This window comes from Sphingomonas sp. dw_22 (assembly GCF_018449795.1).
Classification (GTDB): Bacteria; Pseudomonadota; Alphaproteobacteria; order Sphingomonadales; family Sphingomonadaceae; genus Sphingomonas.
Window position 1 is genome coordinate 1 of sequence record NZ_JAAVVE010000035.1, and the last position, 44,793, is coordinate 44,793.

46 protein-coding genes and 1 pseudogene are annotated in these 44,793 nt (G+C 67.5%); 15 read left to right on the forward strand and 32 right to left on the reverse strand.

The window, feature by feature from the left end; translation table 11 throughout:
* Positions 1 to 470, reverse strand: a pseudogene (locus tag HB724_RS14630) (hypothetical protein); the annotation flags it as partial.
* A 13-nt stretch (positions 471 to 483) separates the two neighbouring features.
* Positions 484 to 1,518, reverse strand: a complete 1,035-nt coding sequence (locus tag HB724_RS14635; RefSeq protein ID WP_213981681.1) for a flagellar motor switch protein FliG — start codon at positions 1,516 to 1,518, stop codon at positions 484 to 486.
* 128 nt (positions 1,519 to 1,646) lie between these two features.
* Between HB724_RS14635 and HB724_RS14640 the strand changes: the two genes are divergently transcribed.
* The 3 genes from HB724_RS14640 (at position 1,647) to HB724_RS14650 (ending at position 5,622) form a co-directional block, all read left to right on the forward strand.
* The gene (locus tag HB724_RS14640; RefSeq protein WP_213981682.1) at positions 1,647 to 4,391 is read left to right on the forward strand and encodes a hypothetical protein; all 2,745 of its coding nucleotides are present in this window, start codon (positions 1,647 to 1,649) and stop codon (positions 4,389 to 4,391) included.
* A 3-nt stretch (positions 4,392 to 4,394) separates the two neighbouring features.
* On the forward strand, positions 4,395 to 4,808 hold the full coding sequence (locus HB724_RS14645; protein WP_213981683.1) for a flagellar basal body protein: 414 nt from the start codon (positions 4,395 to 4,397) through the stop codon (positions 4,806 to 4,808).
* 202 nt (positions 4,809 to 5,010) lie between these two features.
* A complete protein-coding gene (locus tag HB724_RS14650) occupies positions 5,011 to 5,622 on the forward strand; it encodes a hypothetical protein (protein WP_213981684.1) in 612 nt (203 codons plus the stop codon).
* 50 nt (positions 5,623 to 5,672) lie between these two features.
* Here the strand turns inward: HB724_RS14650 and HB724_RS14655 are convergent, their stop codons facing one another.
* From HB724_RS14655 to HB724_RS14665, 3 genes are read right to left on the reverse strand one after another with little or no spacing between them, the layout of a single operon-like run.
* Positions 5,673 to 6,098: a flagellar protein FlgN gene (locus tag HB724_RS14655; RefSeq protein WP_213981685.1), complete on the reverse strand. Its 426-nt coding sequence runs from the start codon at positions 6,096 to 6,098 to the stop codon at positions 5,673 to 5,675.
* Positions 6,098 to 6,397: a rod-binding protein gene (locus HB724_RS14660; protein ID WP_213981686.1), complete on the reverse strand. Its 300-nt coding sequence runs from the start codon at positions 6,395 to 6,397 to the stop codon at positions 6,098 to 6,100. Before HB724_RS14660 ends, HB724_RS14655 begins: the two co-directional genes overlap by 1 nt.
* Positions 6,397 to 7,500, reverse strand: coding sequence for a flagellar basal body P-ring protein FlgI (locus HB724_RS14665; RefSeq protein WP_213981687.1), 1,104 nt, complete (start codon positions 7,498 to 7,500; stop codon positions 6,397 to 6,399). Before HB724_RS14665 ends, HB724_RS14660 begins: the two co-directional genes overlap by 1 nt.
* Before the next feature lie 83 nt (positions 7,501 to 7,583).
* Here HB724_RS14665 and HB724_RS14670 point away from each other — a divergent pair, with 83 nt between their 5' ends.
* Complete coding sequence (locus tag HB724_RS14670) at positions 7,584 to 8,003, forward strand: flagellar assembly protein FliX (protein WP_346344736.1); 420 nt, start codon at positions 7,584 to 7,586, stop codon at positions 8,001 to 8,003.
* 85 nt (positions 8,004 to 8,088) lie between these two features.
* Positions 8,089 to 8,265: a hypothetical protein gene (locus HB724_RS14675; protein ID WP_213981688.1), complete on the forward strand. Its 177-nt coding sequence runs from the start codon at positions 8,089 to 8,091 to the stop codon at positions 8,263 to 8,265.
* A gap of 52 nt (positions 8,266 to 8,317) precedes the next feature.
* On the opposite strand, the gene flhB is transcribed toward HB724_RS14675, so the two are convergent.
* The 5 genes from flhB to flgC are packed head-to-tail and all read right to left on the reverse strand — an operon-like array spanning position 8,318 to position 11,150.
* The gene (gene flhB, locus HB724_RS14680; RefSeq protein WP_213981689.1) at positions 8,318 to 9,388 is read right to left on the reverse strand and encodes a flagellar biosynthesis protein FlhB; all 1,071 of its coding nucleotides are present in this window, start codon (positions 9,386 to 9,388) and stop codon (positions 8,318 to 8,320) included.
* Entirely contained in the window at positions 9,388 to 10,146 is a 759-nt protein-coding gene (gene fliR / locus HB724_RS14685; RefSeq protein ID WP_213981690.1) for a flagellar biosynthetic protein FliR, read from the reverse strand. The genes flhB and fliR overlap by 1 nt, the downstream gene beginning before the upstream one ends.
* The gene (locus tag HB724_RS14690) at positions 10,143 to 10,406 is read right to left on the reverse strand and encodes a flagellar biosynthetic protein FliQ (protein ID WP_213981691.1); all 264 of its coding nucleotides are present in this window, start codon (positions 10,404 to 10,406) and stop codon (positions 10,143 to 10,145) included. The genes fliR and HB724_RS14690 overlap by 4 nt, the downstream gene beginning before the upstream one ends.
* A 15-nt stretch (positions 10,407 to 10,421) precedes the next feature.
* Positions 10,422 to 10,730, reverse strand: a complete 309-nt coding sequence (locus HB724_RS14695; RefSeq protein ID WP_213981692.1) for a flagellar hook-basal body complex protein FliE — start codon at positions 10,728 to 10,730, stop codon at positions 10,422 to 10,424.
* A gap of 12 nt (positions 10,731 to 10,742) precedes the next feature.
* Positions 10,743 to 11,150 (reverse strand): flagellar basal body rod protein FlgC, encoded by a 408-nt coding sequence (flgC, locus tag HB724_RS14700; RefSeq protein ID WP_213981693.1) that lies wholly within the window; start codon positions 11,148 to 11,150, stop codon positions 10,743 to 10,745.
* Between the two features lie 119 nt (positions 11,151 to 11,269).
* Between flgC and HB724_RS14705 the strand changes: the two genes are divergently transcribed.
* Genes HB724_RS14705 through fliP form a run of 3 tightly spaced genes read left to right on the forward strand, consistent with a single transcriptional unit; the run spans position 11,270 to position 12,796 of the window.
* Entirely contained in the window at positions 11,270 to 11,506 is a 237-nt protein-coding gene (locus HB724_RS14705; RefSeq protein ID WP_213981694.1) for a FliM/FliN family flagellar motor switch protein, read from the forward strand.
* Positions 11,506 to 12,069 carry a flagellar biosynthetic protein FliO gene (locus tag HB724_RS14710; RefSeq protein WP_213981695.1) on the forward strand — a complete coding sequence of 188 codons (564 nt, stop codon included), beginning with the start codon at positions 11,506 to 11,508 and terminating at the stop codon, positions 12,067 to 12,069. The genes HB724_RS14705 and HB724_RS14710 overlap by 1 nt, the downstream gene beginning before the upstream one ends.
* Positions 12,062 to 12,796, forward strand: coding sequence for a flagellar type III secretion system pore protein FliP (gene fliP / locus HB724_RS14715; protein WP_213981696.1), 735 nt, complete (start codon positions 12,062 to 12,064; stop codon positions 12,794 to 12,796). The genes HB724_RS14710 and fliP overlap by 8 nt, the downstream gene beginning before the upstream one ends.
* Before the next feature lie 292 nt (positions 12,797 to 13,088).
* Here the strand turns inward: fliP and HB724_RS14720 are convergent, their stop codons facing one another.
* The 15 genes from HB724_RS14720 to HB724_RS14790 form a co-directional block, all read right to left on the reverse strand.
* The gene (locus HB724_RS14720; protein WP_213981697.1) at positions 13,089 to 13,715 is read right to left on the reverse strand and encodes a PilZ domain-containing protein; all 627 of its coding nucleotides are present in this window, start codon (positions 13,713 to 13,715) and stop codon (positions 13,089 to 13,091) included.
* A 100-nt stretch (positions 13,716 to 13,815) separates the two neighbouring features.
* Positions 13,816 to 14,253: a hypothetical protein gene (locus tag HB724_RS14725; RefSeq protein ID WP_213981698.1), complete on the reverse strand. Its 438-nt coding sequence runs from the start codon at positions 14,251 to 14,253 to the stop codon at positions 13,816 to 13,818.
* Between the two features lie 13 nt (positions 14,254 to 14,266).
* Entirely contained in the window at positions 14,267 to 15,112 is an 846-nt protein-coding gene (locus HB724_RS14730) for a flagellar motor protein MotB (RefSeq protein WP_213981699.1), read from the reverse strand.
* Between the two features lie 2 nt (positions 15,113 to 15,114).
* The gene (locus HB724_RS14735) at positions 15,115 to 15,450 is read right to left on the reverse strand and encodes a hypothetical protein (protein ID WP_213981700.1); all 336 of its coding nucleotides are present in this window, start codon (positions 15,448 to 15,450) and stop codon (positions 15,115 to 15,117) included.
* The gene (locus HB724_RS14740) at positions 15,450 to 15,974 is read right to left on the reverse strand and encodes a chemotaxis protein CheD (protein ID WP_213981701.1); all 525 of its coding nucleotides are present in this window, start codon (positions 15,972 to 15,974) and stop codon (positions 15,450 to 15,452) included. The genes HB724_RS14735 and HB724_RS14740 overlap by 1 nt, the downstream gene beginning before the upstream one ends.
* The gene (locus HB724_RS14745; RefSeq protein WP_213981702.1) at positions 15,974 to 16,363 is read right to left on the reverse strand and encodes a response regulator; all 390 of its coding nucleotides are present in this window, start codon (positions 16,361 to 16,363) and stop codon (positions 15,974 to 15,976) included. Before HB724_RS14745 ends, HB724_RS14740 begins: the two co-directional genes overlap by 1 nt.
* On the reverse strand, positions 16,363 to 17,403 hold the full coding sequence (locus HB724_RS14750) for a chemotaxis response regulator protein-glutamate methylesterase (RefSeq protein WP_213981703.1): 1,041 nt from the start codon (positions 17,401 to 17,403) through the stop codon (positions 16,363 to 16,365). Before HB724_RS14750 ends, HB724_RS14745 begins: the two co-directional genes overlap by 1 nt.
* Positions 17,400 to 18,284, reverse strand: a complete 885-nt coding sequence (locus tag HB724_RS14755; RefSeq protein ID WP_346344737.1) for a protein-glutamate O-methyltransferase CheR — start codon at positions 18,282 to 18,284, stop codon at positions 17,400 to 17,402. Before HB724_RS14755 ends, HB724_RS14750 begins: the two co-directional genes overlap by 4 nt.
* Positions 18,281 to 18,778: a chemotaxis protein CheW gene (locus tag HB724_RS14760; protein ID WP_213981704.1), complete on the reverse strand. Its 498-nt coding sequence runs from the start codon at positions 18,776 to 18,778 to the stop codon at positions 18,281 to 18,283. The genes HB724_RS14755 and HB724_RS14760 overlap by 4 nt, the downstream gene beginning before the upstream one ends.
* Positions 18,775 to 20,976, reverse strand: coding sequence for a chemotaxis protein CheA (locus tag HB724_RS14765; RefSeq protein WP_213981705.1), 2,202 nt, complete (start codon positions 20,974 to 20,976; stop codon positions 18,775 to 18,777). Before HB724_RS14765 ends, HB724_RS14760 begins: the two co-directional genes overlap by 4 nt.
* A complete protein-coding gene (locus HB724_RS14770; protein ID WP_213981706.1) occupies positions 20,973 to 21,338 on the reverse strand; it encodes a response regulator in 366 nt (121 codons plus the stop codon). Before HB724_RS14770 ends, HB724_RS14765 begins: the two co-directional genes overlap by 4 nt.
* Complete coding sequence (locus HB724_RS14775; RefSeq protein ID WP_213981707.1) at positions 21,335 to 21,661, reverse strand: STAS domain-containing protein; 327 nt, start codon at positions 21,659 to 21,661, stop codon at positions 21,335 to 21,337. Before HB724_RS14775 ends, HB724_RS14770 begins: the two co-directional genes overlap by 4 nt.
* A complete protein-coding gene (motA, locus tag HB724_RS14780; protein ID WP_213981708.1) occupies positions 21,636 to 22,520 on the reverse strand; it encodes a flagellar motor stator protein MotA in 885 nt (294 codons plus the stop codon). Before motA ends, HB724_RS14775 begins: the two co-directional genes overlap by 26 nt.
* 83 nt (positions 22,521 to 22,603) lie before the next feature.
* A complete protein-coding gene (locus HB724_RS14785) occupies positions 22,604 to 23,419 on the reverse strand; it encodes a class I SAM-dependent methyltransferase (RefSeq protein WP_213981709.1) in 816 nt (271 codons plus the stop codon).
* A complete protein-coding gene (locus HB724_RS14790) occupies positions 23,416 to 25,833 on the reverse strand; it encodes an HAD family hydrolase (RefSeq protein ID WP_213981710.1) in 2,418 nt (805 codons plus the stop codon). The genes HB724_RS14785 and HB724_RS14790 overlap by 4 nt, the downstream gene beginning before the upstream one ends.
* A 112-nt stretch (positions 25,834 to 25,945) precedes the next feature.
* Between HB724_RS14790 and flaF the strand changes: the two genes are divergently transcribed.
* The gene (gene flaF / locus HB724_RS14795; protein ID WP_213981711.1) at positions 25,946 to 26,305 is read left to right on the forward strand and encodes a flagellar biosynthesis regulator FlaF; all 360 of its coding nucleotides are present in this window, start codon (positions 25,946 to 25,948) and stop codon (positions 26,303 to 26,305) included.
* Positions 26,306 to 26,499: 194 nt separating this feature from the next.
* Here flaF and HB724_RS14800 read toward each other — a convergent pair whose 3' ends face one another.
* The 3 genes from HB724_RS14800 to HB724_RS14810 form a co-directional block, all read right to left on the reverse strand.
* Entirely contained in the window at positions 26,500 to 28,134 is a 1,635-nt protein-coding gene (locus HB724_RS14800; protein ID WP_213981712.1) for a methyl-accepting chemotaxis protein, read from the reverse strand.
* Positions 28,131 to 28,460 (reverse strand): hypothetical protein, encoded by a 330-nt coding sequence (locus tag HB724_RS14805; protein ID WP_213981713.1) that lies wholly within the window; start codon positions 28,458 to 28,460, stop codon positions 28,131 to 28,133. The genes HB724_RS14800 and HB724_RS14805 overlap by 4 nt, the downstream gene beginning before the upstream one ends.
* 151 nt (positions 28,461 to 28,611) lie before the next feature.
* Complete coding sequence (locus tag HB724_RS14810; protein ID WP_213981714.1) at positions 28,612 to 30,483, reverse strand: methyl-accepting chemotaxis protein; 1,872 nt, start codon at positions 30,481 to 30,483, stop codon at positions 28,612 to 28,614.
* Between the two features lie 297 nt (positions 30,484 to 30,780).
* Here HB724_RS14810 and HB724_RS14815 point away from each other — a divergent pair, with 297 nt between their 5' ends.
* Positions 30,781 to 32,106 (forward strand): alginate export family protein, encoded by a 1,326-nt coding sequence (locus tag HB724_RS14815; protein WP_213981715.1) that lies wholly within the window; start codon positions 30,781 to 30,783, stop codon positions 32,104 to 32,106.
* 461 nt (positions 32,107 to 32,567) lie between these two features.
* On the opposite strand, the gene HB724_RS14820 is transcribed toward HB724_RS14815, so the two are convergent.
* Positions 32,568 to 33,182, reverse strand: a complete 615-nt coding sequence (locus tag HB724_RS14820; protein ID WP_213981716.1) for a response regulator — start codon at positions 33,180 to 33,182, stop codon at positions 32,568 to 32,570.
* A complete protein-coding gene (locus tag HB724_RS14825) occupies positions 33,179 to 35,893 on the reverse strand; it encodes a PAS domain S-box protein (protein WP_213981717.1) in 2,715 nt (904 codons plus the stop codon). The genes HB724_RS14820 and HB724_RS14825 overlap by 4 nt, the downstream gene beginning before the upstream one ends.
* 234 nt (positions 35,894 to 36,127) lie before the next feature.
* On the opposite strand from HB724_RS14825, the gene HB724_RS14830 reads away from it, so the two are divergent.
* From HB724_RS14830 to HB724_RS14840, 3 genes are all read left to right on the forward strand, one after another.
* Positions 36,128 to 37,534, forward strand: coding sequence for an amidohydrolase family protein (locus HB724_RS14830; RefSeq protein WP_256731535.1), 1,407 nt, complete (start codon positions 36,128 to 36,130; stop codon positions 37,532 to 37,534).
* Positions 37,531 to 38,841, forward strand: a complete 1,311-nt coding sequence (locus tag HB724_RS14835; protein WP_213981719.1) for an amidohydrolase family protein — start codon at positions 37,531 to 37,533, stop codon at positions 38,839 to 38,841. Before HB724_RS14830 ends, HB724_RS14835 begins: the two co-directional genes overlap by 4 nt.
* A gap of 101 nt (positions 38,842 to 38,942) precedes the next feature.
* On the forward strand, positions 38,943 to 39,323 hold the full coding sequence (locus HB724_RS14840) for a hypothetical protein (protein ID WP_213981720.1): 381 nt from the start codon (positions 38,943 to 38,945) through the stop codon (positions 39,321 to 39,323).
* Positions 39,324 to 39,568: 245 nt separating this feature from the next.
* Here HB724_RS14840 and HB724_RS14845 read toward each other — a convergent pair whose 3' ends face one another.
* A complete protein-coding gene (locus HB724_RS14845) occupies positions 39,569 to 40,711 on the reverse strand; it encodes an alpha/beta hydrolase (protein WP_346344738.1) in 1,143 nt (380 codons plus the stop codon).
* Positions 40,712 to 40,920: 209 nt separating this feature from the next.
* Positions 40,921 to 43,377, reverse strand: coding sequence for a PhoX family phosphatase (locus HB724_RS14850; RefSeq protein ID WP_213981721.1), 2,457 nt, complete (start codon positions 43,375 to 43,377; stop codon positions 40,921 to 40,923).
* Between the two features lie 159 nt (positions 43,378 to 43,536).
* Here HB724_RS14850 and HB724_RS14855 point away from each other — a divergent pair, with 159 nt between their 5' ends.
* Both HB724_RS14855 and HB724_RS14860 read left to right on the forward strand, forming a co-directional pair.
* A complete protein-coding gene (locus HB724_RS14855; RefSeq protein ID WP_213981722.1) occupies positions 43,537 to 44,091 on the forward strand; it encodes a hypothetical protein in 555 nt (184 codons plus the stop codon).
* 38 nt (positions 44,092 to 44,129) lie between these two features.
* A complete protein-coding gene (locus HB724_RS14860) occupies positions 44,130 to 44,549 on the forward strand; it encodes a hypothetical protein (protein WP_213981723.1) in 420 nt (139 codons plus the stop codon).
* Positions 44,550 to 44,793 lie beyond the last annotated feature (244 nt).

Below are 44,793 nucleotides of genomic sequence, written 5' to 3' on the forward strand. Positions count from 1 at the left end.
CAAGCCCGGCCTTCCCCTGCTTTCCGTTCCGCCCCCGCGCGCCCCTCCGCCGGGAGCCCCCCCGCGCGGCCTAACCCCCCCCCCCCCCCCCCCCCCCCCCGCTGCCCCCCCCCCGGGGGGCGGGGGGGGGGGGCGCGGGGGCCGGGGGCGGGCGGGGGCGGGGGCGCGGGCGACGCACGGGGGCATTGGGTGAAATGCGCGTCGATCACTTCGATCCCGGCATGGAGCGCATCGACCGCGCTCAGCAGCGCGACCTCGCGCTCGGCGCGCGCCTGGGCCAGCCCGGCCTCGAAGCCGTTGGCGCGGGCGAGCGAGAGCGCGGCGGCCTGCTCGGACTTGAGCAGCGCGATCTCGGCCCGGAGATTGGCGATTTCCAGTTCGAGATCGCCGGTGTTCACGGTGGGATCGGACGCATGCAGCGCGAAGATCCGATCGAAGGCGAAGCGCTGGACGGAAGAATGCACGCTCATCTGGCCATGTCCTTTAGATAATCATCGCGTCGTCGCTCTTCGGATCGACGAGCAGGATTTCGCCGCGATCGGCGAGTTCCTTGGCGAGCCGGACGAGCACCGACTGGGCTTCCTCGCAATCGCGGGCGCGAACCGGGCCCATCGCGGCCATGTCCTCGCGCATCAGCTTGGCCGCGCGCTCGGTCATCGCGTTGAAGAACAGTTGCTTGAGCTGATCCGGCGCGCCCTTCAGCGCCAGCGCCATCTCGCGCTTGTCGGCATTGCGGACGATCGTCGCGATCGCCGGCGGCAGCAGGTTCGCCAGATCCTCGAAGGTGAACATCAGCTGGCGGATGCGATCGGCGCTTTCGGGCGCGCGCGTGTCCAGCGCGGTGAGCATCGCTTCCTCGGTCGAGCGATCGAGCGAGTTGAACAGCTCGGCCATCGCCTCGTGCGGATCGCGCTTCTGCGAGCGCGACAGGTTGGTCATGAACTCGTTCTTGAGCGTCTGCTCGACCTGGTTGATGACGTCCTTCTGCACCGTCTCCATCCGCAGCATGCGCATGACGACATCGACCGAGAAGTCGCGCGGCAGCTCCGCGATGACGCGGGCCGCGTGATCGGGGCGCACCTTGGACAGGATCACCGCCACGGTCTGCGGATATTCGTGCTTGAGCGCGCCGGCGAGCACGGTCTCGCTGACATTGGAGAGCTTGTCCCACATCGTGCGGCCGGAGGGGCCGCGGATGTCTTCCATGATCTCCTTGACCTTGTCGTCCGGCAGGATGCCGAACAGCAGGCGTTCGGTGGTCTCGTAGCTGCCGTGCAGGCTGGCCATGCTGGCGACTTCGCTGGTGAACTGGACCAGCAGATGCTCGACCACCGCGGAGGGGATGCGGCCCAGCCCGGCGATCGTCGAGGAAAGCTCCTTGATCTCGTCGGTGGAAAGCTGTTCCCAGATCGGGGCGCCATGATCCTTGCCCAGGGCCAGCATCAGGGCCGCGGCGCGCTGGGCGCCGGTGAAGCGCTTCAGTTCGGGCGGTTCGGCAATCGGCGCCATCAAGCTCATGAGTTCCCCTGCGGAAAAATGCACCTGCGCGTACGTGCGAGAGCGCAATCCTTTCTATTATAGGATCATGAAGGAGCGCGGGGGATCGTCCGGTGGTTAATTTATCTGGTAGTCTGATAGGGTTGAGCATGCTGACGGGAACGGACTCGTTCTCCGCGTTCGCGCCGATCACCTATGAGAGCAAGGCCGTGCGCACCGCCAAGGCGGCGTTCACGCTCGATCCGACGACGCCGCCCTGGAAGGATCCGGACGCGACCGATATCCCGCTCTCGACCCAGGTCTCGTCGATCACCGCGATGAAGACGATCATCGACAAGGCCGGCCTGACCTCGGACACGCTGACCAACGACGTCCAGACCTCGTTCACCGCCTACAAGGCGCTCGACCGGCTCCGCGCGCTGGCCGAGGCGGCGACTGCGACCACGGCTTCGGCGGCGCAGCGCACCGCGCTCCAGAAGACCTTCGCGAAGGGGCTGGCCGATCTCCAGACCTATCTGGCCGGCGCGCCCACCGATCAGCTCAGCATAGCCTTCGGCAAGCCCTCCACCACCGTGAAGAGCGCGCCGATCACCTCGGCCAATCTCTACGAGGTGCAGGGCGACGGCCTGGTCACGAACCGCGCGGACCCGCTGCCGGACCTGACCGGCCAGGAGAAATTCTCGCTCTCGCTCACCCGGCCGGGATCGACCGAGAACCTGACGGTCGACCTGTCGCAAGGGCCGCAGCCGCCGACGATCGATTCGGTCGTCAACGCGCTGAACGCCGCGATCACGACCACGCCCGCGCTCGACGCCGACGGCAATCCGCGGCTCAACAGCAAGGGCGAGGTCGTCTCGAAATGGTCGCTGCGCTTCGTCGCGGAGAAGCAGGACGACAAATGGGCGATCAAGCTCGAATCCCCGGACGGGCTCGAGCAGGTCACGATGGACCAGATCGGCGCGAAGGACGCGCTGGTGGTCGCCACCGGCCAGACGCCGCTCGACGCGCCGACCTCGACCCAGGTCTTCCGCTTCGACGATCCCGCCGGCGACAATACGCGCACGGCGATGGGCACGATCGCCGCGCTCGATCGCCAGGCGACCGACCAGGCGGTGATGGCCGGCCGGACCACGACGACCACCAGCGTCAAGACCAATTTCGACGGCACCAAGACGACCGAGAAGACGACCACCAGCAACGTCTATGCGAACACCGACGCCGCCGCCGTGGCGACCGACGCGCAGGGCAATAGCTATGTCGTCGGCACCACCAAGGGCGATCTGGGCGCCAATCGCTCGGACGGCGACGACAATCTGTTCCTCACCAAGCTCGACGGCGACGGCAATGTCGTGTGGCAGCGCAGCCTGGGCGCCGCGGGATCCTCGACCGGCGCGGCGGTGAGCATCGGCGCCGACGGCAGCGTCGTCGTGGCCGGCACGGTCAACGGCGCGTTCGACGGGACGACTTCGGACGGCGACATGGTCGTCGCCAAATATGCCGCCAATGGCGACGAGAAATTCTCGACCGTCGTCCACTCGGTCGGCGCCGATACCGCCAAGGCGGTGGCGATCGGCGCGGACGGATCGGTGTTCGTCGGCGGCAAGGTACGCGGCGGCACGGAGGGCGACGTCGGCGACGCCTTCGTCGCGCGGATCGATCCGACCGGCAAGCTCGCCGAGCGGCGCACGATCGCCAGCGCGGGCAGCGATACGATCAACGGGCTGGCGGTGGACGGCGACGGCAATGTGCTGGCGCTGGTCTCGCAGGACGGCGTGGCGCAGGTGCGCAAGCTCCAGGGCTCGTCGCTGGCGACCGAGCTGGGCAGCATCGATCTGGGCACCGCCGACGCGCGCGCCATCGCGGTCGCGGCGGACGGCACGATCGCGGTGGGCGGCGCCGCCAGCGCGGCGCTGAACGGCACCCAGGTCAACGGCATCAGCGGCGGCCGCGACGGCTTCGTCGCGCGGATCGATTCCGGCATGACCGGCGCCAGCGTCACCTATCTCGGCTCGTCCGAGGACGATCAGGTCGACAGCATCGCCTTCATGGGCAACGACCTTTATGCCGGCGGCCGCACCACCGGCGATATGGGCGCGGCGCGCAAGGGGCCGACCGACGGCTTCGTCTCGCGCATCGATGCGGCGACGGGCGCGATCCAGAGCACCAGCCAGTTCGGCCAGCCGCTGCTGCGCACCGAGCCGGTGCGGATCGCCGCCGATGTGGGCGGTGCGAGCGCGGTTTCGGCGCTCGGCTTCGGCCGCGGCACGATCAATCCCCAGCCTTCGGACAAGGTGACCACCCAGACCGCGCTGCGCGAGGGCGACAGCTTCTCGTTCAAGGCCGATGACGGCGCGGTCCGCAAGATCACGATCGAAGCCGACGATACGATGCAGACGATCGCCAAGCGCCTGCAGGGCATGCTCGGCGCGTCGAAGGCGACGGTGACCGCGCCCACGGTCAACGGCCAGCAGACGCTGTCGATCGTGATGAAGCCGGACCATGACCTGCAATTGCTGTCCGGACCGGCCGGCAGCGACGCGCTCTTCAAGCTCGGCATGGAGCCGCAGCGCATCGCCGCCGATGCGCCGGTTCCGGCTTCGGCACCCAAGGTGCGCCCCGGCGGCACCTTCGGCCTGGACCTGAACGAGGCGTTCAACATCTCCACGCTGGACGATGCCAAGGTCGTGCTCGCCAAGATCAACGATGCGATCTCGATGACGCAGACGGCCTATCGCTCGCTCTATTGGGACGACACCAAGGCATCGATGGTCGACGGCGTGAAGAACACCGCGACCGGCAAGCAATCCACTGCGATCGAGAAGGCGCAGCTCGCCAATTACCAGGCGGCGCTGAGCCGGCTCATGAGCGCTCCCACCGGCATCATCGGACTATGAATCATGCGTGACGTTCCTCCTCTCATGGCCGGGATCGAGACCCGGATGCGCAACCTCTCCGATCGCCAGAACGTGCTCGCGCAGAACATCGCGAACAGCGAGACGCCGGGCTACAAGGCGCGCGACGTGTCCGAGCCGAGCTTCGCCGGGCTGGTGAGCAGCGGCGGGATCGCGGTGGTGAAGCCGCAGGTGCGGCTCACCGAGCGGATGAAGGGCCTGGGCGCGATCCAGCCTGCGGGCGCCGGCGTGGTGCTCGACAAGGACGTCACCGAGACCAAGCCCGACGGCAACAACGTGACGCTCGAAGACCAGTTGCTCAAGATGGGCCAGGTCCAGGCCGATTTCTCGGCGATGACCAATCTCTATCGCAAGCAGATCTCGATGATGAAGACCGCGCTGGGCAAGGGCGGGAACTGAGCCCGCAAGGCCTTTCTTCTCCTTAATTCTTCTTCCCCGGCGAAGGCCGGGGCCCAGTTGCAGCGCATTTGAAAAGGCGCCCAGGCGCCGCTTCGACCACATCGAAACTGGGCCCCGGCCTTCGCCGGGGAAGAAGAAAGGTCGATCCGTTCGGCAAGATCGCGCTCGCCTACCGGCCGTTCCGCCGTCTATCAGCCCCGCAATGGACGGGGCAGGGGACATCGCGCATCCGATCGGCGGTTCGGCCATCGCCGATCCGGGCATGGCCGCCGCGCTGCTCTCGGGGCGGAAGACGCAGATGCGGGTGCTGCGCACCAGCCCCCTGGCCGGGGCGGCGCCGGGCGATCGCATCGGGCTGCGCGAAGCCTGCATCGCCGGGCGGTATGAGGCGGGGCAGATCTATTCGACCTCGCTCGCAAAGGCCGGGATGGTCATCTTTCCCGACGGTTGGCGGCAGCATCGTGACGGCAGCGGCGAACGCGGGCGGCCGCCCACGGATCCCGATCACAAATGGATCACCGCGATGCGCATGCCGGAATGGGCCTCGCGCGCCACGCTCGTCGTCGAATGGACGCGGACGGAGCGGCTGCAACGGATCACGCGCGCGGACGTCCGGGCGGAGGGGGCGAGGCCGCTCCTCGGCGGGCTGCTGTGGCGCTGGCCCCGGCCGATCCCTGGATTCCACGCGCGCGCCCGGCTGGCCTTCGCGCGATACTGGGACATCCGCCACAGCACCCCGGGCGAGCGCTGGCGGGACGATCCCGAGGTCGTGGTGCTGGGCTTCCGCGTGGAGCGGCGGGTGAGCGGTCTATAAATCCCTGCCGTCACCCCGGCCGAAGTGCCGGGGGTGACGAAGAAGCGTCCCTACAGCCGTGCGTTGATCGAGATCGGCGCCGACGTATCCATGCCCGCCATGCCGCCGCAGGCGCCATAGGAGATGCTGCGGCTGCCGGTGAGGCGCTGGGCCTCGGCAGCGATCGCGGCCATCATATCGGCCGAAAGCTCGATCTGGCGCGACAGGATCTGGGCGTTGACCTCCGATGCGTCGCGGAGATGCCGGCTGGCCTCGGCGAGCTGCTCGCGCGCGTCCTCGTCCACGCCATCGAGCCAGTCGTCGGGATGTTCGCGCTTCATCCGCGCGACCTCGGCCTCGAGCCGGCCGGCGAGACGCAGCTTGGCGCCGGCGATCTCGCCCAGCTCGGGCAGATAGGGCGAGCGCGTGAGCTTCTCGCTCTCCTCTTCCATCAGCGTGGCGAGCGATACCATGGCGTCGATGAGGTGCTCGGTCATTATTGTCCCTGCTGAAGTTTGATGATCTGATCGAGTACGGCCGGCGCCAGGCCGATGCCGCCGCGCTTGGCCATTTCGGTGCCAAGCTTTTCCGAGAGGATGCCGCGGAACATCTCCTCGCCGGCGCCGCCGTTGAACTCGCCTTCCTGCTCGACGCTTTCCATCATCATCTGCGTCATCTGGCCCAGGAAAACGGCCTCGAAGCTCTGCGCGGTCTCCGCGTTCTTCGGATCGACCTTGGGCAGCGGCCGGGCGGGCGTCGCCGCGGTGGCGGGCGAGAGGGGAGGGATGTCCTGCATCATTGCACCTCGATTTCGGCCTGGAGCGCGCCGGCGCTCTTCACGGCCTGCAGGATGGTAATCAGGTCGCGCGGGGAGACGCCCAGCGTGTTGAGCCCGCTGACGAGCGACTGGAGCGACGCGCCGTTGACCATCGCCAGATGCGCGCCGTTGCCGTCGTCGACCTGGACCTGGGTGCGCGGCACCACGGTCGTCTGGCCGTTGGAGAGCGGGCCGGGCTGGGAGACCTGCGGCGTCTCGGTGACGCTGATCGTCAGGCCGCCCTGGGCGATGGCGACGGGCGTGATCCGCACCTCGCTGTTCATCACCACCGTGCCCGAGGCTTCGTTGATGACGACGCGGGCCGGCTGATCGACCTTGATCTCCAGCTCGCCGACCTGGGTGACGAGATCGATCACGCCGCCCTTGAAGGCGCCCGCCGGGGCGACCTCGACCGTGGCGGGATCGAGCACCTGGGCGGTGCCGGGGAAGTTCCTGTTGATCGCGACCGCGATCCGGTCGGCGGTGGCGAAATCGGGGTTCTTGAGCGCGAGCTTGAGGCTGGTCGCCGAGCGCAGCGCATAGGGCACCTCGCGCTCGATGATCGCGCCGCCGGCGATCCGGGCGGAGGTGGTGACGCCGCGGCTCACGCTGGCGGCGGCGCCCTGGCCCCGGAAGCCCGAGACCGCGACATTGCCCTGCGCGACGGCATAGATCTCGCCGTCGAGCGCGCGCAGCGACGAAGCGATCAGCGTGCCGCCCTGGAGGCTGGTGGCGTCGCCCAGCGCGGCGACCTGGACGTCGACCCGCGAGCCCGAACGGGCGAAGGGCGGCATCGTCGCGGTGATCGAGACGGCGGCGACATTCTGGGTGCGCATCTCGGTGCCGCGGATGTTGATGCCCATCCGCTCGAGCATCGACTGCATCGATTCCTCGGTGAAGGGCGTGTTGCGGATGCGATCACCGGTGCCGGCAAGGCCGACGACGAGACCATAGCCGACGAGCTGGTTCTCGCGGACATTCTCGACATCGACGATGTCCTTGATCCGGGTCTGCGCGCGCCCCTGCGGCGCTGCCGCGAGGGTGAGGAGGAAGACCAGGACCGAAACGGCCAGACGCTGCATAAACCCTCGGGACAAGTGGAAAATTTCCGCTATATCTCTTATAGGATAGTCAGAACCATATCGGTCCAAGGGGATTGCATTTCGTGCGTATCGACAGCCTGACCCCGATGCTGGCACGCAGCCTGTTGGCGGCGCTGCCGAAGGTCGTCGCGTCAGGTTTCCCGCGGATCGGCCAGGAGCCGAACGCCGAGCCCCTGCCGCATGTGAGCGGACCTGCCGCGATTCCCATGCCTTCGGTCGAGATGCTGGTCACGCTCGCCGCGGCCGATCCCGGCATCGAGCGGCGGCGCAGGCTGGCGCAGGATGCCGATCGCGGCCTCGACGCGCTCGACCGGCTGCACAAGGAGCTGGTGGCCGGCGTCGCCAGCCCGGCCCGGCTGCAGGAAATCGTCGAATGGTCGCAGAGCCTGGAGACGCCGGACGATCCGGTGCTCGCGGGTCTGCTCTCGGAGATCGACCTGCGCGTGCGCGTCGAGCTGGCGAAGCACGAGATGCTGGCCTGATCGCCGGTTTCTGACCGAGATCAAGGCGCGCGCCCGCCCCGGAGCCAGGATGCGGTCCATGGCCCCGGACGCGGAGGAGCGCGCCATGTCCCACAGCGAAGATCGCGACTATTTCCTGTTTCGTGCCCGGCGCGAGCGCGTGATCGCCGACATCGCCCGCGATGGGATGATCGCGGGAGTGCATCTGCGGCTGGCCGAGGAATATGAGCGCCGCGCCGCCGCCTGCGCGCTTCCGGTGCGGGGGCGGTTGACGCTCGTTTAGAAGGGCCGACGTTCGGGGTGACGACGGGTTCGGCTCTGCAGCGTGGACCCGCTTAGCGCCGCCCCCTGGCGATCCTGAGCACGTAGCTGATGACTTCCGCCACCGCCGCATAATGCTCGACCGGGATCGGATGGTCGATTTCGGCGCTGGCATAGAGCGCGCGGGCGAGGGGACGGTTCTCGACCAGGGGGATGTTGTGCTCGGCCGCGATCTCGCGGATGCGCAGCGCGACGGCGTCGACCCCCTTCGCCACCACCACCGGCGCCGCCATGGCGCCATGATCGTACTGGAGCGCGATGGCATAGTGCGTCGGGTTGGTGATGACGACGCTGGCCTTGGGCACGTTCTGCATCATCCGGCTTCTGGCACGCTGCATCTGGAGCTGACGGATCTTGCCCTTGATCTTGGGGTCGCCTTCGCTCTGCCGGTATTCGTCCTTCACTTCCTGAAGGCTCATCCGCATCCGCTTCATGAAGGCGCGGCGCTGCCAGACGAAATCGAACAGCGCGAGCGCGCCCACCAGCATCGCGATCGGCTGGAGCATCGCGCGGACGATGTCGCTGGCGGCCGCGCCCATCGAGACGAGATCCGCGCCGACCAGGCGATCGATCGTCGCGGCATGCGGCCAGGCGATGGCGGCGGCGATGCCCGCGACGAGGCAGAGCTTGGCGAACGTCTTCAGGAACTCCATCAGCGAGCGCTTGCCGAACATCCTGCCGGCGCCGCTGACCGGATTGAGCTTCGACCATTTCGGCGCGACGCGGCTCCATGAGAGCATCGGCCGGCCCTGGAGCACGCCGCCCAGGATCGCGAAGCCGAACAGGGCGGCCAGGATCGGGAGCAGCGCGCTGCCGACCGCGGCGAGCAGCCCGGTGGTGAAATTCTGCGCGCCGTCGGGCGTCATGCGGAAATCGTCGGCGCTGCCCCATAGCCGGACGAACAGGCTGCCCATCCGCTGGACGGTATAGGCGCCCAGGCCCCCCATCACCACGAGCATCGCGACGAACATCGCGGCATGGCGCATCTCGGGCGCCATCGGAACGTCGCCCTTGGCGCGGGCGTCCGACAGTTTCTTGTCTGTCGGTTCCTGTGTCTTGTCTTCCTGATCGCCGCCTTCGGCCATCACCAGCCCCCTTGCATCGCGTCGCCCATCGCCTGGGTGAAGACGGTGAGCATGGTGCCGATCGTGGTGGCGGTGAGCGCGAGGCCGAGCAGCAGGTTGAGCGGCTGGGCGATGAAGAAGACCTGGATCGCCGGGGCGACGCGCGCGGCGAGGCCCAGCGCGACGTTGAAGACGATGCCGTAGACCAGCAGCGGGGCGGCGAGGCTGATGCCGAGCATCATCGATCGGCTGGTGGCCTCCACCGCGAGCTGCGCGAAATCGTGCATCGGCGGCAGGCCGCCGATCGGGAAGGTCTGGTAGCTATGGACGATCGCGCCGATCCACAGGTGATGGACCTGCATCCCCATGCACATCAAGGCCGCGGCGAGCCCGACGAACTTGGAGAGCATGGGCGCGGTGCCGCTCTGCGCGGGATCGAAGATCACGGCCGAGGACAGGCCGACCTGCGTGCTGACGATCGATCCCGCCATCGAGATCGAGAAGAACAGGATCTTGACGATCATGCCCATGGCGAGCCCGGTCATCAGCTCGGCGATCAGCACCGCGGGCAGCACCGCCCCGGCCTCGACCGCCGCGCGGGCGGGCGCGCCGATCAGGCCATAGAGCGCCGCCGACATGGCGAAGGCGATCATCAGCCGGATGCGGCCGGGAATGGCGTCCTCGCCGAACACCGGCAGCAGCATCAGCACGCTGCCGACCCGGGCGAAGATGATGAAGAAGGCGGAGACCTGAAGCGTCAGGTCAGGGGGGAGGGTCATCCGTGTATGATCATGTCGCTGATCTTGCCCATGAATCCGCTCAGCGCCTGGCCCATGGTGGGCAGCATCACCAGGAACACCAGCCCCATCGCGACCAGCTTGGGCACGAAGGTGAGGGTGGATTCCTGGATCTGCGTCAGCGCCTGGAGCAGGCCGATGACCGTGCCGACGATCAGCGACGTCAGCAGCAGCGGCCCCACCACGGTAAGTATCAGCAGCAGCGCCGCCTGGGCGAGATCGATGACCTGGGACGGAGACATGGCCGCGCGTGCCGATCAGATCTGCATGCGCATGATATCGGTATAGGCGCTGACGACGCGGTCGCGCACGGCGACCATCGTGTCGAGCGCGGTCTCGGCGGCGCCGATCGCGGTGACCACGTCGATCAGGTCGCCCTTGCCGGCGACCTGCTGCGCCGAGGCGTGCTCGGCGGTGCGCATCTGATCGGCGGTGCCGGTAACGAGATCCTCGACCATCGCGCCGAAGCCCGAACCCTCGGTCTTGGCGGTCGGCTTGGACAGGGCGCTGCCAAGCCCTGCGACCTTGCCATAGGCCGAGGTCGCATCAAGTGCTCCGATAGACATTGCGGTATCCCCTTATTTCAGCAGGTCGATGGTGCGCATCGTCAGGCTCTTGGCGGCCTCGATGGCGTTGAGATTGGCTTCGTAGCTGCGCTGCGCGGCCTTCATGTCGGCGCTCTCGATGAGGCCGTTGACATTGGGCTTGAGCACATAGCCGTCGCGGTCCGCCGCCGGATGGCCGGGCTGGTAGACGCGCGTGAAGTCCGATTTGTCGGTCTGGATCGAATTGAGCTTGACCCCCGTGGCGCCGGTGGCGCGATCGACGGCAGCCGTGAAGCTGGCGACGCGGCGCCGATAGGGCGTGCCGCCGGGCGTGTTCGCCACCGAATCCTGGTTGGCCAGGTTTTCGGCGATCACCCGCATGCGCAGCGACTGGGCGCGAAGCCCCGAGGCGGAGACGCCGAGCGATTCCTTCAAATCCATGCCTATTGCCTTTCGAGCAGGGCCACAGCGGCCGACCTCCTCATTGTAGGCAAATTTTGCCGCATCGAGCGGCTGGGGCGGAAAAAAGGTTCCTATAAGTCATCCTGAAAGGGAGACGCATGTCCGTACTCGAAGGTATTATGATCGACCTGTCGATCGTGCTGGGATCGGCCGAAGTGCCGATCCGGCAGATCCTGCAGATGAGCCGCGGCGCGATGATCCCGCTCGATTGCGGGCAGGACGATCCCAGCCTCGTCTATGTGAATGGCGAACTGGTCGCGAAGGGCCGCATCCTTGTCGACGACGAGCGCATGTCGCTCGAAATCTCCGAACTCATAAAGAAGCAGCGCCACTGATGGATATCCTGTCGATGCTGCGCACCATCGGTGCGCTGGGTCTTGTTCTGGGCATGCTCGGCAGCGCGCTGTGGATCGTGCGCCGCTATGACGTGAAGCTGCCCGGCCGCATTTCGAGCACCGGGCGCAAGCGCGTCGAGCTGGTCGAGCGGCTGGCGGTGGACGGCAAGCGCTCGGTCGCGCTGATCCGCCGCGACGGCTGCGAGCATCTGATCCTGATCGGCCCCGAGGGCCATGCGACGATCGAGACCGGCATCGTCGCGCCGCTCCCGCCCGAACCGGCCATGGCGCAGCCGGTGGCGGCGCTGCCGACGATCGAGGCCGATCTCGCCGTGCTCAAATCGACGGTCAGCTCCAGTTTCGGCAAGCTGGTCGACAAGGCGGGCATCGCCCGGGAGGGCGTCACCCGGCTGGTCGACAAGTCCAATGTCGGCAAGCTCATCGAGATGCAGCGGCTGCGCGCGCGCAAGCCCGTCACGGCCCAGCCCTCCAAGCGCACCCGCCGTCCGCGCGACACTGCCCGCTGGAACCGCGCGGCCGTGCGCGAGGCGCTCGATGCGTAAATTGCTGGCGGCCTCGGCCGCCCTGATCCTGGCGCCGATCGCGGCGCATGCGCAGGCGGCGCACGGGACGACCATCACGCTCGGCGGCGACGGGGCGATGTCCGCCCGGGCCATCCAGCTCGTGCTGATGCTGACGGTGCTCAGCCTCGCGCCGGGGCTGCTGATGACCGTCACCAGCTTCACGCGGATGGTGGTGGCGCTGTCGCTGCTGCGCACCGGCATCGGCTCGCCCGGCGTGCCGCCCAACCCGGTCATCATCAGCCTGGCGCTGTTCCTGTCCTTCTTCGTCATGGCGCCGACCTTCGAGAAGGCATGGAAGGACGGGGTGGACCCCTATACCGCCGGCAAGATCACCGAGGTTCAGGCGTTCGAGCGCACGTCCGAGCCCTTCCGCCAGTTCATGCTGGGCCAGGTGCGCGACAGCGACCTGAAGCTGTTCGCCGATTTGGCTGGCAAGCAGATCCCGAGCCGCGCCGAGACGCCGCTGGGCACGCTGGCGCCGGCCTTCATGATCTCCGAGCTGCGCCGCGCGTTCGAGATCGGCTTCCTGCTGCTGCTGCCGTTCCTGGTCATCGACCTGGCGGTGTCGGCGGTGCTGATGGCGATGGGCATGATGATGCTGCCGCCGCCCACGATCGCGTTGCCGATGAAGATCATCTTCTTCGTGCTGGTCGACGGCTGGGCGCTGGTGGCGGGCTCGCTGGTGAAGAGCTTCGCCACCGGGTGAAGCCGGGGCTTCCTTTGTAGGAGATGCGCGGCCATGCTCGGCAAGTCCGGTTCCGGCCGGGCACGCTCTTTCTCATCGGTCCATACGCATAAGCGTGCATCCATAATGTGCCGCCCGTGCAGGAGCTTGCCCGCGATTGCGTCCAGGCCGGCGTCAACTTCGGCATGGCAAACGTCCGCCGATGCCCCGGCGAATCGCGCGAAACCCTAAGGGCGGCGAGGCCTTGTTCCGCAAATACCGCGATCGCCCGGCGTGAACTTCGCCAACTTCGGCGTTCGTTCCGTATCGCCGGCTAGACCTGCTGGCCGACGCCGAGCCCGAGCAGGGCGGTGAGCTCGTGATAGGGGACCATGTCCATGAAGGCGAGGCCGGCGGTCTGGTCCTTGCTCCAGCGCACGGTGCAGCGGCGGGGCTGGAGGCCGGGGATCGTCAGCGTGACCGAGGGTTCCAGCTCGCGCTGCTCGCCGAGCGAGACGCGGGCGCCGCTCTGCGAGATGTTCTCCACCGTCACTTCGATCGGGTGGCCGTCGTTCACCAGGCGGGCGACGAGCTTCACCGCGAAGCGCGGCGCGCGGGGCGCGACGACGCGCGCGGCGGTGGCGCCCCTGGCGACGGCGAGCACCTGGTCGACATCGATCAGCTCGGCGAACTGGACGCCGGCGCGGCCGGTGCTGCTCCAGGCGACCGTGCCCTGGAGGCGCTGGCCGCAGCGCAGCTCCACCGCCACCCAATTGCCATAGCCGAGCGGGCGCTGCGTCTCGATGAGCATGCCGGAGGCCGAAAGATTGCGGAGGCGGCAGGGCTGTTCGTCCGTGCCGTCGCACAGGAGCTTGCCGACAAGGAGGGTGGTAACCGTGCGGGGTGCGCGTTCGGCCCACTCGACGCCCTGGGCGGCAAAGTCGGTCTTGGCGGCTTCCATCACTGATCTCCCGGGGAGCCAGCGGGAACGCCGCCCCAATATTTCATTATAGCGGCGCGGCGAGCGGGCGTTCCCGCTCCCGTATTGTTACGGAGGCATGTCATGCCGGTGACGCGGCCGTGATGGCCACCTTGCGCACGATCGGCGCGCCGAACGCCTCCTGCGACGATTGCAGCACGACTTTCCGGAAGATCTCCAGATCGGGCAGGATCCCGTCGGGGCCGGCGGCCATCGGCGTGCGATAGGTGCGCATGTTGATTGCGTGGAGCAGCAGCGGCAGCCGGTCCTTGACGAACTCGGCCTTGTCCTCGGGCACTTCGAGCTGGACGTCGAACTGGACATAGCCGGCCAGGTGCCCATCGGCGAAGACGAGCGGCGCCAGGATCTTGTCGGTCGGCACGAAGGCGGACCTGGTGTCCTCGTCCGAGGCCGTCTCGCCATGGCCGGGGCCGAGCACGAGCATCGTCGCGAAGGCCGCGCCGCCGCCCAGGCCGAGCCCGGCGAGGAGGACGATCAGCAGGAACAGGATCTTCTTCATCGGCCTGCTCCCGCTAGAATTTGAAACTGGAATCGCTGGGCAGGGCCGAAGCCTCGCCCTTCAGGATGATCGAGATGCGGCGGTTCTCCGGGCGATCGGGCTGGTCGGGATAGACCGGCTTGGTCGCGCCCATCGCGACCACTTCGGCAAAGCGATCGGGCGTGACGCCAGAGGCGACCAGCGCCGATCGGGCCGCCAGCGCGCGCTGGCCGGAGAGCAGCCAGTTGGCGTCGCTCTGGCTGCCGCCGGCGCCGTCGGTATGGCCCTCGATCGCGATCTGCGCGCCGGTGTTGGCGATCCGGCCGGCGACGCGGGCGAGCATCGCGCGGGCATAGGGGTTGAGCTCGGCGGTGCCGGTGCGGAACATCGATTGCTGATCGCTGTCCATCAGCGTGATGCGGACGCCGCTGCGCTCGACCTGGATGTCGACGTTCTTCTTGTTCTGCGGCATCGCGTCCAGCGCGACCTTCAGCTCGGCGGCGGCGACGCGCATCGTCGCGGGCACGTCCGCGGAGCCGCCGCGCATCGCGCCGGCGGTCGCCACCGGCATCGCCGGCGGCGCGCTGGGGGTGGCGGGATCGGTCTCCGAGCGGCGGGTCGATCCGCCCGCGCCGGGGGAGGTGTTGGAGATCGGCGTCGCCGGCGCGCTGTCCGCCACGGAGGGCGAGAAATATTGCGCCAGCCCCTTCAGCCGCTGCTTGTCCGGATTGGAGATCAGCCAGAGCAGCATGAAGAACGCCATCATCGCGGTCACGAAATCGGCATAGGCGACCTTCCACGCGCCGCCATGATGGCCGCGCGTGATCTTCTTGACCCGTTTGACGATGATCGGACGCGCGTTCTTGGCGGAGGAAGCCATCGTCAAACTCCTCGCAGGGCGTTGCGCAGGCGATCCTGCACCGCGCCCAGGCGGACATGGCCGATCGCGGACAGCGAATCCTCGCCGCCGGCGATCCGCTCGAGCAGGATCACGCATTCGTCGGCATGCTGGATCAGATAGTCGAAGGTCTGGAGCTGCTCGAGATAGGCGGCGGCGAAATGCTCGTCGCTGACCAGCACCGCCGCCAGCGCCTCCAGCTTGTCGCGCATCTCGCGGATCTCGCCCGCCATTACGGCATGGAGCACGCCCGAATAGGGATCATAGCCCGGCGAAGGCTGCGTATCCTGATCGGGCGAGGAAACGGGCAGGCACGACATCAGAACAGCTCCAGTTCGCCGACATGGACGGGCAGGGTGATGGGCGCGGGTGGGGCCTCGGACACGCGATCGGAGACCCGGGTGCAGCGGCTGCGGCCCTCGTGCGGCAGGAACTCGATCTTGCGCGCCGACGTGCCGCCCAGGTCGCAATGGCCGATGGCGATGCCCTCGGTCTCCATGAAGCGCCGCGCGAAGGCGGCGTTGGAGGCGCCGATCGAGCCCAGGCCCGAGATGATCGTGGCGCCGCCATAGAGATGCGCCTGGAGCCGCGAGCGCACCGCGCCCACGGCCATCATCCCGTTGATGAGCAGCTCCATCGCATGGACGCCGTAGCGCGCCATGTCGCCCGGCGCGACGCGGTGGTCCGCGCCGGGCTCGCCAAGCAGGAAATGGTTCATGCCGCCGACCTTGGCGACGGGATCGTAGAGGCATGCCGCCACGCAGCTGCCGAGCAGCGTCGAGACGATCACATGGGGCTCGGACACCACCGCATTTTCACCCTGGACGATGGAGATCCGGCGCATCAGGTGAGCTCGCCGAAGACTCGTTCGATCTTCTCCTTCAGCGCGGCCGGCGCGAAGGGTTTCACGACATAGTTGTTGACGCCCAGCGCGGCCGCCTTCTGCACGATCTCCTTGTCGGCGGAGCCGGTCAGCATGATGAAGACGGTCTTGCCGATGACGGCGTCATTGCGCACCGCCTCCAGGAACTGGAGGCCGTCCATATCGGGCATGTTGTAGTCGGAGATGATGAGGTGGACGCGATCCGCCTTGACCGCGGCCAGCGCCTCGATCGCGCTCGGCTTGTCGCGCACGTCTTTGAATCCCAGATCCTGCAACGCGCGGCGGATCATCGCGCGCATGCTGGTCTGGTCGTCGACCACCATCACCTTGATCTGCGCAGCAGCAGGCATCAGACGCTCCCAACCTTACTCGTTTCGCGGCATGCCTTGAGGATCGCCTCCGGCATGGCCGCCAACCCAACTTCCTTTTCCACCGCGCCCAGCTCTCCGGCCGCGCGCGGCATTCCCCAGACGACGCAGGTGTCGCGGCTCTGCCCCAGCGTGCGTGCGCCCGCCTGGCGCATCGCCAGCAGCCCCTGCGCGCCGTCGGCGCCCATGCCGGTCAGGATCGCCCCGACCGCCGCGGACCCGAGCTGCGCCACCGAGTGGAACAGCACGTCGACCGAGGGACGATGCCCGCCCACGGGATCGCCGCGGAGCAGCCGGATGCGTCCATTGACTCCCCCGGCCAGCTCCATGTGCGTCTCGCCCCCAGGTGCAATATAGACGGTTCCCGGCGTCACCTGGGCTCCATCGCTCGCTTCGATAACCTTAACGCGGCATTCACCATCAAGTCGCTGCGCGAAGCTGCGCGTGAAGCTGGCCGGCATGTGCTGGACGATCAGCACCGGCGGGCAATCCGCGGGCAGGGAGGGCAGGATCGAGAACAGCGCCTCGACCCCGCCGGTGGACGATCCGATCGCGATCAGCCGGCCCGCGCCGCCGCCGGCGACGCTGGGCTGGTCGGGGAGGCGCTGCGGCCCCGCGCGGGCGATCGAGCGGGCTGCCGTCTTCACCTTTTCGCACAGCAGCGCGGCGTCGCGCTCGATGTCCTCGGGCGTGCCGCTGGGCTTGGTGACATAGTCGACCGCGCCGAGGCGCAGCGCCTCGATCGTCACCTCGGCGCCGCGCGCGGTGAGCGTCGAGCACATCACCACCGGCATCGGGCGCAGGCGCATGATGCGTTCGAGGAAGGAGAGGCCATCCATCCCCGGCATCTCGACGTCGAGCGTCAGCACGTCGGGGTTCAGCGTCTTGATCATGTCGCGCGCGGCGAAGGGCTCGGGCGCCATGCCGACGACTTCGATATCGGGATCGGCGGAGAGCATGCGCTTCAGCGTCGCGCGCATCGAGGCGCTGTCGTCCACGATGAGCGTGCGGACCGGTTTCATCGGTGACTCTCCGGTTTCTGGTAGATGGTGTGCCCGCATGATTGCATGCGCTGCGCGGCGGGGCCGATCAGCCGCTCGGAATGGCCGATATAGAGATGGCTGCCCGGCGCGAGCTGGTCGACGAAGCGCTGTTCCAGCTCCTCCTTCGCGGGATCGCCGAAATAGATCATCACGTTGCGGCAGAAGATCACGTCATAGGCGGCCTTGAGCGGCCAGGGCTCGAACAGGTTGAGCACCTTCGCCGTCACCAGTTCGCGCGCCTCGTCCGCCATCACCATGCCGCCGGGCGCGGGACGCATCCACAGGCTGCGATAGGGCTCGGGCACGCCCTGCACCGCGCCCTCGGCATAGAAGCCGCGGCGCACCGATTCGACGACGTGCGGCGCGATGTCGGTCGCCAGCAGGCGGACGTCGGCATGGCGCAGCCAGCTTGCCGAGGCCCGGTCGGCACCCAGCAGGCACATCGCGATCGTATAGACTTCCTCGCCGGACGAGCAGCCCGCCGACCAGATCCGGACCGGGCCTTGTTTGCGCTGGAGCGCGGGCAGCACGGTCATGCGGAAATGATCGAAATGATGCGGCTCGCGGAAGAAATGCGTGTGGTTGGTGGTGAGCGCCACCACCATCGCGCTGCGCTCCTCGGCGTCGCTGTGCACCAGCGCGACATAGTCGCTGAACCGGACCAGGCCATGCTCGCGCAGCCGGCGCGCGAGGCGCGATTGGACCAAGGTGGTCTTGGCTTCGCTCAGCGCGATGCGCGCATCCTCGTGCATGATCTGGGCGATGGCGGCGAAATCGCGGGGCGTGAGCTCCGCATTGTGCGCCGTCATTGCCGTCGTCGCGCCGCCGGCGAGCGCCGCGGCGCCCCCGGCGGGGCTCACGCCGCGATATCCAGATGCTTGGTGAGGCTCAGCGCGTCGAGATCGAGCAGCAGCACCATCACGCCCTTGTCGTCGCGCGTGCCGTCCTTGGCGCGCGTCGGGATGCGCACCAGGCCGGCGATCATGGTCTCTTCGATCGTCTCGACTTCGGGCGCGGGCTGGATCTCGGCCTCGCCGATGCCGACGATGTCGTTGACCTCATCGACCAGGAAGCCCGCCTGCTTGCCGGCGATATTGACCACCAGGATGCACGAGCGCGAATGCAGCACGCTCGGCTCCCAGCCCAGCCGCTCGGCCAGGCCGACGACGGGGATCACGTTGCCGCGCAGATTGGTCACGCCCTTGACGAAGCTCGGCACGTTGGGGAGCGGGGTCGGCTCGTCCCATTCGCGGATCTCGATGAGCGCGCGCATGTCGATCCCGAAAATCTGCTTGCCCAGCGAGAAGGTGACGATCTTGCGGTCCGAAGCGGTATCGGTGGTGGCGGTGCTCATGCTGCGAGTCCTTTGGGGGTGTAGCGGGAGGGCAAGGCGACCAGCGCCTCGATATCGAGGATGAGGGCGATCGAGCCGTCGCCCAGGATGGTGGCGCCGCCCAGCCCGCGGATCGGATGCAGATTCTGGTCGAGGCTCTTGATGACCACTTCGCGGCGGTCGTCGATCGTATCGACGACCAGGCCGACATTGCCCGCGGTCTCGCTCTCGACGATGACCACCAGCGAATCCTCGATGGGGCGATCGTCGTTGAGGCCGAAGATCTCGGTCGCGCGCTTCACCGGCACATATTGGCCGCGCATGTCGATCACCTCGGTATCGGGCGAGGTGCGCTTGACCTGGCCGGGCTCGGGCTGGACCGTCTCCAGCACATGGCTGAGCGGCAACACGAAGCGCTGGCCGGCGAGGCGGACGATCATCCCGTCGAGGATGGCAAGGGTAAGCGGCAGGATCATCGTGAAGGTCGTTCCTTCGCCGGGGACCGAGTGGATCTCGACGCGGCCGCCCAGCGCCTCGACGTTCGCGCGCACCACGTCCATGCCGACGCCGCGGCCCGAGATGTTCGAGATCTTCTCCGCGGTGGAGAAGCCCGGCGCGCAGATGAGCTGGTCGATCTCTTCGTTGGTGAGGTGCGCGTCGGCGGGGATGATGCCCTTCTCGATCGCCTTGGCGCGGACGCGCTCGCGGTTGATGCCGCGGCCGTCGTCGGAGACGCGGACGAAGATCCGCGCGCCCTTCTGCTCGGCGGAGAGGCGGATCGTGCCGGCGGGATCCTTGCCCGCCGCGATCCGCTCCTCGGCGCTTTCCAGGCCGTGATCGGCGGCGTTGCGGATCATATGGGTCAGCGGATCGCCGATCTTCTCGATCACGCCCTTGTCGACTTCGGTGGTCTCGCCATGGGTTTCCAGGTTGATCGTCTTGCCGGTCTCGGCCGAGAGATCGCGCAGCATGCGCGGCACCCGGCTGAACGCCTGGCGGATCGGCTGCGCGCGCAGCGACATGACGTTGTCCTGGATCTGCCGGGTGAGGCGGGCCAGCTCGGGCAGCTCGACGCGGGTGCGATCGGCCGGCGAGAGGCGATCGGCCAGGATCGAGTTGCGGATGACGAGCTCGCCGACCAGGTTGAGCAGCAGATCGAGCTTGCCGAGATCGACGCGGATCGTCTGCGCGGCCTCGTTCATCGGCTTGGGCGCGGGCGCGGCCGGTTCGGCGGGGGCAGGGGCCGGGGCTGCGATGGCGGCGATCGCAGCCGCGACCTCCGGCATGTCGGTGGCAAGATCCTCCAGCATGACGGTGACCGGCTCGAACGGGATATCCTCCTCGATCGTCGCCGTCACGGGCACGAATTCCGGCTCGGCCTCGATGGCCGGCGTCTCGATGCGCGTGATCTCCACGACCGAATCCGGCGCGACGAAATCGAAGCAATCGGCGATGTCGCCTTCGGAGACCTCGCCCGGCATGTTCAATACCCAGGTGAGATAGGCATCCTCGGGATCGAGATCGCGCAGCGGCGGCACGCCCGAGATGTCGATGGATTCGATCGTGGCGCCCAGGCCTTCGAGCTCGCGGATGATGAGCAGCGGCTCGCCGGCATTGGCCAGCGCGGCGCGCGAGGGCTTGAAGCGGATCGTCCAGCCACCGGCAGTTTCGGCCGGCGCGGCGGTTTCCGCCGGCGCGTCGAAATCGTCGAGCGAGACGAGCACGGGCTTGAAGCCGAACTCGTCCTCGTCCTCGACGGCCATCGGCGCGGGGGCCGGGGTCTCCGCAACCGCCACCGGAGCGGCGGGAGCGGCACCGTCGGAATCGGCGACGCCCTTGTTGGCCAGCACGGCCTCCAGTGCGTCCAGCACGACCTGGTCGGCCGGGCGCGGGGCCTGACCCTTGGCGGCGGCGACATGATCGGCGAGCACGTCGAACGCGCCCAGCATCACCTTGATGACGCCGGGGGTGGGGACGATCTTGCCGCCGCGCACCTCGTCCAGGACATTCTCGAACTTGTGCGCGAAGGCTGTCAGATCGGCATGGCCGAACGCGCCTGCGCCGCCCTTGATCGAATGGACCGCGCGGAACACGCCGGCGATCGTCTCGGCCGAGACGTCGCCCGCCTGCATGGCCGACAAGCCCTCTTCCGCGGTCGTCAGGCCCTCGGTGCATTCTTCGAAGAAGATTGCCTGGATATCGTCGAAATCGTCGCTCATGGGCACACCCGGCGGATCGCCGCTCCCAGCTTGGTGGCTTCGAAGGGCTTGGTGATCCACCCCGTGGCGCCGGCCTCGCGGGCGCGGGCCTTCTTCTCGTCGGAGAATTCGGTGGAGAGCACCAGGATCGGCGTGCCCTTGAAGGCAGTCTCGGCGCGCACCGCCTCGATCAGCTCGAAGCCGTCCATCCGGGGCATGTTGATGTCGGTGATGAGCAGGTCCGGCTTGACCTCGTGCATGCGCTCCAGGCCGTGCTGGCCGTCGTTCGCGCTCTCGATGCGATAGCCCTGCGCGGTCAGCGATGCCTTCAGGAGCATTCGCATGCTCGCCGAATCGTCGACGGTGAGGATGAGCTTGGTCACAGGACGTCTCCGGTTTCGAGGCCGATCGCGGCCGCCAGGTGGCAGCGGTTCACGCGATCGGTGAAGGCAGGGCTGGGATTGACGATCCGAAATGCCTGGCCGGTGCTCTCCGCCTCGGCGCGCGCGGCGACGAGGAGCTGGAGCACGGCCTGGCCCACGCTCTCCACCTGCGAGGCATCGACTTCGATCTCGTCATCGAGATCGGCGGCGAGCACGAGGCGGACGCGCAGATCCTCGGCGGTGACGGTGGTGCCGTGCGCGGGAAGGCGCAGCGAACGATCGTCGCCGATCTCGGGATCAGGCAGTTGCAGGGGTGAGTCCATTCTTCGCCTCGTCGAGTGCATCTTCAAGTTGCTGGAAACTCGGCGCATAGGCCGAGGGCGTCATGCGGCGGGCGATCTCGATCGCGACCTGGACGGGCACATGCTGCGCATAGGCGACGACCGCGGTCTTCACGATGGAGAAGGGCTTGGCGTCCGCCTCGATCGTCTCGTGGAGCTTGGAGGCGAGCGGGCCGACCACGCAGTAGCTGAGCAGCACGCCCAGGAAGGTGCCGACCAGCGCGCCGCCGATCATCGCGCCCAGGATCTCGGTCGGCTGGTCGATCGAGCCCATGGTCTTGATGACGCCCAGCACCGCGGCGACGATGCCGATCGCGGGCAGGCCGTCGGCCATGATCTGAAGCGCGTGCTGCGGGCCGTCCTCTTCATGCTGGTAGCGTTCGATATCCGCTTCCATCGCGGTTTCGAGCTGGTGGGGATCCTCGAAATTGACCGTCATCATGCGCAGATAGTCGCACAGGAATTCGATCAGGTTCCGATCCGCCAGCAGCCGGGGATAGGGCTTGAAGAGATCGCTCTCCTCCGGCCGGTCGAGATGCGGCTCGAGCGCGGTGGCGCCGCTCTTTTTGAACGTGCTGAGCACGCCGTAGAGCATGGTCAGCAGATCCTGATAGTCGCTCGCCTTCCAGCGGCCGCCCTTGAAGGCGCGCGCGATGCCGGCGCCCGCCTTCTTGATCGTCGCGAAGGAATTGGAGACCAGGAACGCGCCGATCGCCGCGCCCAGGATGGCCAGCAGCTCGTGCGGCAGGGCATGCAGGATGATCTCCAGCTTGCCGCCCGAGATGATGAAGCTGCCAAAGACGCAGACGAGAACGAGGATGAAACCGACGCCGTTCAGCATGGCGATACCGCAGTCTTTCTCTGGTGTTTCCCAGAATTATAGGAGGGTTTCGCGGCTCCCGGCGGAGCGAAGCCGCATTTTGGTCAGGCCGCGTGCCGATCCTGCCACTCGATCACCGCCAGATAGTTGCGCAGGCGGTTGAGCTCGAGCGTGGCGACCAGCGCATTGTTGTGGAAGGGCTCGACGATGTTCGCGACCTTGCCTGCCCAGGGAGCGGATGCGTCGAACAGCACGCCCAGGCCGAACACCGCGGGCACGTTCGCAAAGGCCAGCGGCCGTTCCTCGCTGCGTGCGCCGTTGATGAAGTCCTCGATCGCGGTCAGCACGCCGTTGCGCGGGCCGCCTTCATGCAGCGCCACCGCGAACTGGCCCGCGCCGCGGAAGCCGCGGCCGGGCAGGGTGCCCCTGTTGCCGATCGTGACGCCCGCCTCGAAGCTGTGCGGGTGGCGCCATTCCGCGGGGATGCGATCGGGCGCATAATAGAAGTCGCGGCGGCCGCAGGGCCAGCTCACATCGTGCATGAAGGCGAGCAGCGGCTTGCCGTCGCGCTTCGAAAGCTCGTCGGCGATGCGCAGCTCGTTGAATACGGTGTAGTAATTGTGATCGCCGTCGATCACCCAGGCATCGATGTCGCGCAGGCCGGGCATGGCCTCCAGGCTGGGGGCTGCGACGTGGCGTACGGCAGGCGTGGCGGCGACCCAGTCGATGAACTCGCGCTTCGGCGCGGGATCGATGCTGGTCAGGGTTCCGCCGGTCACCTCCGCATAGGCGGCGAGCTGTTGCGAGGTGCCGCCGAATTCGGCGCCAACCTCGGCGATATGGCGAACGCCGGCGGCGTGGAGGCTGCCGAGGATGATGTCCGAGAATTCGGTCATCGAATGGATAAGCAGGTTGGTCACTGTCGGGCTCCCATGGAATCGGTGAGTTGGGCGGCGGCCGGCGCCTGGACCGGCTCGCGCGCGGCGATCGGGCGGAACACGACGGCCAGCATCATCGGCTGGTCGTTCTGGCGCTGCGGCGGCGGCACCATCATGAAGGCGGCCTCGTCGGCGCAGCGGAAGAGATGAGGCGCGGTCTGCTCCATGCCTTCGAGCGAGGGCAGCGCCTCGATCTCGTTGCGGCCGGGGCGCTGCTTTTCGGCCAGGAAGTCCTTGACCGGCATGAACACGGCGCTGTCCACCTGCAGCCAGTCATAGAGCTGGCCGAACTGGATCCCGATCGAGAAGCGGCAATCGCCGACCGGGATCGGGGCGAGATAATAGCCGTCATGCGTCGGCGTCGCGGTGACATGGCCGGTCGAGACATTGCGGCCGTCGGCTATGATGACCGGCAGCGAGATCGTCCGGTCGATGAAATCGGCATATTTGAGCGTGAGCCCGAAGCGCCGGCTCGCGAGCAGCGCCAGCTTGAGCGACAGCCCCTCGCCATGGAGCTCCGCCGGCAGATACATCCGCTCGGAACCCTTCATGTAGAACAGGCCGCGCTGGCGCAGGCCGCGCTGGGCAATGGCGGGATCGAACAGCGCGACCGTATCGTCGACGCCCAGGTTCACGTCGTGCTCGAACTCGGCGAGCACCGCCAGCTCCTGCGGCATCGGCAGGAACATCAGCCGGCCGAGCACCGCCGCCGCGCCGCGGCGCCACAAGGTCGCCTCGTCGGGCACGGCGTGGCGGACGAATAGCTCGCGCTCTTCGCGGATGAAACGGAGGCAGCCCGCCTGGACCCGGTCGCGGATCGCGCTCTGGCGCGATTTGATGCTGTTGCCCTTGCGGATCGGCGTGCCGTCGCGCTTGTAATCGACCACCGATCCCTGCGCCGCGGTGCAGAGCTGCTCGACCACCGCGACATTGCTGCACAGCGATTCCAGCGTGTAGGCGTCGTAATGCTCGGCCCCCAGCAGGCCGCGCTTGTCGAGGCCGGTGAGGGCCTGTTCGCGCAGCAGCAGGTAGCGGCCGGCGACATGGACGCCGAACGCCTTGGAAAGCAGCCCGTCGATATCGTTCTGGACCGAACCGTTATAGCCGAGATCGACCAGCATCAGCGTGTCGCCCGGCGCCGGGTTCACGCTGGCGCGGACATGGGCGATCATCCGCTCGGCAAAGCCTTCGCCGCTCTTGATGATCCGCCGCATCCGTGCCGGGTTCCGGATCTCGCGCAGGAAAGCCGCGCCCCTGCCGGTCGCGGCGGGCAGCCCTTTCATCAGTTGCGCGACCTCGGGCTTGGGCAGGAGCAACTGGTTGGCGAGCGCGCGCAAGTCGCCGCCGATCTCCAGCTCGATATAGCGCTCGATCGCTTCCTTGCTGGTGAGCGATGCGGCGGTGGCGGTGAAGCGGCTGATCTCGATCGCATGGGCCGATGCGTTCGCGCCGCTCGCCTGGTGCACCAGCATCGGCATGTGCCCGTCGCGCATCAGGAAGAGATAATGGACCTGGCCGCCGCGCTCGGCGCGGAGGGCTTCGGCTTCGGCCGTCAGCCAGCGCTCGAAGCCGCCCAGCACCGGACCGAGAGTGGAGAAGCCGAACCGCTCGGCCGGATCGGCGATCGACGGCTCGATCGCGGAAAGCGTGGCGCGGTGCGGCTGGTGCGTCGTCGCGACCTGCACGGGGGCCGGATCGAGCATCGCGCTCACCGCGGCTTCGAGGCGCAGGCGCTGCTCGGTGGTCTCGTCGAACTGCTTCAGGTGCAGCGTCTGCACGCCGAGCGGCGCGACGCCGCCGACATCGGCGGCCTTGTTGTCGCCGATGTGTAGGATGTCGTGCGGGGCGACACCCAGTTCCTTGAGCACGAGTTCGTAGAGGCCGTCGCTTTTGGAGCGGCCATAGACCGACGAGCAGAACAGGCGATCGATCAGCGCGGCGACGTCCTCGCCCGCCGAGGCCGCGATCAGGCCGCGAAGCTGGTCGGCATCGAGATAGGTGTCGCTGACGATGATGACGCCCATGCCGCGGCGATGCGCCTCGCGCATCAGCGCGACGGTGGGGCGGAAGGCGAAGCAATGAGCGGCCTCGGCGTCGATCTCGTTCCGCACGGCGGCGGCGCGTTCTGCCTCGGTGCCGTTGGGCAGCAGCTCGGCATAGATTTCGGCGATGCTCACTTCGGTCTGCCGGCGGCGGACCGCGGCGGCCGTCCGCGCGCGCTGCTCGGCCCATTGGCGCTGCGGCACGGTGATGCCGGGCAGCGCGCCGAACAGGTCGCGCGGCGCATGGGTGTCGCGCCACAGCAAGGTGTCGAAGCAATCGAGCGAGAGCAGCTTCAGCGGGCCGCGGCCATCGAGCGCGGTCGGCAGGGCGTGCGGAAGGATCGTGTCGGCCAATGCGGTTTCCCTGGAACCTGCGCCGCATCGGTGGGCGCACGAATCTTATAGGATGCTCGCGGCCGCTCGCGGCGAAATCGTCCTAGAATGGAGAAGCAGAAAAGGAGCCCGAATGACTCTCACCGCCTATCAAGCGGCCCGCAGCCGGGCCGAGACTCCCCGCGCGGCCGAGCTTCGCCTGATGAGCGAAATCACCGGCGAGATGATTGCGGCCCAGGATGCCGGCCTGAAGGGCGCGATGCTGATGCCCGCGCTCTATCGCAACCGGCAGATGTGGTCGGCCTTCGTCACCGATTGCGGCGCCAGGGGCAACGGACTGCCCATGCCGCTGCGCGCGCAGATCATTTCGCTCGGCCTATGGGTCGATCGCTTCACCAGCGACGTGATCGCGGGGCGCGAATCGCTCTCCGAGCTGATCTCGCTCAATCGCACGATCATGGATGGGCTGCGCGCCGAACGCCTCGCCGCCTGATCCGATATTCCGACAACACAGAAAGGGCGCCGCGAGACGATCGCGGCGCCCTTTCTCGTACCTCTCCGGGATCACTACATCGCAATCTCCTGCGGCACTCCCCCTCTACCAACCTGCTTCCCATCCAAATGGAAAAGAGAGCGCCGCGGTTGTCCCGCGGCGCCCTCTTCATTCCTGGGTGAAGGGGATGAGCATCAGAACGACGTCCAGTCCCCCGCATCGCCTCCGGTCGCCATCGCGGCCGCCGGCAGCGCCTTTACCGGTGAGACATAGGCGTTCGGCTTCGTCTGACGGGGTGCCTGGCGCGGGGCAGGCTTGCGCTGCTCGTTGCCGATCTTGAATCGGGCGGCCTGATCGGCGAGCGAAGTCACTTCCGAGCTGAGGTTGCGCGCGGCGGCGGAGGTCTGCTCGACCATCGCGGCATTCTGCTGGGTGGCGTGATCCATCGTGCCGATCGCGACGCTGATCTGGCTGATTGCGGTCGATTGCGCCTGGTTATCGGCGGCCATCTGGCCGAGCAGGCTGTGGACTTCCCCGACATCGCCGGAGATATTGGCGAGCGCGCCGTCGACTTTCTCCACCATCTGCACGGCGGCGACGATGTCGGTCTGGGTGGCGGTGAGCTGGTCGCGGGCGCGGCCGGCTTCCTCCTCGGCACGCATCGCAAGCGCCGAGACCAGATCCGCCACGACCGCGAAGCCGCGGCCTGCCTCGCCGGCACGGCCTGCTTCCACCGCCGCGTTCATCGCGAGGACGCGGGTCTGAAAGGCGATCTTGTCGAGGCCCTCGATCACGCTGTCGATGCCCTTGGCGCTCTCGCTCACCCGGCCCATTGCCTGCACGGCCTCATCGGCGATCGAGCGGCCGCCCGAGACGGTGGCGATGGCGCCGTCGGCGCGCTCGACCGTCTGCGATGCGGCGGTGGCGCTCACCTTGAGCCGTTGATCGATCTGGGTGATCGCGGCGGAGGTCTCCTCCAGGCTGGCGGCATTGCCTTCGGTGCGGCGCGCGAGGTCTTCCGAAGCCTGAGCGATCTCGCCCGAGCCGGTCTGGATCGCGGTGGCACTTTCGATCACCGATCCGATCAGGCCGCGCAGGCTGGTCGTCGCCTCGTTGAAATGGGCACGGACCTCAGCATAGGCGGGCGGAAATTCGTGGGTGATCTCGGCGCTCAGATCGCCCTGCGCCAGGCTCTTGAGGCTTTCGCCCAGCGCGCCGACCACCACGCCCAGCTCCTCCGATTGCCGCGCGCGATCGGCGCTGGCGGCGCGCTCGACCTCGTGCCGCTCGCGCTCGGTGGCGACGATCGTGTCGAGCAGCAGGACGATGCGATGCGTGAGCCACATCAGCGTCGCAGCCTCGGCGACCAGGATCACGGCGTGGAACAGGATGCGGCCGAACGAGGCGTCGCCTTCGAACACCCATGCCGGCACGAGCATGCCGAAGGCGAGATGATGCACCGCGACCACCGCGGCAGCGGCGGCGATCGCGCGCCAGTCGCACAGCAGCACCGACATCGCCAGCCCGGCGAAGAAGATCATGTGCAGGTCGGTCTGCCAGGCCTGGCCGGCGAAGACGTAGAGCATCAGCACGGGCTGCGCGGTGGCGGTGATCGCCATCGCGATGCGCGCGGCGCTATCGATACTGCCGCGCGAGACGAGCATGCAGGGATAGACGATCAGCGCGATTGCGAGCAGCGCGGCGCCATAATGGCCCGAGGCGCCGGTCACGAACGCGCCCACCAGGCAGGACAGGCCGAGCAATGCCGACCAGGCGCACAGCGCGCGCATTCCGAGCGTGCGGATGCGCTCGAGGGTCAAGGGAGTCATGTCGTTTTCTCCGGGGTCGTGCCGCAGCCGAAAAAGGCGGCGGAGAACAGAAGGGAGCCGTGGCGCAGGGCGGGCAGGGCCAGCCGGGCGCGTTCGCCCCACACGAAATAGGCGCCGGCATAGGGGCCGCGCCCGATCAGCCTGGCATCGGCCTGGGTCGCCCAGCGCATGCTCTCGGCATCGGCGCGCGGACCGATCGGCGCGATCAGCATCGCGCCTTCGCCGGGTGGGACGAGGCCGAGCGTGCCCGCGGCGATCGCAAGCGATGCCTGGAGCCAGACGCCGCGGATGCGGGTACGGCGAGGGGAGGCGGGGGGCGCATTCATATCGGTTTCATTATAGAGCGGCGGCGGACCGATCGGTTCGAACCTGCAAGATCGTTGGAGCATGCGGGAAGCGGCTTGCCCGGTGCGGTCATGCGAAAACGGGCGCCGCGACGATGGTCGCGACGCCCGTTTTCGGTGAGACAGGTGGGTGTTAGAACGACGTCCAGTCGTCGTGCGCCGCGCTGCCATTGGCCATCGCCGCGACCGGCAGCGCCTTGACCGGCGAGACATAGGCGGAGGCCACCGCCTTCGCCTTGGCGGCCGGGGCGACGCTGCGCACGATGGCGCGGGGACGCTCGTCGCCGATCTTGAATCGGGCGGCCTGATCGGCGAGCGAAGTCACTTCCGAGCTGAGGTTGCGCGCGGCGGCCGAAGTCTGCTCGACCATCGCGGCGTTCTGCTGGGTCGACTGGTCCATCGTGCCGATCGCGATGCTGATCTGGGTGATCGCGGTCGACTGGGCCTGGTTGTCGGCGGCCATCTGGCCGAGCAGGCTATGGACTTCGCCGACATCGCTGGAGATGTTGGCGAGCGCGCCATCGACCTTTTCCACCATCTGCACGGCGGCGACGATATCGGTCTGGGTGGCGGTGAGCTGATCGCGGGCTCGCCCGGCTTCCTCCTCAGCACGCATCGCGAGTGCCGAGACCAGATCGGCGACCACCGCGAAGCCGCGGCCTGCCTCGCCGGCACGGCCTGCTTCGACCGCCGCGTTCATCGCGAGCACGCGGGTCTGGAAGGCGATCTTGTCGAGGCCTTCGATCACGCTGTCGATGCCCTTGGCGCTTTCGCTGACGCGGGTCATCGCCTGTACCGCCTCGTCGGCGATCGAGCGGCCGCCGGAGACCGTCGTGATGGCGCCGTCCGCCCGCTCCACCGTCCGCGAGGCCGATTCCGCCGTCGCCTTCAGGCGGCCGTCCATCTGGGTGATCGCGGCGGAGGTCTCCTCCAGACTGGCGGCATTGCCTTCGGTGCGGCGCGCCAGATCCTCCGACGCCTGGGCGATCTCGCCCGAGCCGGTGCGGATGCTCGCGGTCGATTCCATCACCGAGCCGATCAGGGTGCGCAGGCTGTCCAGCGCTTCGTTGAAGTTGGTCTTCAGCTCGGCATAGGCGGGCGGGAATTCGGTCCTGATCTGCGCGGTCAGATCGCCCTGGGTGAGCGACAACAGGCTGTCGCGGAGGCTGGAGGTGACGACCTGCTGCTCGGCGGCCGAGCGCGCATCCGTTTCGGCGCGGGTGACTGCGGCGGCGCGGAACTGCTCGACCGCGCCGGCGATCCGGCCCAGCTCGTCCCCGCGGTCGCGATGGGGAACCTCCGCCCGGCCGCCCTCGGCAAGCCTCGTAGTGACGTCCGCAAGCTCGGCCATCGGCTTGGCGACGGTGGCGTTGATCGCGAACCAGACGAACAACAGTCCGCCGATCGACGCGACCGCGAGCAGGATCGAAATGGTGATGGCGCCGTTCGCATAGGCATGCGCCTCCGCGTTCGTCGCATCGGAGCGTTCGCGCGACTTCTGCAGCAGCGCCTCGATCTGGTCGATCGCGGCGCGTGATTCCGTCTTGCCGTCGCCCTTGATGAGCGCCAGCGAGCCTTCGACATTGCCGGCCTTCTTGAGCGCGAACGTCTTCTCGTTGATCTCGATCAGCCTGTGGACCTGATCGTCCAGCTTCGCGACCAAGGGGGCGAATTCCTCGCCGCCGATCGGCTTGTACGTCGTGAGATCGTCCAGGAATGTCTTGTTCGCGGTGACGACGCGCTCTTCCAATGAGGCGATGTCCTTGGCGTCACGGGCGTTGTAATAGCTGTAGACGATGATCCGCAGTTCCTTGACGTCGCTCAGCAGGTCGGCCAGCGCGGACATGCCGGCGATGCCGCGTTCCACATGGCGCGACGCGGTGTCGCTCAGCGCGCTGTTCGAGACATAGCCGTTGATCCCGAGCGCGGCGGTGAGCGCGCCGAGAAAGGCGAACGCGACCAGCATCTTCTTTGCCAGTCGCCAATTGTTGATGAATGCGAGCATGTGCGAGTCCATTCGATCGGGGAGCGCAGGCCCCGGATTGAAAACAGGCTCCGGCGGAGCGGAACTCGTCCATTATAGATGGACTGGCGCATGCGGACTCCCGGAAGCCGTGAAATCACGCGCTTTCCAGGCACTGTGTCCGCAGGAATGGATCCACGGATAATTACCTGGCACCCGCATCTCAGTTGTTGCGCAGTCGATCCTATAAGGAGAGGGATATTTACCACTTCGGAGCTTGCCGTGACGATCAGCGTGACCACTCGTTTTCTTCTCGGCGCTGCGGCAATGCCTGTCCTGTTGGGGTTCTCCGTACCGGCCGCGGCGGGTCCGGACGACGGGCAGGAGACCAAGGTGAAGCTGAGCCTCGATGCCAGCGCCCGTGCGCGCATCGAGGCGATCGATGGCCAGTTCCGCCCGGCGACCAGTCCGGATGACGTGTTCGTATCGTTCCGCACCACCATAGCCGCGCGTCTGGACTTGGGCGATTTCACGCTCGGCGGCGAGATCGTCGATGCGCGCGGCTATGGCGAACGCGACAAGTCTTCGGTCAAGACCACCGAGGTCGATGCGCTCGAGCCCGTCCAGGCCTATGCCGCCTACAGCTTCCACGACGTGGCGGGGAAGGGCGACACGCTGACCGCCACCGCCGGGCGCTTCTCGCTCGATATCGGTTCCAGCCGGCTGGTGGGACGCACCGATTTCCCCAATACCGTGCTCTCCTATCTGGGCGCGATGGGCGAATGGCGCACGAAGAAGAAGGACCGGCTGGTCGTCTTCTGGACCGAGCCGTTCTCCGCGCTGCCCGATGACGCGGCGGGCCTCCATCACAACGGCTTCAAATTCGATCGTGCCGCCGGCAACATGACCTTTTTCGGCGCGAGCGGCACCGCCGCCGATGTCTTCGACAAGGTGAGCGTCGAGCTGTACGGCTATCGCCTGATCGAGGAGGATCGCCCGGAGACGCTCACCCGCAACCGCCGCCTCTCGACCTTCGGCACCCGCATCCGCCGCGCGCCGGCCAAGGGCCAGTTCGACTTCGAGGCCGAGGGTGCGCTCCAGCGCGGCACCGCGCGCGCCACCACGGCGGCGAACGACATCAAGGATCTCGATGTGCGCGCGGGCTTCGGCCATGCCGAGGCCGGCTGGACTGCCCCCGCCGGCTGGATGCCGCGCGTCTCGGTGATGTTCGACTATGCCTCGGCCGATGGCGCCAGGGATTCCTATGGCCGGTTCGACACGCTGTTCGGCGCCCGCCGCGCCGATTTCGGGCCGGTGGCGCTCTATGGCCCGGTGGGCCGCGCCAACCTGGTCTCGCCGGGCGCGCGGATCGAAGCCAAGCCGTCCAAGCGGCTCGACCTGATGGCAGCGGTGCGCGGGCTGTGGCTGGCGGATGCGACTGACAGCTTCGCCTCGACCAGCGTTCGCGACAAGACCGGTGCTTCGGGCCGCCACGCCGGCACCCAGTTCGAGGCGCGGGCGCGCCGCTGGCTGATCCAGGACCGGCTCCGGCTGGAGGCGGGCGCTGCCTATCTCGCCAAGGGCCATTTCCTGAAATACGCCCCGAACGCGCCGCACACCGGCGATACGCGCTATGGTTATATGGACCTGTCGGTCAGCTTCTGATCGCGGGACCGAAGGGGCGCCCCAGGGCGCATCGCGGCACCAGCCGCGCCGCGTTGCCGGGTCGATCATGCCGGGGGGCTGATCGACCCGGCGCTCTCGTCCCGGGAATTCAGGATATTGCCGGGGACCGTTGACCCGCCGGTTGACTCATTTGACTCCATACGCGTGTGTGGTTGCCACGCGGCTTGCTGAGCTTCGACGATGAGAAAGAGCCGGTCCCTGGATCGGCTCTCAAATCCTACATTGCAAGATCGGCGGCCTGGGCTGTCGATTGGTTCTAGGTTGTATGGACATTCACCCCTCACCCAGCTCCGACTAAGCCTTTGCTATGCAAAGACTAAGTCTGCGCAACCAGTGCGAGGTCGGATCGCGCCCCGCGCGATCCTCGAACATGCGGGGCATGTTCGACCTCGCACTCCCCTCAAGGGGAGAGGGAGGACATGGCTGAATGTCGATCCCTCCTAGCCCTTGGGAAACAGCCCTGCCGCGAAGGCGATGCGCAGCGCTTCGGAGAGGCTGCGCACTTCCAGCTTCTCCATCAGGTTCGCGCGATAGATCTCCACCGTGCGCGGGCTGATATCCAGCTCATAGGCGATGATCTTGTTCGAACGCCCCTCGATCAGCCCCTTCAGCACATCGGTCTCGCGCGGCGAGAGCTTGGCGATCTTCGACTCGGCAGCGCCGATCCGCGCCGCGGCCTGGCTGTCCTCCTCCAGCCGCGAGAAGGCGGTGTCGACGAGCTGCATGAGGGTTTCCGCCTCATAGGGCTTCTCGACGAAATCGAGCGCGCCCGCCTTCATCGCCTGCACCGCCAGGCCGACATTGCCCTGGCCGGTGAGCACGATCGGCACGAAGCGCGGGCTGCCGTTCAACGTGTGAAGCACGTCCAGTCCGGTCGATCCCGGCATGTGGAAATCGAGCAGCAGGACGCCGGGATCGAGTTCCGAGACCTGTTCGAGGAATGCGTCGCCGGAGCGGTATCCGCGCACCGCCAGATCGCTCCTGACCGAGAGCAGGCTGTGCAGGGAGGCGCGGACGGCATCGTCGTCATCTACGATATAGATCGCTCTCGTCATTCAACTCCCCCCTCTTCGACCGCCGGCAGGGTGAAGCGGAACGACGCTCCACCCCCAGCCTGGTTTCCGGCGCTCAGTGTACCCCCATGTGCTTCAATGATACGCTTACTAATCGAAAGGCCAATACCCATTCCGCCCCCATTTCCCTTTGTGGTGGTGAAGCGGGAAAACAGTGTTTCCAGAACATGTTCTGGGAGTCCGGGGCCGCTATCCGTGACGGCGATCTCCACCATCTGTCCCGGATACTTGCATGAAGTGATAGTTATCTGGCGATCGTTGCGGCCCGAGCCGCGCAGTGCTTCCATCGCATTGCGCAGCAGGTTCACAAGGACTTGCTGCACCTGGATGCGATCGGCCAGGATGAAGCGGGCCTTGGGATCGAGCTGGTAGCTGACGCGCGTGTTGAACTGGCCGGTGCCGACCAGGATGAGATCGACGGCGTCGCGCACCGTCCGCTCGACCGATTCCACGCGCATCTCCACTTCGCCCCGCGCCATGAACGCGCGAAGACGCCGGATGATCTCGCCGGCCCGCTGGGTCTGCTCGATCGCGGTGCGCAGCAGTTCGGAGATGCGCTCGGCCGGCTCGCCGCGCTCGATCAGCATGCGCGCCGCCGCGAGAAAGTTGGACGTGGCGCTCAGCGGCTGGTTGAGCTCATGCGCCAGGTCGGCGGCGAGCTCGCTCATCGCGCTCTGGCGCGAGACGTGCGCGATCTCCGAGCTGAGCTCGCTCAGCCGCTCCTCGGTGGCGACGCGATCGCTCAGGTCGCGGACGAACACGGTCAGCAGCGTCTGGCCGTCGCTATCGGCCATGCCGGCGCGCGCTTCGAGCGGGAAGCGGCGGCCGTCGGCGGTCTCGCCGGTGCCGGTCAGCACCTCGCCGGCGATGCCCCCGCCGGTCGCAAGAACCTTGTCGAGAAGGCCGTCATTGGTGGCGCGCATGTCCGCCGGGGACAACATGCTGAAATGCCGGCCGATCACCTCGGCCGCGCGATAGCCCCACAGCGTCTCGGCGGTGGCGCTGAATTGCAGGATCGTGCCGCATTCGTTGACCACCACCATCGCATCGGGAACGGTTTCCAGCACGGTGCGCAATTGCGCCTCGCGCCGGCGCAGCGCGGCTTCGCGCTCCTCGCGTTCGGTGACATCGAGGATCACGCCGACGGTGCGTATCAGGTTGCCCAGCTCGTCATAGAAGGCGCGCGACGAGCCCTCCACCGCGCGCACGGCTCCATTGGGCTGGAGGAAACGATAGCGGAAGCTGAACTTGTCCGCCCGGTTCGCCACCGTGCGGGCCACCGTGTCCATGAAGTCCTCGACGTCGGCGGGCTCGACCTGGGCGCGCCAGCTCTCGAAGTCGCCGATCGAGCCGGGGACCATGCCCAGGCGCTGCTCGGTGCCGGGCGACCATTCGAGCCGGCCGGTCGGCACGTCCCATTCGAACACGCCCAGCTCGTGCGCGCCGGCCGCGAGCGCGAGCCGCTCCTCGCTGGTGCGGAGCGCCCGCAGCGCCGCGACGCGCTGCGATACGTCGGTGATGCTGTGGACGAGCATCGGCCTGCGCTGCGGGCTCGTCACGCGATTGACGCGCTCGAGGACGCAGATATCCGTCCCGTCCTTGGCGGTTTCGATCAGTTCCTGCGCATCGCCCGCCGTCCGCCTGGGCGGACCGCCGTTCGAATCGCAGCAGCGCGAGCGCAGCAGCATATATTTGAACTGCCCTCGGGCCTCCTCGGCATCCCAGCCATAGAGCTGCTGGCAGCCGAGCGACCAATGGAGGATCCGCCCCTCGACATCGGTGAGCACCACGCTGGCATAATCGAGCGCATGGCTCATCTCCGCCATCGCCGCCTGCTCGCGGGCGACGCGGGTCACTGCCCAATAGGCGATGGACGATACGAGCATGAGGTTGAACGAGACGATCAGCAGCCCGCCGGCCATTGGCGACAGCATCGCGCGGCGGACGACGACGAGCTCCATCAGCGCCGGGATGAGCGGAAGCACCAGCCCGCACGCCACCAGCGTCCATACCAGCCGCGGGTTGCGGCGGCTGACCTCGACCAGCCGGATCCAGCTCCGGCTCTGCTGGAGGAGCAGGAACGCCGCCGCCAGCGATATGGCCGAAAGCGCCGCCGGCAGCGAGATGTGCAGCACCTGCGGGCCGGCGATTTCCTCGCTGGAGAGCAGGATCATCGCGGCGGCCGCGGCGGCGAGCCCCAGCACGACCACCGCGATCAGATTGGCGATCTCGTCGGGCAGGAAGCCGCGGATCCGCGCGCCATAGGCGACGAGGCTCAGCAGCAGGAAATTGATGACGGCATTGGCGCCCGGCCGGCCGGGATGGACGAAGGGATAATCGGCGATCCTGCCGCCGAACAACAGGCGGTCGGTGCCCAGGTCGCCGCCGGTTGCCGATTGGAAGATCGACAGCGCCGCCAGCAGCAGCGGCACCGCCAGGCAGGCTATCGCCGCGCGCTTCCGGCCATAGATGGTGGCGAGGAAGCCGAGCGACAGAAAGGCATAGCCCAGCGCGGTGAGCGGCCAGATCGGATAATCGTCGAAACCGAAGCCGCTGATGTCGGGCTCGTCGAACAGCCAGCCTCCGAGGGCCGCGACGCTGCACGCCAAAGCCAGCGCGGCGAACGCCGCGGGAACCGTCCTCCCATTGTGCGCCGGGCCGCCTTCGCCGAGCGCACGCTGTTCGTTGTACACGCGCAAACTACCTGCCCCTGCACAGGTGGAAGCCACTCCCGCTAAGTCACGATAGCATCACCCATTTTGGTAGGGAAAGCCATAGCCCCGTAACTGTGTCAGTTGTCAGCCAATTTTGTTGCGCTAGCGTTTCTATTCAGGATTTGCCCCGCTTGCCAAACGCCGCGCTTCCCGCGACACCGCTGCCCGATGCGGGAGAATCAGGGAATGGAGTCGCGGTTGATCCGGTCGATCATGATCGTGGGGGCCTGTGCGTGGCTGGCAGGCTGTGCCGCCGATGGCGGGGGCAAGACGCAGACGGCATCGTCGGAGCCCGCAAGCGCCGCGCCGGGCAAGGGCAGGGGCTATTCGCACGATCCCTATCCCTCCACCTATCGCGCCTATCCCGGCGTGCCGACCCTGGTGACCAACGTCACCGTGCTCGACGGCGAGGGGGGGCGGATCGACAAGGGCTCGGTGCTGTTCCGCGACGGCAAGATTGTCTCGGTGAGCCAGAGCCTCACCGCCGATGCGGGCACGACCGTGATCGACGGGACCGGCAAGTACGTGACCCCCGGCGTGATCGACGTCCACAGCCATATGGGCGACTATCCGGTGCCGGGCGTCGAGGCCAATTCCGACGGCAACGAGATGACTTCGCCGGTCACCGCCGACGTTTGGGCCGAGCATAGCGTCTGGCCGCAGGATCCCGCCTTCGGGCGGGCGCTCGCCAATGGCGGGGTGACCACGCTCCAGATCCTGCCGGGCTCGGCCAATCTGTTCGGCGGGCGATCGGTGGTGGTGAAGAATGTCTATGCCCGCACGACGCAGGCGATGAAGTTCCCCGGTGCCCCCTATGGCCTGAAGATGGCGTGCGGCGAGAACCCGAAGCGTGTCTATGGCTCGAAGGGCCGCGAGCCCTCCACGCGGATGGGCAATATCGCCGTCGATCGCGCGACCTGGGCACGCGCGGTCGAGTATAAGCGCCGCTGGGACAAATATGAGGAGAAGGGCGGCGAGGCGCCGACGCGCGACATCGCGATGGACACGCTGCGCGGCGTGCTGGAGGGCGAGATCCTCGTCCACAACCATTGCTACCGCGCCGACGAGATGGCCAATGTCATGGATATGGCCAAGGAGTTCGGCTACCACGTCTCGGCGTTCCACCATGCGGTGGAGGCCTACAAGATCGCCGACCTGCTCAAGGAGAACGACGTTTGCGCGGCGGTCTGGGCGGATTGGTACGGCTTCAAGATGGAAGCCTATGACGCGATCCCCGAGAACCTCGCCATCCTGGAAAAGGAAGGCGCCTGCGCGATGATCCATTCGGATGACGACTACGGCACGCAGCGGCTGAACCAGGAAGTCGCCAAGGCGCGCGCTTCCGGGATCAAGGCCGGCTTCCCGATTTCGGAGGAGACCGCCTGGAAATGGCTGGCGATCAACCCGGCCAAGGCGCTGGGCATCGCCGACAAGACCGGCAGCCTGAAATCCGGCAAGATGGCGGACGTGGTGCTGTGGAACGGCAATCCGTTCAGCGTCTACACCCGGCCCCAGATGGTGTGGGTGGATGGTGCGCTGATGTACGACGCCAGGGATCCCAAGCGCCGGCCGGTATCCGATTTCGAGCTCGGCCAGCCGGGCGAGGGGGACGTGAAGTGAAGAAGACGCTGCTCCTGGGCGCCGCCTGCCTGGCCGCGCTCGCCACTCCCGCCGCGGCACAGGATGTCGCGATCACCAATGCGAAGCTCGTGATCGGCGACGGCTCGGCGCCGGTCGAGGGCGGCACCGTCGTCGTGCGCGGCGGCCGCGTGGTCGCCGCGGGGACGGGCGTTGCCGTGCCTGCGGGCGTGCGCGTCGTCGATGCCGGCGGGCGCTGGGTCTCGCCCGGCATCTTCGCGGGCTTCACGCGGATGGGGATCGTCGAGGTCGACGGGGTTTCCTCTACCAACGACGCCTCGGCCGGCGGCTCGCCGTTCAACGCCGCGCTCGACGTCGCGCCGGCGGTCAATGCCCGCACCAGCGCGATCGCGATCAACCGGGCCGAGGGCATCACCCGCGCCGTGGTCGCGCCCGATACCAGCAAGGGCTCGATCTTCGCGGGGCAGGGGGCGGTGATCGACCTCGGCACCGACATGGATGCAGTGTCGAAGCCGCGCGCCTTCCAGTTCATGGAATATGGCGAGAATGGCGGACGCGTGGCGGGCGGCAGCCGTCCGGCGGCCTATGCCATGCTCCGCAACGCGCTGTTCGAGGCGCGCGACTATGCCCGCAATCCGGCCAGCTTCGCCGATCGCGGCAAGGATGCGCTGCTGACCCGCGCCGATGCCGAGGCGCTGTCCGGTGTGGCGCAGGGCAAGGTGCCGCTGCTCGTCCATGTCGAGCGGGGTTCGGACATCCTCGTGCTGCTGGCGCTCAAGCGCGAGGTGCCGGCGCTTCGGCTGGTGCTGGTTGGCGCGACCGAGGGCTGGACGGTGGCGAAGGAGATCGCCGCCGCCGGGGTGCCGGTGATCGCGACGGCGCTCAACGACCTTCCGGAATCGTTCGAGCAGCTTGCCGCCACCCAGTCCAACATCGGCCGGATGAAGGCGGCGGGTGTGCTGGTCGGCATCGGCACGATCAACCAGGACGAGGCGCGCCAGGCGCGCTGGGAGAAGCAGTTCGCCGGCAATCTGGTGGCGCTGACGCGCGTGCCGGGCGCGACCGGGCTCGATTGGGGCGCGGCCTTCGCCGCGATCAGTTCCAAGCCCGCCGAGGCGCTGGGGATGGGGGCCGATTTCGGTTCGCTCCAGCCCGGGCGGCATGGCGATGTGGTGATCTGGGACGGCGATCCGCTCGAGATCGGCAGCGCGGCGGTGTCGGTGTTCATCGACGGGGTCGAGCAGCCGCTGACGAGCCGCCAGACCCGGCTGCGCGACCGCTATTGGGATCCCAAGGAAGGCGCGCTGCCCAAGGCCTATCAGCGTTGATCGGCGCGGCTGCTGCGGAACTTCCCCAATAGCCCGGGCTTTCTCCGGGTGGTCGAGAGAGACGTGGCGCGGGTTTCGTGCCGGAGAGGGGAGAGACGGATATGAAGCCTGTGATCCTTCCTGCGCTCGCGGCGGCGGCATTGCTCGGTGCCTGTCAGCCTGCGGCCGAGAACCAGTCCAACGCTGCGGCGCCGGCCGAGACGAATGTGGACGCGGCGGAGGGGAACGCCGTCGGCAACGTTGCGGCGGAGAATGTCACCGCCAGGGTGCTGGCGATGGGCGACCGCGAGCGCAACGTCGTCTTCATCCGCGCGATCCTCGATGCCGGGCTCCCCTGCGACGGGGTGCAATCGTCCGAGCGCCTGCCCGATCGCGACGGCAAGCCGCTGTGGCGGGCCAACTGCACCGGGAGCGGCGGCAGCCACATGATTACGATCACGCCCGACGGGATCGCGAATATCGTCAGCCGGACGGATCGGTAGGACGGTACGGCGGGGCTGATCGTGCTCCTGTGGACGCGGGTGCGCGATCAGGTATTGGGTGATCGTGCGGCAGTCGCATAGCTTGTAAATCCGTGCGCTGGACGTCAGTTATTGGGTGGATTCCAGACGGACTATTCCACGGCGGGCAGGCCGCGATAGCTGCCGTTGGCTCCGGTTTTTGCCTTTCCCAAACGACCGGCTTCGGAAAAGCGCCCGCCCTTAGGACTCGGTCGCCAGCCTACCCGTCACAGTAAGCCAATGTTGTGCAGCCATTGCTTGACCTGTCCTGGCCACTCCGTCGTGATTGGGTCGGCTGTCGGTCGCATCCCAAAGGCATGACCACCCTTAGCGTAAACGCGCAAATCAACCGCTACACCCGCATCGTTCAGCGCCAACGCATAAGCCATCGGCTGTCGAATATCGTCCATGTCATCATTCATGGCGTGAAGGATAAGCGTCGGCGGTGCTTTGGCGCTGATCTTGACCCAAGGTTGCAGTTCGAGGTGGTTCCTGCCCTTGCTGTTATCCAGCATACGAGCCGTATAGGCTACGATCGCGAAGTCAGGCCGTGGAGATTGTTGGTCGGCAGCATCGGCGATGGGATACGTGCGGTCTTCCGTGTTGCTCATAGCAGCCGCCAGATATGCACCGGCTGAAAAGCCAATTACGCCGATCTTGTGCGGATCGATACCATAGCTAGAGGCTCGCTGCCGCAGCAATCCCATCGCGCGTTGGGCATCTTTCAAAGCTAACAGCACCTTTGGCCGCTGCTGCTTGCCGTCTACCTTCGGCCATGCTTGCGGAACCCGGTATTTCAGCATGGCGCAGGTCATGCCCTGCTGAACAACCCAGTCGCAGATTTCGGTGCCTTCCAAGTCGGTCGCTACGACTGAGAATCCACCGCCCGGCAACACCAGCATTGTAGTACCGGTGTTCCGCCCCTTCGGTTTATAGATGGTCATGGTCGGCCGGGTAACATAGCTCACCCACCGCCATCTTCTTCCTCCGATAAGTCCCGTGCCGTTGCCGGTCGCCTCAAGCTGATCACCGGTATCGGGTTTGGCGAGTGGAACGTTTGCAGGCCATAGTGGCACCTGCACGCCCCCGGCTGTCGATTGCCATACGCCCTCTCGTTCCTCCTTCGGAACCTCGACTTCGGCCGGCGAGCTTTGCGTCTTACTTGCCTGACCACAGGCCGAGCCGGTGATACAGATTGCAAGAAGCGAGGGCACGACGAACCGAAACAACGACAATCGGCATCTCCTAATTTGAGAATGCAACTCATGCTTGGTGGCCAGTTCGGTTGCAGGAACTGAGGTTAGCAGTCGTCGCCCGTTGCGCAAGCCGACACCTTCCCGAAAACGAACGGTGCACAGGACCACCAGCACCTATCTGGCCACCCGACAGACATGGAGAAACAGGAACGTCGCAGCCGTGTCGAGCGTCGGGTTTCGGGATAAGCTCGCGCGCAATCGAGCGGCGGAGATTGGGGCGATAGCGGTCCTTCGCATCATCGCGGGTTTGCAATCTGCCCGACCGCCGAACAAAAAGGGGGAGGCTCCTTTCGGAACCTCCCCCCTTAGTCCGGCCGAAGCGATCAGAGGCCGACGACGCCGCCATCGTTCTTGGTGATGATGGCGATCGCCGAGCGTGGGCGGACGGTGGCGCCGGGCGTTGCAGTCGTCTGGCTGTCCGGCCAGTGACTGGTGGGCCTGGTCGGGTCGGTCGCGCTTTCGCCCGGATGCTGGATGCCGACGAACAGCGTGCGGCCGTCCGGCGTGGAGTCGACGCCGGTGATCTCGCACTGGACCGGGCCCACCAGGAAGCGCTTGAGGTTCGCGCCGGGTGCCGCGCCGACGCGGGTCGCCTGGGTGAAGGTCGCGCCGCCGGTGGCGGTGTTGGTCACGGTGCGCGCGCCGCCGTCGCCGACGGTGCCCGGCATCGCCGCCAGCATCATGCAGTTGGTGACGTCGGTGAAGGCGCTGTCGTCGGTCTGGAGCCAGGCGATCGGCTTGACCAGGCCGCCCGCATGGGTGGTGCGGGCGAACGACAGGCCGTCCGGGCTCGACAGATCGTTGTCGGCGGTCAGGCTCGAAAGGTTGACGTTGGTCGCATCGAGATCCGAACCGGCCGCGAACAGATAGATGTCCCAGGTGAAATCCGTCGCCTCGGTCGATTTGTCCTTCTCGCCCAGGCGGACGATATGGCCGTTGCGGTTCTCGATATTGGGGTTGGGCAGATCCTGGTAGGAGCGCGGATTGGCCGCGTCCGTGTTGGCCGGGGTCCGGGTCGAGTTGTTGGTGAGCGTCAGATAGACGTCGCCATTGGCCGGATTGACCGCGGTCCATTCCGGACGGTCCATCTTGGTCGCGCCCACCGCGTCCGCCGCCAGGCGGGTGTTGACGAGGATGTCGACCTGGCTGGCGAAGGGATAGGCGGCGTTCGAGCCGTCGAGCGGCGCCGTGCCATAGACCAGCGGCAGCCACTTGCCGGTGCCGTCGGCATTGAACTTGGCGACATAGAGCGTGCCGGCGTCGAGATATTTGTCGCCGATCGCCAGGCGGTCGGCGGCGGTGGCATCGGCGTCGACCCAGGCGGTGTTCGAGACGAACTTGTAGAGATACTCGTTCACCGCGTCGTCGCCCATGTAGAAGGCCGGCTTCTTGCCGACGACGAACGCGCCCGGCCAGCAGCCCTCATGGCCCAGCCGGCCCAGCGCGGTGCGCTTGCGCGGCGTCGAAGTGGCGCTGTACGGATCGATCTCGACCACCCAGCCGAACTGGTTCGGCTCGTTGCGGAAGTCGTCGGTGGCCGAGGCGCCGGTCGCGCGCGCGTCCCAGCGGCGGAACAGCGTGTTGGCCGGATCGGCCGGAACCACGGTCGACCAGCCGTAATTGCCGGCGGTCCTCACGCCATAGCGGGCGAGGGTGGTTAGATCCTTCGCAGTGCGGGCGGCGTCGTCGCCGCTGCGGCGGAAATAGCCGGCCCAGTTTTCCTCGCAGGTGAGGTTGGTGCCCCAGGGCGTGGCGCCGTTCGCGCAGTTGTTGATCGTGCCGCGGCCCTTGGTGCCGTCGGTCGAGAACGGAGTCTTGAGGAAGTCCGAACCCTTGGCCGGGCCGTTGAAGACCATCGGCGTGCTCGGCGTGATGCGGCGGTTGAACGTGCTGGCCGGGACATAGGCCCAGGCGCGGTTCGTCCCTTCCGCATATTCGATGACGCTGACGCCGTGGCAATCGATCTCCTTCTGCGCCTCGCTCTCGGGGCGGACGCCGCCGGTGTTGGTCGCGCCGGTGGGGTGGAGATATTGCTGGTTGATGTTCTCGTGGTTCTGCACGATCAGGCCGCGCTTCGAGCTGGTCTCGTCGCGCGTGCCGGTGGCGCTGAGGCCGAACCAGCGCATCGCATCGCCGTGATCGCCGATCCGCTGCCCGAAATCGGTGTCGGTGCCGTCATTCTTGAAGGCGGGCGTGTTGGGCGAGATCGGATCGCCCAGGCGCGCGCCGATCTGCACGGTGTAGCCGGCGGGCACGGTGACGACGTCGAGCTTGTTCTTGGCGACCGCCGCGAAGCCGAGCGTCGCCGGATTGACGGTGACGGTGGTGGTGGCGGTGCTGGTGTGGCCGCCATTGTCGGCCGCCGCGAACTGGAAGGTGAGCGTGGTCGCCTGGGCGACGCTGGGCGCCAGGAAGGTCACCGTGTTGCCCGTGCCGGTGAGCGTCACCGCCGGGGTGCCGATCTGCGTCCAGGCGACCGCGCCGACCGAGCCGTCGTCGCTGGCGGTGCCCGTCAGCGTGACCATCCGGCCCGAGCTGGTCGTCGCGGCGGCACCGGCGCTGACGGTCGGGGCGGCATCGTCGTTGAAATCGGCATTGCTGTCGCACGCGGCGAGCACCGAGCCGCCCATCGTCGCGGCGACGATCGCGCTCGATCCGCGCAGCATCGAACGGCGCGAGAAACGCTCGTCGGCGAGCTGGTTGAGCGTCGGGCCGGTGCTCTGGTTGGTGTCGACGTCGCCATCGGTGTAGCCGAAGTTCGTCTCGATCAGGTTGGTCATGATTTCCCCCTGTGGCACCCGAGTCATCGCGACCCGGTCTGTCATTCCTTGGGAGGGCTGGTTTACGCGGTGATGCCATAGGGGTTTCGGATCGGTGACTCTTATAGGGCGGTCATGTGACGCTTTGCCCTGTGGCGCGGCTGGGGCTAAGCGGCGGGCATGGACGCGGGAAAGCCCGATACAGCCGAGAACGAGCCCCGGGGGCGGAGCCTGGCAGGCGGATTGCGCGCGGCGGCGCGGGGCTGGCTGGAGCGGCGACCGGCATCGCCGGGGGTGCCTTTGGAAGGCGGACGGCGTGTCGCGGTGGCGGTTGCGCTGCTGATCGCGGCGGGGCCGCTCGTCACCTTGCTGGGCGCCGATCTGCTGGCGGGGCGCGCTCGATCCGATGCGGCGAGGCTCTCCGCCGGGCTTGCACCGCGCATGGCGGTGGAGCGTGGCGCGGAGCAGGCTCGGGTGCAGATGGGGGCCGCGATCGCTCGCCCGATGCTGGGGAGCACGTTGGAAGCCGTAGCGCGCGCGCTGCCGGCCAATGCCGCGGTCGTCCGCGCCGAGCGGATGCGTGACGGAGCGCTGGAGCTGGAGATCGCCACGCCCGATCCCGATCAGCTGCGCCCGGCGTTGCGCTCGCTGCCGGGGATCGGGATGTTCCGCAACACCGGCCAGCGGCGAGGCGATACCGGCATGGTCGCTTCGTTTCGGGCGGATGCGCGATGAGGCTGCCGCCACTTGTTTATGGTGTCGGGGCCGGCCTGGTGCTTGCACTGATCGCGGTGCCGTTCACGGACACGGCGCTGGGGGTGCTTTCGAAGGCACGTGCGGAGCGCGAGGTACTGGCGGCGGCTGCTCGGGCACCGGTGGGCGATGTGGCGGTGATGGCGCCGGGGTTGGCGATTGGTGCGAGCGATACCGCGGCCGGTCGCGCTGCGATCATGGCTCGGGTTCAGGCATTGGCCAAAAGCGGCGGCGTGCTGGTGGAGGAGACGAGCGCGGTCGAAGTCGCGCCGGGTCTTGCGGCGCTGCGCATCCGCGTGTCGGGGGCGGAGAAGGCCGTCGTCGCGCTGGCCGATGGGCTGGAGCGGGGTCGCCCGCTGGTTCGTTTGCGGAGCTGGCAGCTTGTGCCGATCCCCGGCGGGGTGCGGCTGAGCGGAGAGGCGGTGGCGGCGTGGCGGTGACGCGGCCGGACCTGGCCGCGCTAGTCCTGGCCGGCGGCTTGGCGATTGCCTTCCCCGTCGCCTTGCTTCCCGCATGGCATGGGACGCCGGCGGCCAGGCAGGCGGTGAGGCCGGTCCCGCTCCAGTCAGGGTGCCCCCCCGCGCCCCTGTGCTGTGACGTTGTTCGGCCCGTGTTCTGGGGTGGGGCCGCCCAAGGGGCGGAGGGGCCGGCCCGTGGGCCGCAGATGCCGGGCACGCTCCGCCC

Excerpts from the sequence above, each read along its gene's own strand:
- HB724_RS14710 (WP_213981695.1), top strand. The coding sequence starts at position 11,506 with ATGGATATCCTGTCGATGCTGCGCACCATCGGTGCGCTGGGTCTTGTT.
- flhB (WP_213981689.1), bottom strand. The coding sequence starts at position 9,388 with ATGGCCGAAGGCGGCGATCAGGAAGACAAGACACAGGAACCGACAGAC.
- HB724_RS14635 (WP_213981681.1), bottom strand. The coding sequence starts at position 1,518 with ATGAGCTTGATGGCGCCGATTGCCGAACCGCCCGAACTGAAGCGCTTC.
- HB724_RS14695 (WP_213981692.1), bottom strand. The coding sequence starts at position 10,730 with ATGTCTATCGGAGCACTTGATGCGACCTCGGCCTATGGCAAGGTCGCA.
- HB724_RS14665 (WP_213981687.1), bottom strand. The coding sequence starts at position 7,500 with ATGCAGCGTCTGGCCGTTTCGGTCCTGGTCTTCCTCCTCACCCTCGCG.
- motA (WP_213981708.1), bottom strand. The coding sequence starts at position 22,520 with ATGCTGAACGGCGTCGGTTTCATCCTCGTTCTCGTCTGCGTCTTTGGC.
- HB724_RS14760 (WP_213981704.1), bottom strand. The coding sequence starts at position 18,778 with ATGAGCACCGCCACCACCGATACCGCTTCGGACCGCAAGATCGTCACC.
- HB724_RS14810 (WP_213981714.1), bottom strand. The coding sequence starts at position 30,483 with ATGCTCGCATTCATCAACAATTGGCGACTGGCAAAGAAGATGCTGGTC.
- HB724_RS14655 (WP_213981685.1), bottom strand. The coding sequence starts at position 6,098 with ATGACCGAGCACCTCATCGACGCCATGGTATCGCTCGCCACGCTGATG.
- HB724_RS14750 (WP_213981703.1), bottom strand. The coding sequence starts at position 17,403 with ATGAAACCGGTCCGCACGCTCATCGTGGACGACAGCGCCTCGATGCGC.
- HB724_RS14705 (WP_213981694.1), top strand. The coding sequence starts at position 11,270 with ATGTCCGTACTCGAAGGTATTATGATCGACCTGTCGATCGTGCTGGGA.
- HB724_RS14660 (WP_213981686.1), bottom strand. The coding sequence starts at position 6,397 with ATGCAGGACATCCCTCCCCTCTCGCCCGCCACCGCGGCGACGCCCGCC.
- HB724_RS14775 (WP_213981707.1), bottom strand. The coding sequence starts at position 21,661 with ATGGACTCACCCCTGCAACTGCCTGATCCCGAGATCGGCGACGATCGT.
- HB724_RS14850 (WP_213981721.1), bottom strand. The coding sequence starts at position 43,377 with ATGACCAACCTGATCGAGACGAACTTCGGCTACACCGATGGCGACGTC.
- fliR (WP_213981690.1), bottom strand. The coding sequence starts at position 10,146 with ATGACCCTCCCCCCTGACCTGACGCTTCAGGTCTCCGCCTTCTTCATC.
- HB724_RS14650 (WP_213981684.1), top strand. The coding sequence starts at position 5,011 with ATGGACGGGGCAGGGGACATCGCGCATCCGATCGGCGGTTCGGCCATC.
- HB724_RS14800 (WP_213981712.1), bottom strand. The coding sequence starts at position 28,134 with ATGACTCCCTTGACCCTCGAGCGCATCCGCACGCTCGGAATGCGCGCG.
- HB724_RS14820 (WP_213981716.1), bottom strand. The coding sequence starts at position 33,182 with ATGACGAGAGCGATCTATATCGTAGATGACGACGATGCCGTCCGCGCC.
- HB724_RS14855 (WP_213981722.1), top strand. The coding sequence starts at position 43,537 with ATGGACGCGGGAAAGCCCGATACAGCCGAGAACGAGCCCCGGGGGCGG.
- HB724_RS14675 (WP_213981688.1), top strand. The coding sequence starts at position 8,089 with ATGTCCCACAGCGAAGATCGCGACTATTTCCTGTTTCGTGCCCGGCGC.
- HB724_RS14720 (WP_213981697.1), bottom strand. The coding sequence starts at position 13,715 with ATGGAAGCCGCCAAGACCGACTTTGCCGCCCAGGGCGTCGAGTGGGCC.
- flgC (WP_213981693.1), bottom strand. The coding sequence starts at position 11,150 with ATGGATTTGAAGGAATCGCTCGGCGTCTCCGCCTCGGGGCTTCGCGCC.
- HB724_RS14765 (WP_213981705.1), bottom strand. The coding sequence starts at position 20,976 with ATGAGCGACGATTTCGACGATATCCAGGCAATCTTCTTCGAAGAATGC.
- HB724_RS14735 (WP_213981700.1), bottom strand. The coding sequence starts at position 15,450 with ATGTCGTGCCTGCCCGTTTCCTCGCCCGATCAGGATACGCAGCCTTCG.
- HB724_RS14805 (WP_213981713.1), bottom strand. The coding sequence starts at position 28,460 with ATGAATGCGCCCCCCGCCTCCCCTCGCCGTACCCGCATCCGCGGCGTC.
- HB724_RS14740 (WP_213981701.1), bottom strand. The coding sequence starts at position 15,974 with ATGCGCCGGATCTCCATCGTCCAGGGTGAAAATGCGGTGGTGTCCGAG.
- HB724_RS14730 (WP_213981699.1), bottom strand. The coding sequence starts at position 15,112 with ATGGCTTCCTCCGCCAAGAACGCGCGTCCGATCATCGTCAAACGGGTC.
- flaF (WP_213981711.1), top strand. The coding sequence starts at position 25,946 with ATGACTCTCACCGCCTATCAAGCGGCCCGCAGCCGGGCCGAGACTCCC.
- HB724_RS14840 (WP_213981720.1), top strand. The coding sequence starts at position 38,943 with ATGAAGCCTGTGATCCTTCCTGCGCTCGCGGCGGCGGCATTGCTCGGT.
- HB724_RS14645 (WP_213981683.1), top strand. The coding sequence starts at position 4,395 with ATGCGTGACGTTCCTCCTCTCATGGCCGGGATCGAGACCCGGATGCGC.
- HB724_RS14640 (WP_213981682.1), top strand. The coding sequence starts at position 1,647 with ATGCTGACGGGAACGGACTCGTTCTCCGCGTTCGCGCCGATCACCTAT.
- HB724_RS14830 (WP_256731535.1), top strand. The coding sequence starts at position 36,128 with ATGATCGTGGGGGCCTGTGCGTGGCTGGCAGGCTGTGCCGCCGATGGC.
- HB724_RS14745 (WP_213981702.1), bottom strand. The coding sequence starts at position 16,363 with ATGCCTGCTGCTGCGCAGATCAAGGTGATGGTGGTCGACGACCAGACC.
- fliP (WP_213981696.1), top strand. The coding sequence starts at position 12,062 with ATGCGTAAATTGCTGGCGGCCTCGGCCGCCCTGATCCTGGCGCCGATC.
- HB724_RS14690 (WP_213981691.1), bottom strand. The coding sequence starts at position 10,406 with ATGTCTCCGTCCCAGGTCATCGATCTCGCCCAGGCGGCGCTGCTGCTG.
- HB724_RS14725 (WP_213981698.1), bottom strand. The coding sequence starts at position 14,253 with ATGAAGAAGATCCTGTTCCTGCTGATCGTCCTCCTCGCCGGGCTCGGC.